At 49.6% G+C, this 57,320-nt stretch carries 63 protein-coding genes (1 of these 63 running past the window's edge); 7 read left to right on the top strand and 56 right to left on the bottom strand.

Annotated elements, in window-relative coordinates:
- Positions 1 to 1,005, bottom strand: the 5' portion of a protein-coding gene (locus tag B2U90_RS05235) for an alanine/glycine:cation symporter family protein (RefSeq protein ID WP_150824642.1). Its footprint begins 513 nt before the window's first position; only the first 1,005 of its 1,518 coding nucleotides appear in the window; its start codon is at positions 1,003 to 1,005; the stop codon falls past the left edge of the window.
- A gap of 182 nt (positions 1,006 to 1,187) precedes the next feature.
- Between B2U90_RS05235 and B2U90_RS05230 the strand changes: the two genes are divergently transcribed.
- Positions 1,188 to 2,381 (top strand): trans-sulfuration enzyme family protein, encoded by a 1,194-nt coding sequence (locus tag B2U90_RS05230; RefSeq protein WP_059075418.1) that lies wholly within the window; start codon positions 1,188 to 1,190, stop codon positions 2,379 to 2,381.
- 216 nt (positions 2,382 to 2,597) lie between these two features.
- The gene (locus B2U90_RS05225) at positions 2,598 to 4,058 is read left to right on the top strand and encodes an alanine/glycine:cation symporter family protein (protein ID WP_292017283.1); all 1,461 of its coding nucleotides are present in this window, start codon (positions 2,598 to 2,600) and stop codon (positions 4,056 to 4,058) included.
- Positions 4,059 to 4,149: 91 nt separating this feature from the next.
- Here B2U90_RS05225 and B2U90_RS05220 read toward each other — a convergent pair whose 3' ends face one another.
- Entirely contained in the window at positions 4,150 to 5,400 is a 1,251-nt protein-coding gene (locus tag B2U90_RS05220; RefSeq protein WP_292017282.1) for a dicarboxylate/amino acid:cation symporter, read from the bottom strand.
- A 283-nt stretch (positions 5,401 to 5,683) separates the two neighbouring features.
- Between B2U90_RS05220 and B2U90_RS05215 the strand changes: the two genes are divergently transcribed.
- Both B2U90_RS05215 and B2U90_RS05210 read left to right on the top strand, forming a co-directional pair.
- The gene (locus B2U90_RS05215; protein WP_059075421.1) at positions 5,684 to 6,106 is read left to right on the top strand and encodes a hypothetical protein; all 423 of its coding nucleotides are present in this window, start codon (positions 5,684 to 5,686) and stop codon (positions 6,104 to 6,106) included.
- A gap of 123 nt (positions 6,107 to 6,229) precedes the next feature.
- Positions 6,230 to 6,778 (top strand): NADH peroxidase, encoded by a 549-nt coding sequence (locus B2U90_RS05210; protein WP_059075422.1) that lies wholly within the window; start codon positions 6,230 to 6,232, stop codon positions 6,776 to 6,778.
- A 126-nt stretch (positions 6,779 to 6,904) separates the two neighbouring features.
- Here B2U90_RS05210 and nadD read toward each other — a convergent pair whose 3' ends face one another.
- From nadD to B2U90_RS05165, 9 genes are all read right to left on the bottom strand, one after another.
- The gene (nadD, locus tag B2U90_RS05205; RefSeq protein WP_292017281.1) at positions 6,905 to 7,519 is read right to left on the bottom strand and encodes a nicotinate (nicotinamide) nucleotide adenylyltransferase; all 615 of its coding nucleotides are present in this window, start codon (positions 7,517 to 7,519) and stop codon (positions 6,905 to 6,907) included.
- A gap of 18 nt (positions 7,520 to 7,537) precedes the next feature.
- Positions 7,538 to 8,350: an alpha/beta hydrolase gene (locus B2U90_RS05200; RefSeq protein ID WP_292017280.1), complete on the bottom strand. Its 813-nt coding sequence runs from the start codon at positions 8,348 to 8,350 to the stop codon at positions 7,538 to 7,540.
- A gap of 52 nt (positions 8,351 to 8,402) precedes the next feature.
- Positions 8,403 to 9,587 carry an amino acid permease gene (locus B2U90_RS05195; protein ID WP_292017279.1) on the bottom strand — a complete coding sequence of 395 codons (1,185 nt, stop codon included), beginning with the start codon at positions 9,585 to 9,587 and terminating at the stop codon, positions 8,403 to 8,405.
- 47 nt (positions 9,588 to 9,634) lie between these two features.
- The gene (locus B2U90_RS05190) at positions 9,635 to 10,873 is read right to left on the bottom strand and encodes a lactate racemase domain-containing protein (protein ID WP_292017278.1); all 1,239 of its coding nucleotides are present in this window, start codon (positions 10,871 to 10,873) and stop codon (positions 9,635 to 9,637) included.
- 82 nt (positions 10,874 to 10,955) lie between these two features.
- Positions 10,956 to 11,552 (bottom strand): hypothetical protein, encoded by a 597-nt coding sequence (locus B2U90_RS05185; RefSeq protein WP_292017277.1) that lies wholly within the window; start codon positions 11,550 to 11,552, stop codon positions 10,956 to 10,958.
- Entirely contained in the window at positions 11,552 to 12,055 is a 504-nt protein-coding gene (locus tag B2U90_RS05180; RefSeq protein ID WP_059075428.1) for a molybdopterin-binding protein, read from the bottom strand. Before B2U90_RS05180 ends, B2U90_RS05185 begins: the two co-directional genes overlap by 1 nt.
- Entirely contained in the window at positions 12,048 to 12,410 is a 363-nt protein-coding gene (locus B2U90_RS05175) for a hypothetical protein (RefSeq protein ID WP_059075429.1), read from the bottom strand. Before B2U90_RS05175 ends, B2U90_RS05180 begins: the two co-directional genes overlap by 8 nt.
- Before the next feature lie 19 nt (positions 12,411 to 12,429).
- A complete protein-coding gene (locus B2U90_RS05170) occupies positions 12,430 to 13,434 on the bottom strand; it encodes a hypothetical protein (protein ID WP_059075430.1) in 1,005 nt (334 codons plus the stop codon).
- Positions 13,435 to 13,449: 15 nt separating this feature from the next.
- Entirely contained in the window at positions 13,450 to 13,833 is a 384-nt protein-coding gene (locus tag B2U90_RS05165) for a hypothetical protein (protein WP_059075431.1), read from the bottom strand.
- 244 nt (positions 13,834 to 14,077) lie between these two features.
- Between B2U90_RS05165 and B2U90_RS05160 the strand changes: the two genes are divergently transcribed.
- Positions 14,078 to 14,743, top strand: a complete 666-nt coding sequence (locus B2U90_RS05160) for a GntR family transcriptional regulator (RefSeq protein ID WP_292017276.1) — start codon at positions 14,078 to 14,080, stop codon at positions 14,741 to 14,743.
- 60 nt (positions 14,744 to 14,803) lie between these two features.
- Here the strand turns inward: B2U90_RS05160 and B2U90_RS05155 are convergent, their stop codons facing one another.
- The 15 genes from B2U90_RS05155 to B2U90_RS05085 form a co-directional block, all read right to left on the bottom strand.
- Entirely contained in the window at positions 14,804 to 16,009 is a 1,206-nt protein-coding gene (locus B2U90_RS05155) for a carboxynorspermidine decarboxylase (protein ID WP_292017275.1), read from the bottom strand.
- Positions 16,009 to 17,268, bottom strand: a complete 1,260-nt coding sequence (locus B2U90_RS05150) for a saccharopine dehydrogenase family protein (protein WP_075581339.1) — start codon at positions 17,266 to 17,268, stop codon at positions 16,009 to 16,011. The genes B2U90_RS05155 and B2U90_RS05150 overlap by 1 nt, the downstream gene beginning before the upstream one ends.
- 71 nt (positions 17,269 to 17,339) lie before the next feature.
- The gene (gene speB, locus B2U90_RS05145) at positions 17,340 to 18,203 is read right to left on the bottom strand and encodes an agmatinase (RefSeq protein WP_059075434.1); all 864 of its coding nucleotides are present in this window, start codon (positions 18,201 to 18,203) and stop codon (positions 17,340 to 17,342) included.
- Positions 18,203 to 19,057 carry a polyamine aminopropyltransferase gene (gene speE / locus B2U90_RS05140; protein ID WP_292017274.1) on the bottom strand — a complete coding sequence of 285 codons (855 nt, stop codon included), beginning with the start codon at positions 19,055 to 19,057 and terminating at the stop codon, positions 18,203 to 18,205. Before speE ends, speB begins: the two co-directional genes overlap by 1 nt.
- 14 nt (positions 19,058 to 19,071) lie before the next feature.
- Positions 19,072 to 20,529, bottom strand: coding sequence for an aminotransferase class I/II-fold pyridoxal phosphate-dependent enzyme (locus tag B2U90_RS05135; protein ID WP_152333738.1), 1,458 nt, complete (start codon positions 20,527 to 20,529; stop codon positions 19,072 to 19,074).
- Between the two features lie 410 nt (positions 20,530 to 20,939).
- Positions 20,940 to 21,704, bottom strand: a complete 765-nt coding sequence (locus tag B2U90_RS05130) for an AAA family ATPase (protein ID WP_059075437.1) — start codon at positions 21,702 to 21,704, stop codon at positions 20,940 to 20,942.
- Between the two features lie 13 nt (positions 21,705 to 21,717).
- Positions 21,718 to 22,944 (bottom strand): nitrogenase component 1, encoded by a 1,227-nt coding sequence (locus tag B2U90_RS05125; RefSeq protein ID WP_292017273.1) that lies wholly within the window; start codon positions 22,942 to 22,944, stop codon positions 21,718 to 21,720.
- On the bottom strand, positions 22,941 to 24,296 hold the full coding sequence (locus tag B2U90_RS05120; RefSeq protein WP_292017272.1) for a nitrogenase component 1: 1,356 nt from the start codon (positions 24,294 to 24,296) through the stop codon (positions 22,941 to 22,943). Before B2U90_RS05120 ends, B2U90_RS05125 begins: the two co-directional genes overlap by 4 nt.
- Positions 24,297 to 24,311: 15 nt before the next feature.
- Positions 24,312 to 25,316, bottom strand: coding sequence for a hydrogenase expression/formation protein HypE (hypE, locus tag B2U90_RS05115; protein WP_113855602.1), 1,005 nt, complete (start codon positions 25,314 to 25,316; stop codon positions 24,312 to 24,314).
- Entirely contained in the window at positions 25,313 to 26,368 is a 1,056-nt protein-coding gene (gene hypD / locus B2U90_RS05110; protein WP_113855601.1) for a hydrogenase formation protein HypD, read from the bottom strand. The genes hypE and hypD overlap by 4 nt, the downstream gene beginning before the upstream one ends.
- Positions 26,368 to 26,577 carry a HypC/HybG/HupF family hydrogenase formation chaperone gene (locus B2U90_RS05105; RefSeq protein WP_059075442.1) on the bottom strand — a complete coding sequence of 70 codons (210 nt, stop codon included), beginning with the start codon at positions 26,575 to 26,577 and terminating at the stop codon, positions 26,368 to 26,370. The genes hypD and B2U90_RS05105 overlap by 1 nt, the downstream gene beginning before the upstream one ends.
- Before the next feature lie 82 nt (positions 26,578 to 26,659).
- The gene (gene hypF / locus B2U90_RS05100) at positions 26,660 to 28,978 is read right to left on the bottom strand and encodes a carbamoyltransferase HypF (protein ID WP_292017271.1); all 2,319 of its coding nucleotides are present in this window, start codon (positions 28,976 to 28,978) and stop codon (positions 26,660 to 26,662) included.
- Positions 28,978 to 30,009 carry a nitrogenase component 1 gene (locus B2U90_RS05095; RefSeq protein ID WP_292017270.1) on the bottom strand — a complete coding sequence of 344 codons (1,032 nt, stop codon included), beginning with the start codon at positions 30,007 to 30,009 and terminating at the stop codon, positions 28,978 to 28,980. Before B2U90_RS05095 ends, hypF begins: the two co-directional genes overlap by 1 nt.
- Positions 30,006 to 31,328 carry a nitrogenase component 1 gene (locus tag B2U90_RS05090; RefSeq protein WP_292017269.1) on the bottom strand — a complete coding sequence of 441 codons (1,323 nt, stop codon included), beginning with the start codon at positions 31,326 to 31,328 and terminating at the stop codon, positions 30,006 to 30,008. Before B2U90_RS05090 ends, B2U90_RS05095 begins: the two co-directional genes overlap by 4 nt.
- Positions 31,329 to 31,334: 6 nt before the next feature.
- Positions 31,335 to 31,586 carry a TM1266 family iron-only hydrogenase system putative regulator gene (locus B2U90_RS05085; protein ID WP_059075446.1) on the bottom strand — a complete coding sequence of 84 codons (252 nt, stop codon included), beginning with the start codon at positions 31,584 to 31,586 and terminating at the stop codon, positions 31,335 to 31,337.
- A gap of 314 nt (positions 31,587 to 31,900) precedes the next feature.
- On the opposite strand from B2U90_RS05085, the gene ygiD reads away from it, so the two are divergent.
- Positions 31,901 to 32,683, top strand: coding sequence for a 4,5-DOPA dioxygenase extradiol (gene ygiD / locus B2U90_RS05080; RefSeq protein WP_059075447.1), 783 nt, complete (start codon positions 31,901 to 31,903; stop codon positions 32,681 to 32,683).
- A gap of 169 nt (positions 32,684 to 32,852) precedes the next feature.
- Here ygiD and B2U90_RS05075 read toward each other — a convergent pair whose 3' ends face one another.
- The 12 genes from B2U90_RS05075 to B2U90_RS12560 form a co-directional block, all read right to left on the bottom strand.
- Positions 32,853 to 33,470, bottom strand: coding sequence for a class I SAM-dependent methyltransferase (locus B2U90_RS05075; protein WP_292017268.1), 618 nt, complete (start codon positions 33,468 to 33,470; stop codon positions 32,853 to 32,855).
- On the bottom strand, positions 33,460 to 33,939 hold the full coding sequence (locus tag B2U90_RS05070; protein ID WP_292017267.1) for a low molecular weight protein-tyrosine-phosphatase: 480 nt from the start codon (positions 33,937 to 33,939) through the stop codon (positions 33,460 to 33,462). The genes B2U90_RS05075 and B2U90_RS05070 overlap by 11 nt, the downstream gene beginning before the upstream one ends.
- 301 nt (positions 33,940 to 34,240) lie before the next feature.
- Positions 34,241 to 35,533, bottom strand: coding sequence for a site-specific integrase (locus B2U90_RS05065; RefSeq protein ID WP_292017266.1), 1,293 nt, complete (start codon positions 35,531 to 35,533; stop codon positions 34,241 to 34,243).
- A 77-nt stretch (positions 35,534 to 35,610) separates the two neighbouring features.
- A complete protein-coding gene (locus B2U90_RS05060; protein ID WP_292017265.1) occupies positions 35,611 to 35,829 on the bottom strand; it encodes an excisionase in 219 nt (72 codons plus the stop codon).
- A 54-nt stretch (positions 35,830 to 35,883) separates the two neighbouring features.
- Positions 35,884 to 37,872, bottom strand: coding sequence for a DNA polymerase (locus B2U90_RS05055; protein WP_292017264.1), 1,989 nt, complete (start codon positions 37,870 to 37,872; stop codon positions 35,884 to 35,886).
- A 60-nt stretch (positions 37,873 to 37,932) separates the two neighbouring features.
- Positions 37,933 to 38,121, bottom strand: a complete 189-nt coding sequence (locus B2U90_RS05050) for a hypothetical protein (protein ID WP_292017263.1) — start codon at positions 38,119 to 38,121, stop codon at positions 37,933 to 37,935.
- Between the two features lie 15 nt (positions 38,122 to 38,136).
- Positions 38,137 to 38,703 carry a DUF2815 family protein gene (locus B2U90_RS05045; RefSeq protein WP_292017262.1) on the bottom strand — a complete coding sequence of 189 codons (567 nt, stop codon included), beginning with the start codon at positions 38,701 to 38,703 and terminating at the stop codon, positions 38,137 to 38,139.
- Between the two features lie 13 nt (positions 38,704 to 38,716).
- Positions 38,717 to 39,844, bottom strand: a complete 1,128-nt coding sequence (locus B2U90_RS05040; RefSeq protein WP_292017261.1) for a DUF2800 domain-containing protein — start codon at positions 39,842 to 39,844, stop codon at positions 38,717 to 38,719.
- On the bottom strand, positions 39,834 to 40,130 hold the full coding sequence (locus B2U90_RS05035) for an rRNA biogenesis protein rrp5 (protein ID WP_292017260.1): 297 nt from the start codon (positions 40,128 to 40,130) through the stop codon (positions 39,834 to 39,836). Before B2U90_RS05035 ends, B2U90_RS05040 begins: the two co-directional genes overlap by 11 nt.
- Positions 40,127 to 40,312, bottom strand: coding sequence for a hypothetical protein (locus B2U90_RS05030; protein ID WP_292017259.1), 186 nt, complete (start codon positions 40,310 to 40,312; stop codon positions 40,127 to 40,129). Before B2U90_RS05030 ends, B2U90_RS05035 begins: the two co-directional genes overlap by 4 nt.
- Positions 40,313 to 40,320: 8 nt before the next feature.
- Positions 40,321 to 40,593: a hypothetical protein gene (locus B2U90_RS05025; RefSeq protein ID WP_292017258.1), complete on the bottom strand. Its 273-nt coding sequence runs from the start codon at positions 40,591 to 40,593 to the stop codon at positions 40,321 to 40,323.
- Between the two features lie 126 nt (positions 40,594 to 40,719).
- Positions 40,720 to 40,851: a DUF559 domain-containing protein gene (locus B2U90_RS12560; RefSeq protein WP_169013074.1), complete on the bottom strand. Its 132-nt coding sequence runs from the start codon at positions 40,849 to 40,851 to the stop codon at positions 40,720 to 40,722.
- A gap of 601 nt (positions 40,852 to 41,452) precedes the next feature.
- Here B2U90_RS12560 and B2U90_RS05020 point away from each other — a divergent pair.
- Complete coding sequence (locus B2U90_RS05020; RefSeq protein WP_292017257.1) at positions 41,453 to 41,983, top strand: hypothetical protein; 531 nt, start codon at positions 41,453 to 41,455, stop codon at positions 41,981 to 41,983.
- A gap of 297 nt (positions 41,984 to 42,280) precedes the next feature.
- Here B2U90_RS05020 and B2U90_RS05015 read toward each other — a convergent pair whose 3' ends face one another.
- From B2U90_RS05015 to B2U90_RS04930, 18 genes are all read right to left on the bottom strand, one after another.
- Positions 42,281 to 43,030, bottom strand: coding sequence for a hypothetical protein (locus B2U90_RS05015; protein WP_279002126.1), 750 nt, complete (start codon positions 43,028 to 43,030; stop codon positions 42,281 to 42,283).
- Between the two features lie 24 nt (positions 43,031 to 43,054).
- On the bottom strand, positions 43,055 to 45,709 hold the full coding sequence (locus B2U90_RS05010) for an S-layer homology domain-containing protein (RefSeq protein WP_292017256.1): 2,655 nt from the start codon (positions 45,707 to 45,709) through the stop codon (positions 43,055 to 43,057).
- 428 nt (positions 45,710 to 46,137) lie between these two features.
- Positions 46,138 to 46,404 (bottom strand): hypothetical protein, encoded by a 267-nt coding sequence (locus tag B2U90_RS05005; RefSeq protein WP_292017255.1) that lies wholly within the window; start codon positions 46,402 to 46,404, stop codon positions 46,138 to 46,140.
- A gap of 2 nt (positions 46,405 to 46,406) precedes the next feature.
- Positions 46,407 to 46,964 (bottom strand): N-acetylmuramoyl-L-alanine amidase family protein, encoded by a 558-nt coding sequence (locus tag B2U90_RS05000; protein WP_292017254.1) that lies wholly within the window; start codon positions 46,962 to 46,964, stop codon positions 46,407 to 46,409.
- Entirely contained in the window at positions 46,961 to 47,140 is a 180-nt protein-coding gene (locus tag B2U90_RS04995; RefSeq protein ID WP_292017253.1) for a hypothetical protein, read from the bottom strand. Before B2U90_RS04995 ends, B2U90_RS05000 begins: the two co-directional genes overlap by 4 nt.
- Before the next feature lie 2 nt (positions 47,141 to 47,142).
- Entirely contained in the window at positions 47,143 to 48,003 is an 861-nt protein-coding gene (locus B2U90_RS04990; protein WP_292017252.1) for a hypothetical protein, read from the bottom strand.
- Positions 48,004 to 48,016: 13 nt separating this feature from the next.
- The gene (locus tag B2U90_RS04985; protein WP_292017251.1) at positions 48,017 to 48,523 is read right to left on the bottom strand and encodes a hypothetical protein; all 507 of its coding nucleotides are present in this window, start codon (positions 48,521 to 48,523) and stop codon (positions 48,017 to 48,019) included.
- Positions 48,524 to 48,536: 13 nt separating this feature from the next.
- Positions 48,537 to 48,749: a hypothetical protein gene (locus B2U90_RS04980; RefSeq protein WP_075581369.1), complete on the bottom strand. Its 213-nt coding sequence runs from the start codon at positions 48,747 to 48,749 to the stop codon at positions 48,537 to 48,539.
- Entirely contained in the window at positions 48,739 to 49,104 is a 366-nt protein-coding gene (locus B2U90_RS04975; RefSeq protein ID WP_292017250.1) for a hypothetical protein, read from the bottom strand. Before B2U90_RS04975 ends, B2U90_RS04980 begins: the two co-directional genes overlap by 11 nt.
- Entirely contained in the window at positions 49,101 to 49,373 is a 273-nt protein-coding gene (locus B2U90_RS04970) for a hypothetical protein (RefSeq protein ID WP_225723669.1), read from the bottom strand. The genes B2U90_RS04975 and B2U90_RS04970 overlap by 4 nt, the downstream gene beginning before the upstream one ends.
- Positions 49,374 to 49,385: 12 nt before the next feature.
- Positions 49,386 to 50,444 (bottom strand): phage baseplate protein, encoded by a 1,059-nt coding sequence (locus B2U90_RS04965; RefSeq protein WP_292017249.1) that lies wholly within the window; start codon positions 50,442 to 50,444, stop codon positions 49,386 to 49,388.
- Positions 50,437 to 51,003: a putative phage tail protein gene (locus B2U90_RS04960; protein WP_292017248.1), complete on the bottom strand. Its 567-nt coding sequence runs from the start codon at positions 51,001 to 51,003 to the stop codon at positions 50,437 to 50,439. Before B2U90_RS04960 ends, B2U90_RS04965 begins: the two co-directional genes overlap by 8 nt.
- Positions 50,990 to 52,057 carry a baseplate J/gp47 family protein gene (locus tag B2U90_RS04955; RefSeq protein WP_292017247.1) on the bottom strand — a complete coding sequence of 356 codons (1,068 nt, stop codon included), beginning with the start codon at positions 52,055 to 52,057 and terminating at the stop codon, positions 50,990 to 50,992. The genes B2U90_RS04960 and B2U90_RS04955 overlap by 14 nt, the downstream gene beginning before the upstream one ends.
- Entirely contained in the window at positions 52,054 to 52,503 is a 450-nt protein-coding gene (locus tag B2U90_RS04950; protein WP_292017246.1) for a DUF2634 domain-containing protein, read from the bottom strand. Before B2U90_RS04950 ends, B2U90_RS04955 begins: the two co-directional genes overlap by 4 nt.
- Positions 52,496 to 52,915 carry a DUF2577 domain-containing protein gene (locus B2U90_RS04945; RefSeq protein WP_292017245.1) on the bottom strand — a complete coding sequence of 140 codons (420 nt, stop codon included), beginning with the start codon at positions 52,913 to 52,915 and terminating at the stop codon, positions 52,496 to 52,498. The genes B2U90_RS04950 and B2U90_RS04945 overlap by 8 nt, the downstream gene beginning before the upstream one ends.
- Before the next feature lie 4 nt (positions 52,916 to 52,919).
- Positions 52,920 to 54,440 carry an XkdQ/YqbQ family protein gene (locus B2U90_RS04940; protein WP_292017244.1) on the bottom strand — a complete coding sequence of 507 codons (1,521 nt, stop codon included), beginning with the start codon at positions 54,438 to 54,440 and terminating at the stop codon, positions 52,920 to 52,922.
- Positions 54,415 to 55,149: a hypothetical protein gene (locus B2U90_RS04935; protein WP_021840505.1), complete on the bottom strand. Its 735-nt coding sequence runs from the start codon at positions 55,147 to 55,149 to the stop codon at positions 54,415 to 54,417. Before B2U90_RS04935 ends, B2U90_RS04940 begins: the two co-directional genes overlap by 26 nt.
- Complete coding sequence (locus B2U90_RS04930; RefSeq protein ID WP_292017243.1) at positions 55,149 to 57,269, bottom strand: phage tail tape measure protein; 2,121 nt, start codon at positions 57,267 to 57,269, stop codon at positions 55,149 to 55,151. Before B2U90_RS04930 ends, B2U90_RS04935 begins: the two co-directional genes overlap by 1 nt.
- Positions 57,270 to 57,320 lie beyond the last annotated feature (51 nt).

Genomic DNA, 57,320 nt, shown 5'->3' with positions numbered 1-57,320 from the left:
GTCCCAAACGCCTGTAGCAATAACACACAAAGCAGTGAGGGAGCAAACAATCATCGTGTTTACAAACACGTCGAATGATGCCCATAAAGCCTGACGTACTGGATGCGGAGTATCAGCAGATCCATAAATAAAAGGAGAAGAACCCTGCCCAGCTTCATTGGCATTAATGGAACGAGCAACGCCATCACCAATAACTTTGGCAATAGTGGCACCGGCAAAACCGCCAACAGCTGCAGTGCCTGTAAAAGCATCATGGAAAATCAGATAAAACATATGTGGAATATTCTGATAATTAAAAACGATCAAGAACAAACATCCTACGAGGTATAACAAACATTTAAAAGGAGTTGCGTATTTTTCAAATTTTGCTACACCGGGAATTCCGTGGTAAATGACATAATACAATAAAGCCGTATATAACACTGTAACCAGCATCTGGTCAATACCAAAACTTGTTTTTAAAATTTCTGAAATGGTGTATACCTGGGAACCACCTAAAAACTGAGCAACAAAACCTATCCCAAAGAGAACAGCCAGAACCGTGCCAAATTTACGATGATGCAATTCATGAGCAATCCCTTTTTCCAGCATATAAGTGCCACCACCGTAATATTCACCTTTTTCATTACGGCTGCGGTAATAACACCCTAAGGTCGTTTCAACCATTTTGACCATCATGCCAAAGAAAGCCCATAACCACATCCAGAATACGGCACCCGGTCCACCAGTAGCAACAGCTGTTGCTACACCACCGATGGTTCCCATGCCGACGTTACCGCCAACAGAAACACAAATCGCTTCAAATGGAGAAACATGGCCTTCCGACTTTTGATGGGCATCCTTGCTGAACATACTCATAAACGTGTTCTTTATAATATGTCCAAAATGAAAAATCGTAAAAAATTTAGACCCTATCGTAAAATAAGCCCCTACAAAAATAACGAATGCAATGAATGGAATGCTCCAGAAAAAATCGTTTATAGCATTCAGCGTATGTGCTAACATATGCACTACCTCCAGTTCAGATAAAGTTGTCCCAACTTACAAATGCATTTGTCTTGTGGCTCTAATCTTAAACTATATAGCTACAATAGAGTCAACGTGAAAAAACAGACATTTTGACATTGACTCTATTGTGGCTATAGACAATATACTGGAGACACGTCAAATACAGGAGGTCTTACAACATGTTTAAACAAACAGACAAAAAATTCAGTTTCGGTACAGATGTTCTTTCAAAAGGCATCTACATTAATGAACCGGCTACCAACCCGGAAGCCACTCCTATTTATATGACTACAGCCTTTAATGTAGAAGACCTGGATGATTTACAAAAACGTTATGATGAACATGGTTTTTGCTACAATCGTAATCGCAATCCAAACCGCAGCGCATTAATCGAATTAATGACTTACGCAGAAAATGGTGAAGATTCTATTGCTTGCAGTTCCGGCATGGGCGCCATTGCCACCACAATTATTTCCAACGTTAAAGCGGGCGATCATATCGTGTCTGACATGACGCTCTACGGAGAAACGATTGATATTTTCACAAAAGTTTTGAGTCATTATGGTGTAGAAACGACATTCGCCGACTTTACGGACATTGACAGTGTAAAGAAAGCTATCCGTCCGAACACCGCTCTTTTATACACGGAAACCGTATCCAATCCGATGATTACCGTACCAGATCTTAAAGCAATCGCAGATATAGCGCATGATAATAATGCGATTTTTGTAGTAGATAATACATTCATGACTTGTGTCCAGTGCCGTCCACTCGATCTGGGCGCTGATATTGTCGTCAATAGCCTTACTAAATTTGCTAATGGTCACAGCGATGCCGTATGCGGTTCTGCAACCGGTAAAGCTTCTCTCATAAAGAAGGCCTATGATTTACAAGTGTTAATTGGCACGCAGGCAGATCCATTTTCAAGCTGGCTCGTATCGCGGGGATTCCGTACAATCCAGCTTCGTGTCCGCCAGCAGGCTAAAAATGCTACTGCCCTGGCAAAAGCATTGGATGCCAGCCCTTATGTATTAAAAGTAAATCATCCCAGCCTCCCCAATCATCCACAGCATGAATTAGCTGCCAAACAGTTTAATGGTTTTGGTGGTATGCTGAGCATCGAACTTCCTGAAGATCGCGATAAAATGAATAAATTTATGCGTGCTCTGAGTTTTGCTCATTATGCTATGACCTTAGGCGGTTACCGGACAACTTTATCGTATCCAGTCATGTCTTCCCATTATGATGTACCGCGGGAAGAACGACTTAAGATGGGTATTACCGATGGACTTCTCCGAATTTCCTGCGGCATAGAAGAAACAGATGATTTAGTCAATGATTTCCTGAATGCGTTAGAAATTGCATATAAATAAAAGGTACTCTCTGTAACAGCAGCGGGGTTATAACAATTATTTAAAATAAAATGTTATAACCCTGCTTCTTTGCAGCTATATGTATGCAAAAATATCATACTTATTTTTCATTTTTATTGTTTATGATTTTTTATTATCGTTTATCTGATTATATTATTTATGCAGGCATAAACGCGTATTATTGCCAAAAGCATGAATAACCCAGGAGGTTACGATATGCTATACAATATTATCACCGGAATAAATGCCTTTCTCTGGGGATGGCCCTTTATTATTTTTATTATTTTTATTGGTATTTATTTCATGTATGCAAGCCGATGTTTTCCTATTTTCCACTTCTGTCATATTATCAGACACACAATTTGTTCCCTCTGGAGTTCCGAATCAAAAGAAACGTTTTCCAAGAGAAAAGGGACTGTTTCCCCCATCGAGGCCGGCTGTATTGCTATTGGCGGTGCCGTAGGCTGTACCGCTATCGGAGGCGTTGCCACTGCCGTTGCTACTGGTGGTCCCGGGGCAATTTTCTGGATGTGGGTATGGGCAGTACTTGGTATGATCATCAAGTGTGCTGAAACCTCCCTGGGCTGTTACTATCGTTATAAAAATGAAAAAGGGGAATACTTTGGGGGCAGCGTATACTTTATCGCAGATGGCATTGGAAAGGACATGCATTTTCCAACCATAGCAAAATATCTGGCACTACTCTTTTCATTCGGCTTCGTCGCTCAATTTCTTGGTGGATCCCAGGTATTTACTATTGCCGAAATATTGAACCGTTCATTCGGCTTCGATATGATTATCATAACTCTTATCTATTCTGCCGCTTTGTTTTATATCATTTTTAATGGAGTACCGCGGATTGCATCTTTTGCCGTCCGGGTTGTCCCATTTATGTGCGTTCTTTTTATACTCTTCGGCCTTGGCGTCATCGTTGCCAATATAGAACAAGTCCCCCATGCTTTTTATCAAATCTTCACTTGTGCCTTTTCTGATACGGCACCTGTTGGTGGTTTTGCCGGAGCTACGGTTATCCAGACAATTAACGATGGATTAGCCAGATCCATTAATTCCAACGAAGCCGGGCAAGGATCCAGTCCTCTCATATATGGGTCTGCTGATACGGTTCATCCAGTCCGGCAAGGGCTTTGGGGCAGTTTCGACGTATTCATCAATACCATTGTCATCAGTACGATAACAGCACTCTCTGTATTAGTAACGGGAGTCTGGGATTCCGGCCAGTTCGGTGCTACCCTGACAATCATGGCTTATAACAGCGTATACGGCTATCCTGGCGTCGTGCTAATTGGTCTGGTCGCCGTATTATTTGGTTTGACAACGACCACAGGCTGGTTCACTTACTATGTTTCTATTATTCAATTCGTCTTCAAAGATCATCCTCATTTCCGCGATCGCATGACGACGCTTTTAAAGTATTTATATCCTCTGCCTAACATTATTATTGTATCTTCTATCGTTTTAACGGGAAATGGCCCTGATTTATTCTGGACTCTGGTAAACATCACACTCGTATTCCCTGTAGGATTTAACTTGTTAGCTTTATTTTTCCTAAGGAACAAATTCAAAGATTTGCTAAAAGATTATAAAGCCCGTTATATGAATATAGGAACGGTAAATCCATCATTTAAGATATTCCGCAATACGCCGCCAGATAAATAGGACAAACATTTATTATTCCTATTAAAAAGGACTCCCATTCCAGCTATAGTTTACTGAAATGGAGTCCTTTATTTATGAGCATTTTCAAATGTTACAATTTTTCTTCTCTAAATTCTTTATATAATCTATTAAACTTATCTTTATTCAGTTCTTTTTCCCAGCAGGATACGACAACCGTTGCCATGCAGTTGCCACATACGTTACAGATGGTCCGGATCATATCGAGGATGCGGTCAATTCCCAGGAGAATGGCTACTCCTTCTGTGGGCAGGTTGAAGGCGGCAGCTGTCGCGGCGACGACGATAATGCCGGCACCGGGGACACCGGCAATGCCTTTGGTGGAAAGCATGAGCGTCACCATGACCAGAAGTTGTTGCTCGATAGGCATGGCGATGCCATAAAGCTGGGCGATAAACAAGATTCCTGCCGAGCTGTACAGTGTCGAGCCATCAAGGTTAAAAGAGTATCCCGTCGGCATGACGAAAGTCACCGTCGCTTCGGGTACGCCAAGACGGTGGAGACGTTTCATCGCGCCGGGCAAAGCCGCTTCACTGCTGGCAGTAGAAAAGGCAAGGAAAAGAATATCTTTCAGGGCCAGAATCAGGTGGAAAAAATTAATTTTTGTAAATACACTGGCAATCGTGGCTACAATGGCAATAAACAACGCCGTGGCCCCAGCGACAGAAAGAATCAGTTTTCCCAGTGGAATCAGCATGGCTATACCATAACTGCCTACCGTATACGCAATCATGGCAAAGACCCCCAGAGGGGCAAAATGCATGACATAGTTAGTCACTTTGAACATAGCTTCTGCCACACTCTGACAGAAATTGACGATGAGCGTCCCCTTTTCTCCAATATGGGCAACGGCAACGCCAAAGAAACAGGCAAAGAAAATAATCTGGAGCATATCCTGCCGTGCAGCAGCATCGACAATATTAGTGGGGATAATGTGAAGTACATACTGCACCATGTCAATGCTATTCTGTCCTGCCGCCGCAACTGCATCCGAACCAGCCGTGGCTGCCGACAAAGGCACGCCCACGCCGGGTTCCGTCACATTCATGACAAATAAACCAATAGCCAGGGCAATGGTCGTCGCAAATTCAAACCAAATAATAGCCTTTCCGCCCAGACGTCCCAATTTCTTAAAATCGCCAGTCCCGGCAATCCCCATAACGAGGGTGCTGAAAATAAGCGGTACGACAATCATCTTGATCATCCGCAGGAACGCATCGCCAAACGGCTTTAAATGACCTGCCAGATCAGGAACCACATATCCCATGAGCGCACCCAGTGCCAATCCCAAAAAAATCTGTGTACTCAGCCCTATTTTCTTCACGCTATATCTCCTTATAAAATACGGTTACAATTACAAGCTCTTTCATTTTATAGTATTTCTTTCTAGTCTACAATATAAATTTTGATATCAAAAGAAGAAATATATTATGAAAGTGACGAATGCCATTATTATGTTATATAAAATATCAAAAATAATGTATTCCTGACTTTTTACCCTAAATTTTACGGAGAAACACAGAACGCTTATTGCAAATCCTAGTGATTCGTGTTATAATATTTGTAAATAACAAATAAAAAATATTAATTAAAAAGAGGTGTCAATTATGGATACGTTTGACAACATTGCCCAGTACCCAATTTATTTTGCTCCCGGCTGTCAGCTCCTGCAGTTACAGCCTACAATGGTTTCTGATGTGTATGATTACCTGCGCCGTCTCTTTGGCAACAAGATTCGTCTCTATACCCGCTGCTGCGGTCTTGACGATGCAAATCAGCACGATGAAGAAGCCGTTTTTATCACCTTGTGCGATACGTGTTTCAAAATCTATGGCAGTACGTATGCCAATCTCCACATGCGCGACTTCTGGGATGTATATGATGAATATAAATCCATTTATCCCTTAGGTGATAAAGAAGACGAATTGAGAAAAGCTCTTAAATCAACACTTTGTGATTATACCCTTCCCCAGAAAGCTTTGAAAAACTGGATGGAAGAATGGAAAACTTGGAGCACAAAAGAAGATTAACCCTTGCATTTATCTCAGTAACCTGTTATAATGTGTTCGTAATAAATAATAGTTATTTGTTACGAGATATTTAAGATATTCCCATTATATAATTATGTTTGATATGATCAGGAGGTAACAATTATGAAAAAGTTTGTATGTGGCGTTTGCGGTTATGTTTTTGAAGGTAACGATGCTCCGGAAAAATGTCCTCAGTGCGGTGCTCCGAAAGAAAAATTCACTCTCGTTCCGGAAGGACCGAAAACCTATGCTGACGAACATCAGGTAGGCGTTGCCAAAGGCCTCGATGAAAAAGTTGTTGAAGGTCTCCGCCTCAACTTCACCGGTGAATGTTCTGAAGTCGGCATGTACCTCGCTATGAGCCGTGTTGCTGACCGCCAGGGTTACCCGGAAGTTGCCGAAGCTTACAAACGCATCGCTTTTGAAGAAGCCGAACACGCTGCTAAATTTGCTGAACTCCTCGGCGAAGTCGTAACAGCTGATACAAAAGAAAACCTCGAAATGCGTGCCCTCGCTGAACAGGGTGCCTGCGCTGGCAAAAAAGAAATCGCAACGCTGGCTAAACAGCTCGGCTATGATGCTATCCATGATACCGTTCATGAAATGGCAAAAGACGAAGCTCGTCATGGCCGTGTATTCGATGGTCTCCTCGCCCGTTATTTCGCAAAATAAGCTGCATAGAAATATATCAAAAGCCTGCTGCGATGCAGCAGGTTTTTTCATTCCCGTCTATCCTCTACTATCAAAAAACGAGAGCCCTCACCTATCGTGACAGCTCTCGTTTCTTTGTATTTAACGTTACCCATCATTTCCATAGAGATGATGTTCCCGGATGTACGCATAGACAGCCGGTGCCAGTTCATCCTTCTGTTTTTCCTGATGTTGGCGGATGTCGTGAGAGGAAATAGCATCGGCCTGATGATCCATCAGCTTTACCGTGAGGCCTTCTTCTTCCACCCGGCATTTTACCATTTCTATCTGTTCCCGGTCATCCCCTTTGCGCATCCCGACGAGAAGGCTCGCCATCCGTCCACATTCCTGCCAACGATACCAGTAACTGAAGGAAAGGAATGTATCAGATCCCATGAGCAGGTAAAGCGGATCGTCAGGAAACTTCTCTTTCATTGCACAAAGCGTATCATAGGTGCGGCATGTACTCCCCTGCTGAATTTCATAACCATCGACAGCTACAGGGAATGGCAGGTCTTCCACCGCTTTCTGACACATTTCAATGCGCTGCGCCGCATCCGTATCCAGTTCTTTATAAAAAGGCTGGGTCGGCATAAGAATCACCAGACGGGGATGCACCGCATTCCAGGCACTGCAGCAGAGCCGGATATGTCCCTGATGAATGGGATTGAATGTCCCGCCAAACAGGACAATTCCTTTTTTATTGTCATCATTCCGGCTCATGCTGCTCACCCCTTCCTCTTATTTTACGACAAACTGCGGTTTATAGTCATCCAGACGCTGTTTAATGGGCAGCCACTGAAGAACGCGCTTGATGTTGCGGTCCCAGAAATCCCACGTATGGTCACCGTCTTCCGTCCACAGTTCAATATCTGTCAGGTCTTTGACTTTATTGTAGAAGGCAATATTATAATCATGGAGGAAATCCTGATTGCCTACGGCGCAAACCATTCTCGGCAGTTTTTTACCAGCTTTGACGGCATTCTGGAATTCTACGACCAGATCATTTTCACCGCCCCGGGGATCTTTATTATCAAAAGTCATGAGTCGTTCTGCATCAGAATAGAGTTCCTTTGATTCATACATGACTCCGATATCTACGACACCGGACAGGCTGGCTGCAGCCGCATACTGATCCGGGCAGAGGGCAGCGGCATGGAGAGCGCCATAGCCACCCATGGAGAGGCCGGCAATGAACGTATCTTCCCGTTTCTGCGATACCTGAAACATATTGCCGATGACTTTTGGCAGTTCCTGCGTAATATAATCAAAATACCGGTAACCATGCGGCTGGTTGATATAATGGCCGCGGCCTGTCGTAGGCATGACGACGACCAGACCCATATCCATGACATACTGTTCCACGTTGGTAAAGCGGATCCATCCCGTCTGGTCACGCATGATGCCATGGAGGAGATACAGTACGGGGAACGGCGGTTTGATGACATCTCGCAGCGGTTCCGGCGTCCGGGTACAATTTTGTGGATAAATAACTTCGATTCCCGTATCAATACGTAGAACATCTGAGTAAAATTCAATGTGAAGTGACGGCATAATGACTTCCTCCCTTAACTGATATGATAGTATAAATTATAGCCATACGAAGTTATTTCTGTTCCGGATAGGTGCCATCCTGTTTGTCTTTGTAGATTCTCCAGGGAACGGCCAGGAAAAGAATGTAAATCAGGAACGGTGCCGAAATAAGCGTAAAGGCGACATAGCCTTTAGCAACGATGGTCAGGATACCCAGGCGGCTGAATGCAACACTGATGAGAGTAACAACGACGCCGATGACAGCACGGCGATAAAAAGCTGTCTTATTGGCCATGATATTGTGACGTGCTGCCAGGAGCTGATACCGTTCACTGATACCAAACAACAGGCCAACACCGGTACTAAGCATGGCCGATACGGCAATGGCTACATAGAGATACCGTGTCCAGTCAGCAGAATGAACGATATCGTGAAGGAGATACAGCATGGGGATGCTTTCTTTTGTGATATGAGGCATACCAGCGGCAAACAAGATAGTGCAAAGCATCGTACCGCCACCGCAGAGAACAGCCGTACCGAGAGCAGCCAGGAAGGTATCTTTCTTGCTCTTGATAGTTACCAGGCAGGACGGAACTGCCGCATTGGCACCACAAGTAAAGAGGATAATCGACGAGAAAACGATGACCCAGGCATAACCCGTCGTAAGGCCATAATCAGCAGCAGTCGAACCCGATTCGATGAATTGGTCTGCAGCCGGCCAACAGATGCCGATACTGATGAAGAAAATGAAAATAATGATGGCAATAATCAAAATAGTCAGGGTGTTGCCCAGTTTCATGACCAGATTAGCGCCTTTCAACGTAAAGCCAATCATGAAAACGCCAAAGAGAAAGGTCCCGGCCATATTAGGAATACCAAAAGTCTGTTCCAGAATAATAGCGGCACCAGAAATCATGCCGGCGGCTACGAGGAAAATCTGAACCATGGAGAAAATATCTTTAAATATTCCCAGTACCTGCCGTACAGCCGGATTTTTATAAATCATATCGGATTGTTCGCGATAATCTTTTGGTTTGTATATCCGGTTGAATTCAAAGGTCAGCCAGCACCAGACAAAAGTAAGGATTCCGACGAGGAGTGGTCCCCAGATGACGCCTGCCGAACCGGCTTTCAGATAATAGGCAACGGTCTGCGTCCCTGCGGCAAACCCCGGCCCTACATAACTACTGAACATGAGTGCCGCAATGGATAACGCCCCTACGACATTAACTTTCGAAATCTGTTTCCCATCATTCATGATATGACACCTCCAGTGAATAGATGAATCAGGTCACTCTACATTCGTTACACATCGAGTATGCCGTCCGGTGTGTATGCAACAGGCACATCTTGTTCCAAAACTTCCAGTTCCGGATTTTCTTTCACTACCTGAGCCGAGACCAACAACTCCTGTACGTGAAGCGTGTTTTCTATGATTGCAATGCGTCCATCCGGTCCGGGATTGGCCAGCGCATAAGCCTGGCTGATTGCTTCTTCTTCCGTGTCGAAATATACAGGAATCTTCCCCCGTTCAAGATACGTCGTAGGAATGAGGTTGGAATACATAGACTCCCGGTCAATCTGGCTGACCAGACCTTTCGTCGTAATATCGGCCAGGCCGATGCCTAACGCATTTCCATAGGAATGTTCATTCATGCGCAGAGCAACGAGCATATGAATATCCGGACTCGTCGGTTCTTCTACGCCACGAACGCGGATGCGGCCGATGACTTTAGTATCCATCCCGGTCCCGCTGTAAATCTTGCCTATTTTCTTTACGACAACCAGATCATACTGACTTCCCGGCAGATGTGGCACGAGGCTGCGGGCCAGAAGCTGGAGTTTTGCATCGGTTTCGATATACGTTTCTACAGGCACACCCTGGAGGAGGTATGTCTGATCATTGGAATTTTCGACGATAGCCAGACCGCAGAGAATGGGGGCTTTCTCCAGCGATACCTTGCAGGACTGGGCAATAGACTGGGCCAGTCCATGGGCATGCATGGCCGAGCAGCCGTCTTTTTTGCCCAGGCCGATGGCAATCATTTTTACGATGCCGCTTTCATTGGGTGCCGAAAAATCAGTATGCGGTTTAACCCGGTTGCAGACAATGATGCCATCCGATTCATAGGCATTCTTGTCAAAATATACGGGCGCACCATTTTCCGTTTCTCCCAGATATACCGTTTCCATGGATGAACGGATAGGGCAATCCATCGTTTCTTCCGTAATGCCATATCCTTTCAATACATCGATCTGCCCCTGGGCCGTTGCACCACCATGACTCCCCATGGCTGGAACAATGAAGGGATGACCTCCCTTCGTCTTGACATAGTCAGCGATGCTGCGGATGATAGTCGCAATATTGGCAATACCCCGGCTGCCTGCCGTAATGGCAATCTGTTTATCGCGCAGTTTATCATCCGGCGTCAGTTTATCCAGTTCCTGCCGCACTGCGGCTGGAATATCACTGATACAATCTGTCGGAAAATGCTGCCGCACCCGTATGAGATGAGGCAGTTCCTGCTTTTTCAAATCTAACATGTCACGTTTCATCTCTCTTTCTTCACGATCATCACGAACAATTGATCTTATATACGTTCTTTTTAAATCATACCGTTGTTATTTAAATCTTTATGTTGTTATTTGATAAACAAATCTGTTCTTCTTTTTGTCCATCGCCACCAGCAAGGATTCCCTCTCCTCCACTGCCATCGGTAACATATAAATAAGTAACAACTTTTTGCTGTTTTAAATACGCCCGTATTTCATCGCAGGTATACTGTTTACCCGGATATTCCAGAAATTCCCGTACTTTCCAGGCTGCCTGCCGACTTCCCTGCAACAGAAGTCCCGGACCTCCGGGATACGACAGACACCAGACCTGAGGAAGGATTTCCGCCATATGTTCGTCAATGACATGGACTTCTCTTCCCAGCGATCCGATAATGCCGCCTGTCCGCGGCCCATTCTGCCAGGCCGCTATATTAGCAGCCGCCGCCACGACGGAAACGGGGCAGAGCCAGGTTACATAGTCTGCCAGGTACTGATCGAGTGCTACCGGGTCCGTAATACACCGCACGTCTTTCCCTCTATACGCTGTCAGCTTCCGCCTGAAATGCTCATCAAGGCCCTCCAGGTCCCCTGCCCTGCACCAGATGCCAACAGCTGCCGGCATCTGATACAGACAGGTCCGATACAGACGTACCCTGTAATCATTCATCAGGGGTACTGCTTTCTCACAGCCTCCGCCATGGCTGCGTTGATCCTTTCCAAATCGTCTGACGCGGCGTTTTTCACAAATGCTTCAATCGCTGCGCTGGCTTCGACAAACGGACCTGGCAGGTTTAAAACCAGCGCATCCCCCAATCGGCCACAGACGAGGCAGCTCCACAAATGTCCGTTCTTGCCAAAGAGCTGCCGGCTGGCACTGGGCGATAACATCGCTTCCAACGCCGTATGAGTAAAATCTTTTCCCAGTGTAGAACTGTAGCGGTGTCCGCCACCGCTTCCCCCGATGAGAACGACCAGATCCGATGCGGCAGCTGCCTTGCGGATAGCCTGTTCTATTTTATCTTCTTCATCCGTTACCGGTGCGATGCGGGTAATCTGCATTTCCGGATTGTAGCGCACCAGCTGTTGTACGACGGCCGCGCTGTCCGTATCAAAGACGATACCCGCTTTGATTTCGTCACCCGTAGGAATAATCGTCGCCGTATCAATCATGATGGAGCCACCTTTCCCGGGCACAGTAGTCATGATCCCGCTGAGGAATGTGATTGATATCGACAGGCACAATTTTTTCTGCCCCTGCCAGTTTGGCAAGTTCTGTCGCTGTGACCCCTTCTGTCGTTGAGATAGCCTGGATCAGGCCATGTTCATCTTTCTCTATTTGTTCCGGATCGATGCCGTATATATCCATATCGATAGATGAACCGGTAACGCCGATGACCCGGACGACAGAATGGAATTTATCCATCAGGATTTTTTCCAGCGCCCGCGTATCCAGTCCCTTGACATCGAGGCCCTGCACTTTGACGACTGTTTTATCCGTATAGACAATAATATTTTCATCAGCCATGGCAAATCCCCTGTTTCTATCAGATTTCTTTTTCTACCAGCAGATCATCTGCATGATACTTCTTGGCCTGTTCCACACCCGGCAGGATTTCATCGGCGTGAGCGATGACTTCCTCTGCCGTCATATGGGAGGTCTGTTTCATCCATTCGCGCGTACAGCCGATGCTGTCCAGTTCAGCCTGAGCAGCCGGTGTGATGCGGTCGAAATCAATAGGAGTCCCCATAGCACGGGCAATGGACAGAACAACAGGCGAACAGCCGATATCCCGGGCCGGTACACAGCCGCACTGGAGAGCACGGATGGTCAGGCGGGCAATGACTTTCTTATCGCAGACGATGCAGGGAATGTACTGTTTCAGCGTCTTGGCATAGGCACCGGAGCCATGAGCCGTATCGCCGGCTTCAAACTGAGGATGAGGGAATACACGGCCATACATTTCTGCAACGGTCATGCCGATACCGACCGAAATGACCTGGCCGGTCATGCCTACGAGGACATCGCCGTGATGCATGCATTCGAGCTGGCCCAGAATCGGGAACAGGACTTCATCCATAGTGATGATATTCATCATTTCTGTTGCCGAATTATTATTGGACGCCCGGCCGGTAATGACGACGTTATGGACAGGAATCTTCTTATCTTTCGGATTCGGCCCGCGGAACATCTTCTTTTCAGGGAACAATTTCTTCCACTGTTTCAGATGGGGTTCCTTTTCTACCAGTTCATCGGAGAGAATGATTTCCTGCATGGGCAGGATGCCGAATTCATTATTAACTTTACCATTATCGGAGGCCCCCATGCGGACGATGGCCCCTTCGACGACAATGCCGTCACTAGTAGTCGTCACAGCATCCATATCAAATACATTGATAGCTGCCGGCCCCTGAATGGTAGCTGCTACTTTGCGGATAGCATCATCCTGGGAAAGACCACTTTTTTCAATTTCCTTGACATCGAGAAATACGACCGATACAGGTATAATCTTATCATCTATATCCCCGCCGGGAAGAACTCTATATTTCATGATGTATGCGCCTCCTTAGTGCAGACCCAGTTTTGGTCTTCTGTCTTCAATATCCGTACAACCGTCAAATTCCGTTTCTTCCGTCGGATGGATAATATTGATGACTTCCATAATAATCTTGGTCGTCTTGCCGTTTTCATCTTTGCCCTTAATGAGAACCGTATGCATCGTTTCGGGGACACGGGGCAGGACCAGAACTTCGACATGCTTGACATCATCCCGTCCGGCGATTTCATGAACAGCTTCTTCAATGCGGCCCGTACGCAGCGACTGCATCTTGGCGCTGTGCAGACTTTCCAGACCATGGACTTCCATCGTCTTTGTGTCGTCCACATCGTGGACAGCAACATACATTTTTTTAATAAATTCCGGGAGTTTTGTGTGCATGAACCTGAACATAATACTCTCTCCTCTCTAAAATAATATTCTAGAATTTATAATTTACGCACATCCGGTATACCGATATACCGGTATACTATTATTATAATCGCTCATATATGTTTGTCAATAATAGTTATATTGCTAAAATATCATTGCTGGTTATTTTATTATACAAAATAGTTTTAACCGTCCTATTGGAATTACTTTGCCAGTAAGTATATAATAAATATAGTATCTGTAAAAAACAAAAGGATGTGATGTCATGCAATCACGCAAATCATTACAAGATAAAGCTTATGAATATTTAAAAGGCCAGATTATGGACGGAGCCTTTGAAAAGGGAAAAATCTATTCTCTGGCAGCCATCACAGCCTCATTGAATATGTCGCGCACGCCGGTCCGCGATGCGCTTCTCAGCCTCAGTCAGGAAAACCTCGTCGATGTCCTTCCCAGCCGGGGATTCCAGCTCCACGAAGTGACCCGCCGGGAAATCATCGAACTCTACCAGCTGCGCTGTGCCATCGAGGGGTATTGTGCCGCTTTCCTGGCCTCCTGCTATGCTGCAGATCCATCCCGTAGTGAAATAGCCATGCTCGATAAAAATTTGAAACTCCAGGAAAAGGCCGTATACGACCATCAGTCAGCCGATAAATATTGTATCCTTGATATAGAATTCCATAATATCATCATTTCTTCGACAAAGAACAAACATTTTTACCATATCATCAAAAACAACCGCGTCCGCAGCAGTGATTTCTCTCTCGTTTCCCTGCGTAAAGAAGGCGTCATAGAGCGGACCCTGAAAGAACACAAGGCCATCTACGAAGCCTTGTGCACCGGCGATCCCGTCCTGAGTCAGGAAAAGATGATACTCCATCTGGATACGCCATTGCAAAACAACCTGTCCAGCAAATTGCTAACAGACTGAACGCACAAAAAAACTTGCCGCACAACGGTAAAAATCGTTGTGCGGCAAGTTTTTTTGTTTCTATTTTCCCAAACGATAGCGGAAATCATCATAACCGAAATGGCATAACTCTTCTATCGTGCCCGTTTCATGGCGAACGTAGAGGTCCGGAAGAGGCATACCATTGAATGTATTAGTTTTACAAGTTGTATAAATAGCCATGTCACCGAAAAGGAGCAAATCACCTGCTTCAAGAGGCTTATCGAAGCTGTAATCTCCTATGACATCACCAGACAGGCAGGTCGGCCCGCCCAGACGATACGTATAAGGACGCGCGCCGGCTTCTCCGCTTCCAAACAGTGGCGGCCGGTATGGCATTTCCAGTACGTCCGGCATATGGCAGGCCGCGCTGGTATCGACAATGGCAATCTTCGTATTGCCATTGGTCAGCACATCCAGCACACGCGTTGCCAGATAGCCTGCATGAAGGGCACAGGCTTCTCCCGGTTCGAGATAGACCTGAACATTCCACTTTTTTTGCGCCGTGCGGATACAGTCTTCGAGAAGATTTATCTGGTATCCGGGACGGGTAATGTGATGACCGCCACCCATGTTGAGCCACTTCATCTGGGGCAGGATATCACCGAATGTCGTCTCTACTGCTTTCAGGGTCGTAGCCAGATCATCCGCATCCTGTTCACACAATGTATGGAAATGGAGTCCGTCGAGGAGCGCTTTCCCCTCGTCGGTCATCATGGCATTCCACTGCTCCCGTGTCGTTCCCAGCCGGCTGCCGGGAGCACAGGGGTCATAAATATCATGTCCGTCCTGGGTAGACCATTCAGGATTAATCCTGAGGCCTATGCTCCGGCCTGCTACTTTTGCCTGACGCCCGAAGCGCATGAGCTGGCTTGGCGAATTGAATACGATGTGGTCTGCATAGTGCAGTAGTTCCACAAACTGGTCATCCCGGTAGGCCGCCGAAAACACATGCACTTCTTTGCCGGGCATCTTCTCTGCTCCAAGGCGTGCCTCATACAATCCGCTCGCCTCCGTACCGGCCAGATAGGGTTCCAAAACCGGATACAGGTCGTAGTTGGAAAAGGCTTTCTGCGCCAGGAGAACCCGGCATCCCGTCCGTTCTGCCAGTCCGGCCAGTATTTCGCCATTATGCCGCAGAGCCCGTTCCTCCAGGATATAGCACGGCGTCGGCAGCCGGCCAAACCAGTCCTCGGGAGTACCTCCCTCCAGATAGCAGAATGGCGGCGTATACATCGTATCGCCCATCACGGTACCAGTACCGGATTTTCATCAATGCTGCGGGGCAGGCCATATTTGTCCAGTGCATCGAGGAACGGATCCGGATCCAGTTCATCTACCGTATAGACACCCGGTTTCTGCCATTTTCCCGTAAGCATCATGAGTGCACCGCACATAGCCGGTACGCCCGTCGTGTAGCTGACGCCCTGACTGCCCACTTCATGGTAGCATTCCTGATGATCGCAGACATTGTAAATATACCAGGTCTTATCTTTGCCATCTTTCGTTCCCGTAAAGATGCAACCGATATTGGTCTTGCCTTTCGTCCGCGGTCCCAGGCTGGCAGGATCGGGAAGCAGGGCTTTCAGGAATTTAATCGGCACAATCTGATGGCCTTCAAATTCAACCGGCGTCGTAGATAACATTCCCACATCTTCCAGACATCTCATATGATCGAGATAACTCTGTCCAAAGGTCATAAAGAAACGGATCCGCTTCGCTTCAGGGATGGTCTGGGCCAGACTTTCGATTTCTTCATGGTGCAGGAGGTACATATCCTTTTCCCCGACCTGATCGAAATGGTATTCCCGTTTGATACTCATGGCTGGTATTTCAATCCAGTGTCCGTCTTCCCAGTAACTGCCGGGAGCCGATACTTCGCGGAGGTTTACTTCCGGGTTGAAATTAGTCGCGAAGGCATAGCCGTGGTCACCGCCGTTGCAGTCGAGAATATCAATCGTATCGATATGATCGAATTCATGTTTTTTGGCATAGGCACAATATGCCTGGGTTACGCCCGGGTCAAAGCCGCAGCCTAAGAGGGCCATGAGACCGGCATCTTCGAATTTTTTGCGATATGCCCATTGCCAGCTGTAATCAAAATATGCCGAGAAACCCGCTTCTTTGCAGCGTTTTTCATAGATGGCACGCCACTGGGGATCATCGGTATTTTCCGGTTCGTAGTTAGCCGTATCCATGTAATTGACGCCGCAGGCCAGGCAGGCATCCATGATAGTCAGGTCCTGATACGGCAGCGCCACATTCATGACCAGATCCGGCTTTTCCTTCTGGATGAGGGCAATAAGCTGGTTTACGTCATCAGCATCTACCTGGGCTGTCGTAATTTTCGTATCCGTGTGGCCTTTCAATTTGGCAGCCAGGTCATCACATTTGGATTTCGTACGGCTGGCAAGACACAATTCCGTAAATACATCACTCACCTGACAGCATTTCTGAATTGCTACGGAGGCAACGCCGCCACAACCAATGACAAGAACTTTACTCATAGTAGTCTCCTTTCAGTTCGAACAAGATAACAGATATATAGAAATCTATAGTGAACTACATATATTTTCAACTATGACAGCGGATACAGTGCCAGCATCAGCTCCCGCACGACTTTGCAGGCCAGTGCCGTAGACGCGCCACTGGCATCCAGCATCGGCGCCAGTTCGGTCACATCGGCACCGATGACACGGGTCTGGGAAACGAGCTGTATGGCTCTGAGCAGGGCGGGAAACCAGACGCCGCCCGCTTCTGGCGTCCCCGTTCCGGGAAACGCCGCCGGATCCAGGCAATCGAGGTCAATCGTAACATAGACGGGAAGATTCTGTTTCCTCAGTTCGTCAACGACCTGTTCCAGTCCTCCAAATCCGAAGGGATGCATGTCCGTATGCTCCCAGGCAAAGCGGAACTCTTCCCGTTCCCCGCTGCGGATGCAGAATTGATGGATCCGGCCATCTCCCAGGATGTCATGGCATCGCCGGAGCACGCAGGCATGACTGAGCTTTGCTCCCAGATAGTCGTCCCGCAGATCGGCATGGGCATCAAAATGGATGATGTGCAGATCCGGCCACTGCCGGGCAGCCGCCCGTACGGCACCGAGTGTCACCAGATGTTCCCCGCCGAGGAGCAGAGGCAGCTTACCATCAGCAAGAATCACCGACGCCCGTTCTTCTATATCGGCCAGGGCCTGTTCCGAACTGCCAAAACACAATTCCATATCGCCACTGTCAAAAATCCGACAGTCTTCCAGATCTTTATCCTGATACGGACTGTACGTTTCCAGTCCAAAACTTTCATGACGTATGGCCGGCGGGCCAAAGCGGGCGCCGGGGCGGAAACTCGTCGTCGAATCGAAGGGAGCACCGTAAAGGACGATGCGGGATTCTTCATAAGAAGCATCACAGGCCAGGAATGTTTCTACATTAGGTTTCAGCATCAGGGTTCTACCTCCTGGAGCATGTCTTCCAGAAATGCCGGCAGCCAGAATGAACCGACATGGAGCCGCGTCGTATAGTACCGCGTATGGAGATGGAGCTTTTCCCACGCCACCGCGTCGAGGTCATTGACGGGATGATATTTTTTGCTGGCAAATCCGAACAGCCAGTATCCGGCCGCATAGGTCGGGATATGAGCCTGATAGACCTTACTGATAGGGAAGGTACTGACGATGCGCTGGTGGCTGCGCTGCATGGCCAGAGCGTCTTCTTTATAAAATGGGCTCCCCTGCTGATTGACCATGATGCCGTCATCGCGCAGGGCATGATAACAGCTGCCATAAAATTCCTTCGTAAACAACCCCTCAGATGGTCCGAACGGATCGGTCGAATCGACGATGATCAGGTCATATTCCGCTTCGCAGCTGCGGATAAACTTCAGGGCATTTTCAAAATGGATATGAACGCGGCTGTCATCGAGGCGGCAGGCATTGCCCGGCAGATAATTGCGGCAGGCTTCGACAACGGCCGGATCCATTTCTACCAGATCGACAGACCGTACCCGGTCATAGCGCGTCAATTCCCGCACGACTCCGCCGTCCCCGGCACCGATGACCAGGATATCCTGGCACTGCTGATGTACTGCCATGGGCACATGAGTAATCATTTCATCATAGATAAATTCATCCCGTTCGGTAAGCATGACGTTGCCATCAAGGGTCAGGACGCGGCCAAATTCCGGTGTTTCAAAAATATCGATGCGCTGATATTCGCTCTGCCGGGAATACAGATGGCGGTTGACGCGGATACTGTGCTTGACATCGGGCGTATGAAATTCACTGAACCAAAATTCCATGATATCCCTTCCTTTCACGCCAGGACATTGATGTGCTGCAAATCGGGATCTTCTGATCCGGTCATACTGCAGCCTTTTTCTTTGGCATAACATATGTGTTCCAGGATTTCTGCCGTAATCCGTTCGCCCGGCGCCAGAATGGGAATGCCCGGAGGATAACACATGACGAATTCACTGCATACGCGCCCTTCACTCTGTGCCAGAGGCAGACTGACCTTATCAGCATAAAACGCGTCCTGGGGGCTCATGACAACTTCCGGCTCCACATATTCCTGAGTCAGCATTCCTGCCGGATCTTTCTGATGATGGCGGCGGATTTCTGCCAGGGCACTGACCAGCCGTTCCAGTTCCTGTATGCGGTCTCCCATCGACAGATAGGCCAGAATATTGCCAATATCACCGAACTCAATCTGAATATCGTATTCATCGCGCAGGAGGTCATAGACTTCAATACCTGCCAGCCCGATGTCACGGGTATGGACGCTAAGTTTCGTACTGTCAAAATCAAAGACAGAATCGCCATTCATCAATTCCCGCCCAAAGGCATAATATCCGCCGATGGCATTGATTTCCTGACGGGCATAATCGGCCATATCGACGACTTTATGGAAAATTTCACGGCCGTGAAGTGCCAGGTGGCGACGGCTGATATCCAGACTGGACATGAGAAGATAGCTTCCCGATGTCGTCTGAGTCAGGTTGATGATCTGCCGTACATAGCCTGCATGCACATCCGGCCCGGTCAGAAGGAAGCTGGACTGGGTCAGGCTGCCACCGCTCTTGTGCATCGATACGGCCGCCATATCGGCACCAGCCGCCATAGCCGATACGGGAAGGCCATGGCCAAAATAGAAATGCGTACCATGGGCTTCATCGGCCAGACATCGCATCCCCGCATCATGAGCCATGCGGACAATGGCCCGCAGGTCACTGCATATTCCGTAATAGGTCGGGTTATTGACCAATACGGCTACGGCGTCAGGATTTTCCTCGATGGCCCGCGCTACCTGCTGGCGCTGCATACCCAGAGAAATGCCCAGCCGTGCATCGACTTCCGGATTGACATATACAGGTATGGCTCCACAGAGCACCAGAGCATTGATGACACTTTTATGGACATTGCGCGGCAGGATGATTTTATCTCCCCGCTTACAGACGGTCAGTACCATGCTCTGCACGGCACTGGTCGTTCCGCCGACCATCAGAAAGGCATGGGCGGCCCCAAAGGCCTCTGCTGCCAGTTCTTCCGCCTCGCGGATGACAGAAACAGGATGACACAGATTATCCAGCGGTTTCATACTGTTGACATCGACGCCGACGCACTGTTTCCCGAGGAAAGCCGTCAGTTCCGGATTTCCCCGGCCTCTCTTATGTCCCGGTACATCAAAAGGGACAACACGCATCTCACGGAATCGCTGCAGAGCTTCATATATTGGTGCCCGTTGCTGTGATATGGCCGCTTGTTTTGACATTACCATATTCTCCCCCCATTGCCTGCATAAAAAAAGCGCAAGCTGCGCTGCTGCACAACTTGCGTCCTGACAATTCCAATATACTAAGACGATGGAAACATCCTGTCCGTCATCCGTCTTAGTGGAAAATATGATCAGAGTCTATATAGCAATTCTACTTTTACTACTCCTATTGATCGGTTCACAAGTGTGCCTGCGCACATTTCGGTTATGAAGTAACCAACTCTTGAAAACTGAGCATACAGCTCAATCAATAAGGCAGCAATCATGCCGCCAATCGGCAGTGGACCCGGCTGTCCGTATGGCCTGAACTTTAAAAAAAGTGGTCCCGTACAATTGCTTTGAAAAGACCTGTTCTGTCATCTTTCCAAAATCATACCAATCGTATCATAAAGAAAAACACCTGTCAACTATCTGGCGTCACTTGCCGGCGTATCCATCAGTTTCCGGGCCAGTTCCTGGTACAGGAGGCTCACGGGCAGATCCGGATTACCTTCGACGACGGTCATGCCCTGGTTTTCATAATACTGGATTTCTTTACTGCGCGGTATATCGGCTATAATGGGCAGATTATGGCTGTTGGCAAAAGCCTGTACGATATCATACTCGTTCTCTACGTTGCGCCTGTTGAGGATGATTCCCCGGACCTGGGCATATCCCCGGTCTTTGAAATTTTCTACTGCTTTGATGATATTGCCGGCAGCATACAGAGCCATTTTTTCTCCCGACGTGACAATGAAGATTTCGTCGGCGTACCCATCCCGTATAGGAGCCGAAAAGCCACCGCACACGACATCGCCCAGTACGTCATACAACACGACATCCGGCTGGATCCGGTCGAAGACTTCCAGTTCATCTATGAGATCAAAGGTAGCAATGATACCTCTTCCTGCACAGCCCAGCCCCGGCGTAGGTCCGCCCGTTTCGATGCAGAAGACACCGCCATACCCGGTTTTACCGATATGCTCGAAATCCGGTTCTTCCGTATAGGTCCGGTAATAATCCATGACCGGCATGACAGGCTCGCCATGAAGGAGATTCCACGTCGAATCGGCCTTGGGATCGCAGCCGATTTGGATGACCTTCTTCCCCAGTCTGGCCAGAGAAGCCGAAATATTGGCAGCTGTCGTCGATTTGCCGATGCCGCCTTTTCCATAAATCGCAAATTTTCTCATCGTATTTCCTTTCCTATTTCAAACGATTCCGCAACCAGTCCGCTATGTCCGGCCCGGCAATCACAGGCATTTCATCGTGATAGTGGCGCCCAGAATACGCTTCGTGGGGCAGAGAAATAAATGCATCCTGTTTTTCCGGAAGCAGCCGGGCATAAATGGGATCTGCCAGGATATGCCGCGCCTTGCGGCATTCTTCACGGATGACCGGTTCGACACTGACCGTTTCTATATGGCGCAGGAGCAGCTGAGGCGCATCGGCCAGCGGGCATAAGAGCCGCACCGTAGAAAGACCCAGCTCATGGCGCAGCAGATTTCCCATGGAAAGGAGATATACGGGTTCGCCAATGACCAGGGCATCACAGGGCTGGTCATCATACACCGTTTCCGTCTTCCAGGCATTGAGATCGGCCAGAGCGTACTGCGGCTTTTCCCGGGGCTCTCTTCCCGTAAGGCCTGTCAGATACGATGTATCCCCTTCACGCAATGCCTGCAGCCAGTCTGCTGTTCCCTGTTTTCCCATAGGGATGCCGGCTACATAAGGAATCCCGTACTGTTCCTGCATATATTGGGCCAGATACAACCCCGTGGAAGAGACGACGGCATTGACATCGGCGTTGGCCGCTTCAGACAGATTATCCAGCGTATCTCCCATAGACCACGAACTCTGTATGATGAATCCCGCTTCTGTCAAAATGGTTTTGATAGCAGTTGCATTGCCGACGACAGAAAAATCCAGAGGTGTCAGCCCCAGGATATTGACTCTCCGTGCCGGCCGCTGTGGCTGTCTGACCGGACATTTCAGGAAATGCTGCGCCAGGCGGACGTAAGCATTCCCCGCACCGGGAAGATAACTGTGGATACCGTCCGTCCGGAATCCCATCGTAAAAATACCCGTCCGTTCTTGTACCATTTTTTCAATGGCCCGGAAATCCGTCCCGATTGCATTAGGCATGGGACTGCCTCCGATAGCGATAAAAGCCGGATGGACGGCATCGGTTACTTCGGCAATATCATGGATGAGCCGCTGGTCGTTGCCCTGAATAGTGTCGATTTCATTGAGTCCTGATATGTACACCATGGATGGTGTATCGTACCATCGCGGCTCATCATGGGTATCATACGTCGAATTACAGCCTGATGCATCGTGCATGACAACCAGCCCGCCCAGTTCAAACAGGGCCGAAGCGATACCAAACATATCTACGGCATAGGTAGATAAGACTCGTTGTGCTTGTTTCATCCATGACACCCCCAGGCTTTGACTTGAATAATCTCTCTCATGTCCGGATTTTCTTTACCAGCGGCATCACCGATCCAGTCCAGCAGCTTCATAAGACCCACATACCCATACAGGCCGCTGTTTTCAATGATATTGACAAAATACTTCGTATCGGTAAAGTAAGCTGCCATCTGGCCGATAGCCAGGACTTTTCCATATTTCCGGCTGTCATCCCGCGGCAGGAGACGCCGCTTGAAATGCATGGTCGAACGCAGGGACAGGTTTGGATAATGTTCTTTCAAGAAAAAGAAACTGTCTTTTTCATCTGGTGAAATGGCATCGAGATACACGGCATACACGTTATATCCATGAGTCAGCAGGAACCGTGCCAGTCCCAGAGGCCGCGGTGTCGCTGTAAAATCGATGGCAATCGGCGTCTGCCCGAGTATATTATGCAATTTCATCGCCTTCTCTTCTATCTGCTGTTCAAAGGCATCGCAATCAGGCATGGTAAGGTGCAGTACATCCGCTGCCGTCTGCAGGTTCTTCCGCAATGTCCCATAGTCGTAGGCATACGGCAGATACAGGGCATCCTGTCCCAGACGGCGCTTCATGTCGCGGGCTGCCGGTGCAGCATTTTCCAGGAAATAAATATTGGCTGCCGATTCCCCCATCTGTTTATATTCATCATACGTACGGCAGTCCGCAAAATCGTGAATGGCATACCCGCCAGCACAGAGCATGGCTGTCAATTCATTATCTCCATCGACAGGGTAATAATTGACGATGTAATTCACGGCCCGGCGTGGCGGCATTTTCGTCACGGCCCGCATCAGCTGCCGCCGTCCCAGAATATCCAGCGTATACCGTCGCTGCAAAGTGGGCGTCATATAGCCGTCGATGAAATCGATGTCAGGAAACCGCTGGCGCAGCTTGTCGTAGACGATGCGGACATCGATATGGAGGAAATGCTGCATGCAGCTCGTAAAACCTTCGACGCAGCGGGGCCGTTCCGGCAATTCTTCTATAATCCGGGATATACCGTCAATCATCATGTCTTCCAGATTGCCTTTGATGAGATTTTCATTGGTCAGGGTCACCATGGAAAAACGCCCGGCGCCATCGGGGATTTCATCAGCCGATAAGACGACGCCGTGAAGACAGCAGGCACAGCAGACGTATATTTCATGGCACTGGGGAATGAGCATAGGCGAGTGGGCGATGGTCCAGTGGCCCCGGGCCGGTGAAGCATACTGCAGGCCAATATAAAACGGTTTGGGAAAATCCGCCCTGCCTATGGAAATTTCGGCACCATCTGGCGTAACCGTATATCGGGGCACCTGAGGCGGATGGATTTCATTTTCGTAAATCATGCTCTCCCTCCTCGGTCAGCATATGCGGGGCAGCAATTCTCCCCCCGGCGGCGGGAGCATCGTTTCCGCACCGATTTCCGTGCGCAATATGACCCGGCCCGGCTGTTCTGCCGTGACCTGTCCGATGACAGCGGCATCTTGAGAATAAGGCTGCCTGTGCAGCACATCCAGAATCGCCGGCGCTTCACATTCTGGCGCGACGATAACCAGACGGCCTTCACAGGCCAGATAGAGCGGTTCCAGTCCCAGCATGCCACAGACGCCGCGGACGGAGGGATGCACCGGTACAGACTGGCTGTCCAGATGAATGCCGACATGGCTCTGGCTGGCGATTTCATACAGGACCGTTCCCACGCCACCCCGGGTGGCATCGCGGATAACGTGGATATCCTTCGTCTGACCGAGCATGGCTTCTACCGTTCCCCATAAGGGAGCACAGTCACTGGTCACATCAGCGTCAATGCCAAACTGATTCCGTGCCAGCAAAATCGTACAACCGTGGCGGCCTACATCGCCACTGACGATGACTACATCGCCAGGGCGTGCCAGCGTACCGGACGTATGGACGCCAGCCAGGCACTGTCCGATTCCCGTAGTCGTAATAAACAAGTGGTCTACCTGCCCTTTTCCTGCTACTTTCGTATCGCCAGCTACGATGCGCACCCCCGCCTCGGCAGCCGTACGGGCCATAGATGCGGCATACTTTTCGACCTTAGCCAGAGGGAATCCTTCTTCGATGACAAAAGCACAGGACAGATACAATGGCCGTGCTCCCATACAAGATAAGTCGTTGACCGTGCCACAGATGCTGAGCTTACCAATATCGCCACCGGGAAAATCCGGCGGGGAAACGATAAATCCATCGGTCGTAAAGGCCAGGTCGGCACCGCCGATGGAAAGGACGGCCGCATCATCACCGGTAAACTGAGGGTTGGAAAAATGGGCTTTAAATACGCGGTCGATCAGTTCGGCCGTCTGTCTGCCACCGGCCCCATGAGCCAGCGTAATCACATCATTCATCGTATCTTTCCTCCATACGTATAATACGCAGAGCAGGCACCTTCATGAGATACCATGCAGGCTCCGACCGGCTGTTCCGGTGTGCATACCGTACCGAACAGCGGGCACTGGGGTGGCGTGCATTTTCCCTGCAGGATATCACCACAACGGCAGGCCGGATTGGCCTTTCCCTTCATGGGCGGCACGCTGTATTTACGGCGGGCATCCCAGGCTGCGTAATCAGGGCGGAGCCGCAGTCCCGATTGGGGAATACAGCCCAGACCGCGCCATTCATCATCACATGGCTCCATGACGTCTGCCATGAGCTCTTTACCTGTCCGGCTTCCTTCTCTGGTGACAACGCGGGGATAGCAGTTTTTAAAAAATGGCCTGCCCTGCCGTATTTTCTTCAGGATAACGGCAAAGGCTGTCATCAGTTCTTTTGCCGTAAAACCGGCGACGACACCAGAAACGCCCTGCTGTACCATAGCTTCACAATCACCAGTCCCCATGACGGCACAGACATGGCCGGGATACAGGAATGCATCGGCGCTATCCTTCATCGCTTCGTAAGCACGGGGCATTGTTTTATTGGCCGTGAGGAGAGAAAAATTCATCACCCCTTCTGCTCTGGCTGTCCGGACGGCCAGGCAGGAGGGCGGCGTCGTCGTCTCAAATCCTACGGACAAAAATACGACTTCTTCATCACGGTGCTGCCGGGCATAGTCGTAGGCGTCGAGGGGTGAATAGACAATTTCTACATGGGCTCCCATGCTCCGCGCCCCGGCCAGGCTCTGTGTGCTCCCCGGTACACGGACGAGATCGCCGAACGTACAAATGGTCACCTTCCGTTCCAGAGCCAGCCAGATGGCTTCGTCTATGTAGCGGACAGGCGTCACGCAGACCGGGCAGCCCGGTCCGGAAATGACTTCCACCGCTTCCGGCAAAATCTGTCTGATTCCCAGCCGGAAAATTTCATGAGTATGAGTCCCGCAGACTTCCATAATCCGTACAGGCGGGCCATCATACGAACGTATTATCTGAAGTGCCGTTTGTGTATATTCATTTCCCATCAGTCCAGGTCCTCCAGAATATCATCCATTTCTTCTTCATCATCCCCGGTAATCCGGGCAATAGCCATTCCGGCATGGACCATGACATAATCACCGGGATCCAGTTCGTCCAGCAGTGCTGCCGATACTTCCCTTCTGGCTCCGGATGCATCGACCAAAGCCATTCCCTGATGCACTTTTACAACCCGTGCAGGTAATCCGACACACATGGCGATTCCTCCTTACATGCAGTAAATAGATATTTATAATAATATTGTATATACAGTATATTAATATATACTAAATTTTTAATTAAATTGGTCTCTGAATCGTTCTATCCCATTGCCGTTCCTGGTTCATCATGGCATATACAGCCTGTCCCAGGGCAATACCACCATCATTGACAGGAACGAGATGATGGCGTAGAACGCCCAGCCCGGCCTGTCCCAATGCCTGTTCACACAAGGACAGGAGCAGCGTATTCTGAAACACGCCGCCACTCAGAGCCACGGTCTTCACACCCGTTTCCTGCGAAATCTGCAAACAGGCACCGACAATTTGTCCGGCCAGCCGGCAATGGAAAATATAAGCCAGGAAATTCGGATTCCTGCCAGCCATTTTTTCTTCCGCCAGATATTGCACCAGCTCCATCGTCGGCAGTATCCACCGGCCGTTTTCCTTCTGAGGCGGTATCAGGGTCTCCGGTCTGGTATGATGATCTTTCATCCATCGCCGGGCTGCAAACTGAATCTTCATCGCCGCTTCGCCTTCAAACGACGACTGCCGCGCCAGACCCAGAATAGCACTGACGCCATCAAACAAGCGGCCCGCACTGGTAGACAAAATACTATTTATACCCTGTTGCGCCATAAAAGACTGCATCTGCCATTCTTTCCGGCTGCAGAGGCGCAGTCTGTCCACTACAGCCACAGCCTCATCCGTCTTTGGATACAAATGGCTGATAAGGCTGACGGCAATGCGCCATCCTTCCCGGGCTGCCACATCACCACCGCGCTGCCAGAAAGGTGCGATAGACGCACTGCGGTGGAATCCATGACAGTCACAGAGGAGTATTTCTCCTCCCCATACGGTGCCATCGGTTCCATACCCGGTCCCGTCAAAAGCTACACCTATGACAGGCTGTTCCCAATCGTTTTCTGCCATACAGGACAGGATATGAGCAAAATGATGCTGGACGGGAATGACAGGCAGCCCCATTTCCTGAGCAACAGCTGTCGTATTATACCGGGGATGAAGATCACAGGCCACGCAGGCCGGTTCTATTTCAAGGAGCGTTTTCATCCGGGAAACACCATCCCGCAGGGCCTGTACGGTCCGGACATCGGCCATGTCCCCGATATATGGAGACAAGTAATACAGCCGGTCCCTGGCCAGGCAAAAGCTATTTTTCAGTTCTCCGCCCAGTGCCAGAACCGTCCCCGTTTCCCTGCCATAGAAAAGCGGCAACGGCGCATAGCCGCGGGAACGGCGTATCATGTACGGACTGCCATCATACCAGTTTATTACGGAATCATCGGCCCGCAGCCGGATCCGCCGGTTATGGCTGAGAATGGCATCACACAAGTCAGGAAGTTCCTGCCGTGCTTCTGCTTCATCGTGGCATATGGGAGCACCCGATACATTGGCGCTGGTCATGACCAGCGCATCCGGTACGTCCAGACCATCATCATACGTAAAGAGCAGCAGATGAAGAGGCGTGTACGGGAGCATGACGCCCAAAAAAGGGTTTTCCGGTGCCAGCGAAGGTGCCAGCGTAGTATCAGACCGTTTTTCCAACAGAATGATGGGCTTTTCATGCCCGTCCAGCACCCGGTCTGCCCCGGCAGGTATGACACAGTGACGGTCCACGGTAGCCATATCCTTCATCATGACGGCAAAGGGTTTTGCCGGCCGGTGTTTCAGACAGCGCAGGCGCTGTACAGTTTTTTCCTGAAATGCATCACAACAAAGATGATATCCTCCGATGCCTTTGACAGCTATGATACGGCCCGATACAAGAGCCTGCCGGGCAGCCGTGACTGCATCCCGCCCCCGTTCTGTACTACCCAGTATATAGACTTCCGGTCCGCAATCGGGGCAGCATACCGGCTGAGCGTCATAGCGCCGTGTTTCCCGATGGGTATATTCATATTCACATTGGGAGCACATGGGAAATTCTGCCATACTCGTCCGTTCCCGGTCATAGGGCATGGCATCGAGGATGGTCATGCGGGGCCCGCAGGCCGTGCAGTTGATGAACGGATGGAGATAGCGGCGGTTCTGCGGATCAAACAACTCTTTTTTGCAATCGTCACAGATGGCGATATCAGGAGACACAAAGACGTCTCCTTCCTCTGCTTCACTTTCGACAATAGAAAAATCAGGAAAGGGCGGTACATCCGTCTGCTCCGTTATGATTTTGAGAATTGCTGACCGTGCCGGCGCTTTTTCAGGTAACTTCTGTTGAAACTGTTTCCGGGCCTCCTCTGGCCCCTGGACCAATATTTCTACATAAGACCCCTTATTGCAGACCGTGCCACGAACGTGACAGGAATGGGCCAGCCGGCTGACGAACGGCCGGAACCCGACTCCCTGCACGATACCGAGTACACAAATCCGAACTGTTTCCATCAATACCTCCCCGATACGGCGAAATGAGGCACATCCACATACAGGCCATGGAAATGAGACAGGGCCCGCTTGAAATAGATATCACCCAGGATAACATCGAAGTTATCATTATCGGCCAGCTGGCACCAGTCGTCTTCTTCCTTCAGCTGGACATGTCCCGGCCGGATACAAGACGATTCCGTCCGGAACCATCCTGCTGTCTGTACCAAAGCCGCACCAGCATTCCGTACCGCTTCTGCCATGGCATTGGCCGTAACCTGCTGATGGACGACCAGTACCCGCTTCCCTGTTACGGCAGCCCGGATATCTTCCGGCAGGGGCCGTCCCAGATAGCGTACTTCATAAGGGGTCCCAAACCGTTCATACAGGTAGCGTGCTCCTTCCAGTGCTGCCGGTGATACGACAAAATTCTTCTCATTCCTGCCAGCTTGTTCATACGCTTCCCGGCAGTCAAAAAGTATTACCTGCTTCCAGCCTTCCCCATGCAGTGTCTCCATGAGGGCCTGTTGTTCATCCGGGGAAGCCATTTCCAGGGGAACTGCCCCGAGGACACCGGCCCGGCCTCGTTCCACCACTGTCTCCGGCTGGGCCAGGACAGGAAGCAGCGCGTTGTAAGCTGCCTGCATCCCGTCGTCATAATAGCCAATTCCTGTCGTCGGGACGGCCAGTGCCGGTATGTTGAGTGTACGGGATATCATACGGCACAGCGCCTTGAAATCCGTACCGATGACAGCTGGAACGGGAGTACCCACCAGTGCCACAAAGGCAGCATTCACCGTTTCTGCCGCTGCGCACACTTTGCGTACGAGCAGATTATCGCGGCCGAGGATGGCATCCATGTCGCGCAGTCCTGCACTAAAAACGGCACTCTTTTTACCGCTGAACCAGCGCGGTTCATCAAAGCCGCAGATATTCCCGGCACAGCCACCGGCATCACAGATAACGACGATGCCACCCAGACCGTAGAGTACGGCGGCCGCTCCTGACTGGTCCGGAGCAAAGGGAGACAAATATTTCCACAATCCTTTCATCGCCCGTTTTTCCCCCTTTCGTCCAGAGCCAATCCAATATGCCGCAACAGAGAAAGGACGCCAGCATATCCGAAAGGCTGGATATCGTCATCCCAATTCACGTGGGCAGCCGTTTCATGATACCAGGCCGCATCCTTGCCAATGGTCAGATCGACCGGATGGGATGCTCCTTCATAGTAGAGCATGGTAGGAGACAAGTTGGAGTATACCTTTGTTTCCGGGCTCCATTGTGCCAGATGACGCAGATAGACAAAATCATCCGGACTGAGACTAGCATATATTTCTTTGATCGTAAACCCGTACCGTGTCAGAGCCAGTGCCATTTCGTAAGCATTGCCATTCTGCATGCCACCTATAGCCACAGTCGTACCACTATAGCGGGCGCGGACTGCTTCAACAGCCTGGCGGGCCTGTTCCAGCCACGATTCATCCTGAATAGGGGCACCGAGAACGCGGGACAAGGCCATGTACTGGCGGTGAATCTGTGATACCTGATACAATCGTGTCAGGGTAATAGACGGGATACCCAGTCTTTTTTCCATATCCTGCGCCGCCAGCCACGACTCCGGATGGAAGACGAGGTTAAAATTAGCCTGGGACATAGCCAGATATTCTTCAAAATTACGGCAGCGGGCTAGTTCCTGTATCTGTTTGATTCCTGTCTGACGCAGGATAGGATACAGCTCGCAATCATCCTGCAGGGGAGAAAAAAATCCCAGCAGATTGACCGTACGGCGATGACGCGGCTGCTTTTCCAGCAGGGAATAGAGGGAACGGCGTACATCGACCATCGGCGGTTTGCGCCCTTCCCGCGTCAGAGCGTACATGTAACACGGCACGACAGGAACGCCGCAGACCGAAGCCGCTTTCCGGCTGACCCGTTCCATATCTGTTCCCAGGAGGGCATCGACGCAGGTCATGCAGAGCATGACCACCGATGGCTTCTCCCGTCGGGACGCCACGATTTCCGCGACAGCCTGCGGAATCTTCTGCAAGTGCCTGCCCGTGACGATATCCGTTTCATCGAGGATATAGAAGTAAAACCGGTCCTGATAGCCTCCCTGCTCGCCCAAAATGGTCGTATTGCGGCCACAACAGCCGGGACCGATGAGGAGCATGATAGATCCCGGTATAGAAAGGCCCGCCCGTTTTACGCCGAACCCCTGTGCTCCCGGGGAATTAAAAGCCAGTGCTGCTGGCGAATTGTAAATCAGATGCTTCGAGGATAGAAGTTCTTCCGGGATATGGTCTTTTCCTTTCTGCACCAGGTCACCTACGGTAATAGCATAAGGCTGTGTATCTTTATATTCCATCATCATTCCACCCTACTGCGGCAACGGCGGATAAATCGTCTTAGTACTCACATCGGGAAGCATGCCCAGCTTTCCCGACAGGGCGCTGATGACATCCTGGGGGGCATCGACGATGATGCTGATGACATTGACATGCTTATCTTTATAAGGAACTCCCATGCGGCCGACAATGTATTGGCCATATGCATGGAGGATTTCATTCAGCTTCCCCGACTCATTGCGGTCTGCAACGATAATACCAATCAGTGCGATTCTCGTTTCCATATGTATCACCTCATAAAAAAAATCCCATGCCAAAAGCACAGGACGACAGACACGTTGTGTGTAAGATGTGCTTTCCGCCTCATCTGTGCAGGACACCTTTACAGAAAAGTACGACAGCTTTTGCATGACGTTCTCCCGCAGGAAATCCGTTGGGATGACGTGTTTAATTCATTATAACAAATATCACCGTTCGTGGCTATTGTTTTTTACATATGTCATGGAATTTGATAATACTCTTGTATATTTTCAGAATGCCACGTATACTATTATAAAAATATATCCTACAGATTCACCATGAAAGAGAGGTCTTTTCTATGATACAGCAACCATTTCCCGTCATCTTCTCCGGCCATGGCAGCCCCATGCTGGCCCTTCAACACAATGATATTACCCGCAATCTGAGCCGGATTGGTGGCCAGCTTTGCTCCCGCCACGGCACGCCCCGGGCCATTCTGGCTATTTCTGCCCATTGGTATGTTCCCGGCACATTTATCCAGAGCGCACCCCAGCCGCGCCAGGTTTACGACATGTATGGATTTCCAGAAGAGCTGTATCAGGTCACCTATCCCGTACCAGGCGATGCCAGTCTGACCCGGTCTGTACAAAACCTACTGGGACCCGCTGTATCCATCAATGACCAGTGGGGCATCGACCACGGTACCTGGACGATATTAATCCATATGTTCCCTGACGCTGATATTCCCGTCGTCCAGCTCTCCGTAAACCGCGACCTCACGCCGCAGGAACTATACGACCTCGGTCAGAAACTGGCGCCACTGCGCAATCAGGGATACCTGATTTTCGCCAGTGGCAACGTCGTCCACAACCTGGGACGCGTCGAATGGAACAATCCCGGCGGTACGCCTCAAGCACTGCGTTTCAATGACTACATCATCAATGCCGTACAAAATCGCAACGATGACGCAGTCATCCACTATGCTAATCATCCCGATGCTGCTTATGCCGTTCCCACACCGGATCACTTCCTGCCCCTTGTGATGACACTGGGCGCAGCACAGGGTGAAACGGCTGCCATATTTAACAATACGTGTAATCTCGGATCCATGGCCATGACTGGCTTTATTTTTGGGTTTTAATGGGATAAATCAGAAATAGTCTCCTGTCTGTCTACGGAAAAGGACAGTCAGAAGACTATTTTTGCTTCTCTTTATTCTGCTGTAATCTGCTAATAAAAAAGCAGAAAATTTTCTCATACTCCGCCTGTTCAGGCAGCTATATGAGGGAGTTTTCTATTTGCTTGCATTATCAGGCACGGTAATCCGGTTGCAGGCGCAGGACCAGAATCTGCTCCCGGTCATCGTCTTCTAGAAACAGGTCACGGCAGTCTATCCGCTCTTCGACGATAAGTCCGTCATGGTGTGTCAGGAACGCTTCTGTTTGTTCATAGGGATAATAGAAAAAGAGGCGCATTGTCCGCGGCAGACGATAATAGGAAGCAAACATCTGCTTCAAAACCAGTTTCAGCGTATGCAGACTAAAGGGATTGAAGAAAAAGAAACAATCCGCTTCTGTCGGGACCTCGTATACTGCTGCATCTTTCAAGACGAATGTCACGCGGCACCCTGACACGGCAGTACGACTATTGGTCATAGCCTTTTCCCACAAACGACGGTCATACTCTACTCCAATGGCGTGACAACGCGTCTGATAGGCCAGAAAGAAACTGACCCGCCCTTTACCGCTTCCGTAGTCGATGAGTGTATTCTTTTTTCCCATATAACCACTATTGGCCAGACGCTCAAGGACACAATAATCCGTCGGTTCATAGGGGTGATGCTCCCCATCAGACTGACTGTCATCTCGTCCGGCCGTCTTGATACCCAGTATATGCTCCCATTCCTGCTCGTCCATCTCAATCGCCATCTTTCCTGCTTTTCAAAACGTCCAGCAGACCACGGCAGCCTTCCTGGACATCGTTCCAAGTCCGCTGGAAATCCCGCGTATACCATGGGTCGGCTACGGGACGGGGATTGGTTGTGTAATCCATGAGAAGCGAACACTTATGAAGAGGATCACCGTGAAAAATGCGCTTCATATCCCACAGGTTCTCGTTATCCATGCCGATGAAATAATCATAAACATCGTAATCACCAGCCGTCAGCAACGCCGCCCGCTTATCGCCAGGGTCCATGTCATGCTCCCTGAGCAGTCGTTTCACTGGCGGATAAACTGGATTGCCACAGCCATTCCATATCTCCTCATCCGTCGTAGCAGCTGAAGCTACATCAAACTGATCTGCCAGACCTGCCCGTTCCGCAATTTGCCGGAACACAAACTCCGCCATGGGCGACCGGCAGATATTGCCGTGACAGATGAAAAGTATCTTAATCACTTTATTTTCACTCCTTCTTATGCCGGGTTACGCCGCTAAATGCCGTATTATAGCGGTTCTCCCGTTCCAGGCGATTTACCTCATATATTCCATAAAGTAGTATAAGTCGGCATAACTCAGCCACCATTCGTAGTAAAATCGGTAGTAAACAGGGACTACCGTACTACCGTAAAAATCTTCTGCGTAAAATGCATGGTTCCATTGTAACAGAAAATGTGCCGGGTTTCATCTAAAAAACTATATAAAAAGAAAGGGCCCACAGGTCTTGAAACCGTGAGTCCTTTTTCGCATATTCCTTTACCTACGCTTCATTCTTGAAAGGGATAATCTTGGGCCGAATGGCACCTACTTGTTCTAACTCTTTGCGTACATTTTCCATTTCTTTCTGCTGCCGCTGCTGGACAAGTTCCACTTCTTTCTGGGCATTATCGAATTTGATATGCGTATACACATTGAGTGTGATGGAAATATCGCTGTGTCCCATCAAATATTGCAGTGTCTTGGCGCTTATCCCTGAAAGAGCCATGTTGGTACAGTACGTATGCCTACAAACATGAGGAGTGATTGTCGGCAGTTGGTAGCGATAAATCCGGTTATATTTATTAACGGCCCGGCCAAAATAATGTTCCCAATGCATCGCTACCAAGGGATTACTGTTTTTATCATAATAGAGGAAGTTACCATGACCATCAATCATCGTTTCAACTCTAGGCGGTTTTCGACGCCGCAGGATTTCAGCAAAACACTGATATACTTCTTCTGTCATTGGCAGCATCCTAGCCCCAGCCTTTGTTTTAGTAGAGATAATATAGCGTCTCCCTGTTGTATCCCGCTGAAGCTGTTTATCTACATTGATAGTACGGTTCTCCATATTGACGTCCCCAACAGTCAATCCGCAAAATTCTGAAATTCGCATTCCCGTGTGGAAAAGTATAAATATCGCTTCATAGTATTTTTTATAATGTCGGTCGTTTTTTAAAAATTCCAAGAAGAGCCTCATATCCTTTCGGGAAACCGCTTCTCGTTTCACACTGTCATTGATGAGGATTTCTTTCATTTCAAAATTAAAAGGGTTCCTCCATAAAATTTCATCATCGACTGCCATTTGGAAAGCTGGCCGTACAACACCCCGGACGCTGTGAATGGAGCTATATCCCTTCCCTTCTGATTGCATCTTGACTAGCCACAACTTAGCATCAGACATCTTGACCTTACCGATAGGTTTTTGCGAAAAAGGGTCTTTCGCCAGTAAGTTGACAACAAAATTATAATTCGTTCTCGTGTTAGGTTTAACCCCTGTCTTAACAGCTAAATAACGCTGTACTAATTCCATAACGGTCATGGTATCATCATCACGATTAGGACAAATAGCAGAACGGATTTCCAAATCCTTCTCTAATTCCCTCAGTGATTTGCAAGGCTTCTTCCCTGCCGGTAGTGGATCTGTGGGTTCCAGTTTCCAACTGTAAAAGAACTTTGGTCTTCCATTTAACTGATATTTGAACTGATATCTTCCATCTGCCCGAACCGTTTCGCCGGGCCGTAATTTTCGTTTTTTCTTATCCCTGCGGATACTCGACTGCGTACGTGGCATAATTCCAGTCTCCTTTCTCTTATTTCCTTGTCTATACATCACTCTAGCCAGCAAATAAGTCAACTCATATCCTTCAACTAAATACTCGAAGTCTGGCAAAGAAACTTTTCAAATTCTTTCCGGACGATAAGCAAATGGCTTCCGTTATAGACTATAAAAGAAGCATCTGGGCGTTCTGCAGCAAGGGCTTTGATTTTCTTTTCACCAATATGAAAGTACACGCTGGCTTCCTTAGGAGTCAGCATGAACCGTTGAAATAGAGGAATTGCATTTTCAAATTCATTCTGATTGTTCATAAAAACACCTCCTGCTTTGTAGCCACCGCAGAAGGTGTTTTCTGACGTTTCATTTTAATCTTTTTGATAAAAATCACATTCGTATCCGTCTGCCCGGAGCAACAATCCTTCAGCCCAGGACGGTGTACGTCCCATCTGCTCGCAGATGGCATTGACGCTGACATCCCGGCTGCATTCGATGATCAGTTCATCATGGACATGGCCGACGATAGCACAGCATCGTAAGGTCTGCATGGCATAGCAGAGGATGTCCCGGCTGATGCCCTGGACGATGTTTTCCACGAACTTCGGGCCGTAGCTTTCCAGCCGTTCCCACTTCTTCGTTGCGCCGACGCCCTCATAGGTGACGGATTCCCCGCCGAAACGGTTCTCGCCTATCCGGGGCTTCACATAGGAAAGCCGCCGTCCGCTTGGGAGCTGGATGAACATCATGCCGCTCTGACAGAGGAAGCGGATGCAGCCGGCCCGCATGGGGATATGTTCCTTGATGGCCGTCTTCACGGCGGCATCCACCTGCCACCAGAAATCGACGATGTGCGGATTGGCTGACCGCCAGGACTGCACCAGAGGATACAACTCATTTTCCGTAAGCCCCATCTCCAGGGCACCCATGGCTTTCAGTGCCCCGATGGAGCCGCCATAGCCAAGGGCCAGTTCTGCGATTTTCCCTTTCTGCCGGAGATGCCCGTTGACGCCATGCTTTTCCACGGGAACACCGAACATGGAGCTGGCCGAAGCACAATAGATATCGCCATTTCGGGCAAAGACGTCCGAGCGCCATGTTTCTCCGGCCAGCCACGAAAGCACCCTGGCTTCAATGGCTGAAAAGTCCGCTACGGCAAACTTCAGCCCCTGCCGGGGCACAAAGGCCGTACGGATCAGCTGGGAAAGGACATCGGGGATGGAATCATACAGGAGCTCCAGGGCTTCATAATTTCCCTGGCGTACCAGCTTCCGGACTTCCGAGAGGTCCGGCAGATGATTCTGGGGCAGATTCTGCAGCTGGATGTGCCGGCCGGCAAACCGCCCGGTCCGGTTGGCCCCATAGAACTGGAACATTCCCCTGGCCCGTCCATCCTCACAGGCCGTCATCTCCATGGACTGGTATTTACGGACTGATGATTTGGCCAGCTTCTGCCGGAGCAGCAACACACTGCGAAGCGGTTCTTCTGCCGTTTTCAGCAGCTTTTGTACTTGCTTCTTGCCCAGGGAATCGGTCTTCATCCCATGCTGTTCCAGCCAGCCGATCATCTGGATGACGGAGTTCGGGTTCTCCAGGCCCGTCTTTTCCTTCAGCATAGCCATCAGGCTGTCCCGGCTGCGGGCATCGATAACGATGGCATTTTCAGCCAGCGTCCGGTCGATGGCAATGCCCCGGTCATTGATTTCCTGGTCAAGATGATATTCATCCCATATCGATTCCGGGACGGGATACTTCTTCAGCCGCTCCTGGATGGCCATTTCCACTTCTACGTCTCGTTTGTTGTAAGACTTGAACAGAGCCCATTTATCCGGGGCATGATGAGGAAGATTTCTCGTCCTGCCACTATTTGTTTTGGTTTCCTTGCATGGTACACAAAAGTAACGAATCAGTTCCTTGCCTTCCTTCATCTTCTGATTATCCAGATTCAGCACAGTGCCCACGCCTTCCAGTGAAAGGGGCAGACCCATGTAGGCCGACCAGATCATGGAGCATTTCCATCCCACCGGATTGAGGAACCTTGCACAGTCCTGGGAAAGCGGATGATGGTCATGGAACGGGTCCAGACTTATCCCCAAATCACTCAGATATCGCGACAGGCAGATTCGTTCGAAACTGGCATTGAAGGCCCACTTGGTGACGTCTTCATTGGTTAAGGCATCCAGAATATCTTCAGGGATATTTTCTCCCCGGGCCAGGTCAACGACCTGCACCTCGCCGCCATCTATGGCATATCCGAAGATGAGAATTTCAAAGGCCGGCGATTCAGCATATTTGTACACGCCGCATTTGGCCAGGTTGACATCGCTGAACGTTTCAATATCTATACTCATGCTTTTCATACGCTTCACCTCAAGAAAAGCGGCGAGACACAAGGCCCCGCCACCACCATTTACCAATACTTATTTCCGAAAAGATTCCATCTGTTTGCGGTGATATTCCGCTTCCCGTTCTTCCCGGTGCCGTGCTATTTCTTCATCACGATGATCCTTCTTGAGGGCTGTATAAATTAAAGCCACAAAAAAACCGCTTGCAGCCAGTGCCACCAGGCAATACATCATCTCTAAAATCATTTGCATCGTAGTTTCCATTGAAATTCTCCTTCCTTATGCCAGGAAATCGTCATCGTCAGCTGTCGCGAAGTCATCTTCTGCACGGGGTTTACCGCCCAGAGGTTCACCGTCACGGATTTTCTGCAAGTTGTTCAGGCCACAAGCAATACCCTTATTGCCGTTGCTGTTGAAGGCATAGAAGCTGATGGACGCACGGCCATAGACGCCAGAATAGACTTCGGACCGTTCCAGGATATGCTGGCAGTCGGCATCGACGATGCCCGGCTTGGTCGTCGAGTTGGCATTGACGAAGAAGCTGTCTTTATAGGCGTCATCGCCCGGGCGTTCCAGGTCGCCGTCACGGAGCGGCGTCTTGATGGCTTCGAGAGCCGGTACAGCGCGGCCATTGCCCTTGAGCTTGCTTTCGCCTTCTTCGTAGGCAGCCTTGATGGCGGCGCGGATCTTTTCTACGGTCTTCGTATCCGACTTGGGGATGATCAGGCTGACGCTGTACTTCGGCGTACCGCCATTGATGGACTTCGGTTCCCAGACGTTGGCATAAGACCATCTGGTATTGACCCCGGTAATCACTTTGCACGGATTGACATAATTCTTGGACATAGCAAGTTCCTCCTTATTTTTCATCATTGAAATCATCTGTCGCGGTGTGCATGGCCGGACGCTTATCCGATTCCGGCACCAGGACCGGCTTGCCCTGCGGCTTTTCCACTAAATCTGACAGCAGTTCTTTGAACCGTTTCTTGCCGAGCTGTTTCGTCATCACCGTGATGCCGAGCAGCTTCTTTTCATATGGGTCGAAGCCTGCTTCTTCCACTTTGGCGGCGACTGCTTCTTCGCTTACGTAGCGGCGGTTCGACCGGCCTTCGACCAGTTTCCATCCGTCCCACTGCTTGCCGGACAGGGCCTGCTGCAAAGCGTATTCCTTGACATCCCCGGCCCAGTTCACCAGTTCGTCGGCCTTAGAAAGGACAGCTTCGATTTCTTCATCCTGCAGCGTGGACGGGACGGCGAAATCATACCGGGCCAATTCCAGGTTGTATTCGGTCCGCTTGCGGCAGGTCGCCTTAATCTTGCAGAAGCGGCAATGGTCGCCGGCCTTGTACTCCCCTTCGCCTTTGGCCGCCAGTTCCGCTGCAGGCTTCAGCACCGTTTCGGCCCACTGGAGCAGTTCTACCTTGCTCATGGTGCAGGTGCTGACGTTGTCCCGGCGGGGCTGGAAGATAGTCATGGACACCTGGCGGATATCATAGATGCCATCAAACAGGTTCAGCGCACCGAGGGCATAGCACATCATCTGCGGATTCTTCTCGGCATCTACCAGAACTCCCAAGCCATGCTTGTAATCGATGACTGTCAGAGTATCGTCAGCTACGATGAGGCAGTCGCCTGTTCCAAATCCGCCTGGCACCCACTTGGAAAAGTCCAGCCGCTGTTCGATCATGATCAGCGGATCCTTGCAGGATACTTTGGCCGCTGCCAGACATTCCATGACGAATTGCGCGTATTCATCGGTGCATTCCGCCATCTCCTCATCAAAGTACGTGAGGGATTTCGTCGGGTCTTCCAGCTTCTGGCCCAGGGCTGTCTTCACCTTGAATTCGCAGAGCGTATGGGCATCCGTTCCCTGTCGGGCGAATTCACTGGAGGTATCCGGCAGCTTGGCACATTCTTTCGCAGACGGCGGGCAGGCCAGCCAGCGATAACTGGAGGAAGCGGAAAGGACCGCGTGTTTAGTCGGCATGGCCCATCGCCTCCAGTTCTTCCATCAGGGCCGGATATTTGGCCGCATCCACACCAGAAAGCTTATCAGCACCGAACTTCTGGATGAGCTGTCGTACTTCGTCCGTGTGTCCCTGGCGGGCCTTATCGGCAGCCACTCTGCGGACATCTTCCAAAGTCAGTTTCTTTTGGTCTTCGGCGGCAGATGCTTCTTCCTTTTTCTCTATCAGGGCATCGGCCATACGGAGAAGTGCCTTCCCGCAGTCGGCCAATCCTGCCGCCAGTTTCTGCATTTCGTCGTTTGTCATGGTAAAGCTCCTTTCCCGATTGATTCATGGATTGTCAGTTCTTTTACCGAATCACCCGGCACAATAATCGTGATTTTTTCTTTCCGTCCCAACAGGAACCGTAGAAGGCGTTCTCTGATAGAGACACAGCTAATCACCGCAATGCTTTTGTCATCAGCCTGAGATGCAACACCAATACTCATTCTTTGCGTCATCCTGGTTCACACTCCTTCCCGAGGTTTGTTTTGTTTATTTCCTCTACTTTATAGCCTTGAGAAAGATACTTATCTGACGGCTTACAAAAAAAATCGGTACAGGATTTTTTATTAATCCTATACCGATTGATGCCGTCTTTTTCGCCACCAGGCTGTGCCGCCGGCAGAACGATTTCACCGTGTTGATGGAAATCTGGAGCTGTGCCGCTATCCTGCCATACCCCACCCCGGCGCAGGGCAATGATCTGCTGTTTCTGTTCGTCCGTCATGATGGACACCTCCTGAAATTTTGGTCTTCAGGAGTAATAGGCCAGAACAGCTATCGTTAAGTACTATGAAGGCAAAAAAATACGGATGCCCATGATGAGCATCCGCTGATTGCAAATGATATTCAGTTATTTTCCGCGGTATTCGCAAACCAAGTCCACGCATCTCTGCAAATCTTTCTTGATGTCACTCTCCCAGAACCGCAGGACGAGCCAGCCCATATCGGTCAGTTCGTCATTGACTTCCTTATCTCGCTCGATATTCCGTTTTAGCTTTTTACAGTATCCCTCATTGGCTCATAAATTTCTTCTGTTTTTTTGCATAATATTGATAATATTTAACGTTATCTATGGTATGTAGTAGTAATTGGGCATATGCTTAATCATTCTACTAATCTCCAAGGAGTTCGCATCGCACTAATATAACTAATAAACAAAAAAATCTTCAAAACACTATCCTGATGCACGCCACCACTCAAACATCGTTTGCTAATAAAACTCATTAATGCGGTCATATAAAATAATAAATTATGACCTATTTCATTTCGCATGAGAATTACATAGTTAAACGCCGGTTCAATTATTGTTGAATTCTCAGCCATCGGTAATACTTATATTATAAGACCTAGATAACTTCGCTTTAATCAGTTGATTGATAGCATTTGAGGCACTCGACGAAAATCCAGGTCATGGAATATTACCCTAATATTCACATGTGAGCTGTGCTATAATTTAACTATAAATTTTGTCATATTTTGATTAATATTATTTACTAGCAGAAAAATAGATAACCAGGATCCATATAATTTTAATGTTTATATTTATCGGGATTTCTATCTTTTGATAATTAGGAGAAATTAAGATGATTATGTTTATAAGTGATTTTTTATTTATGTTATATATTTTCACTTTTTTCATGATAGCAATTGTCCTTTATAAATATATCAGGACAAAGAAAACAAAAATAAAAAATATAGCAATTATACTAATAGGAGTTGTATATTTAATATTCTATTCTTATGACTCCATACTAGTAGAAACAATTCAATGCAATCGTATAGCAGTATCAGATGCAGAAGGATTATCAGAAAAAGAAATTGTCAATAAAATATTAATTCACGAATTTGACCATTATAAATCCGAAAGATTGTTCAATAAAAATAAAATTTTTGATTATACAATTAATAGAATTGACGGACCAATAAAAATCAAGGACAATGATGGAATGGATAAGAATTATTATGATATATCATATTCAGTGAAAACCATAGATCCAGCATGGATTGCCGGTAATGGAAAAAATGAAGGCTTATGGGTAAATAACAAATCTGGATTTTTCGTTTTAATAAAAAATAATAATCAATATATTTTAAAGCATGTTGGGGGCTTATAATTATATACATGCACAAATTATTAGAAGACAGGATTAAAACAACAGAATCCCGATGAATAAAAAGGTTATAAACACATTCTGCGGTTTTAAATTCAAGATTTGCTTTCTTGATTTTCTATTAATTTATCATTATCTTATTTTTATTTCACTTTCGTATAATATGTCAAGGCCGGAATATTTTCGTCCGCACCTCCTTTAGGTCAATTATAGCCCGGCCTTAACATAATACAATAAATTACTGCTTTTTTTCGCCCCAGAAATGCAATAATACTTCCATCTTTAGCAGCTTTATTTATGTTATTGATATGCTTCTGTCGGCAGCTCTACACTTTCCATATAATCCAGGCTTATATACGAACCTTTTTCATCTGATTCCCAAGTGCCATAAACAAAGCAACGCTGGCCTAGCGGACAATATGCACCATTCATCTTGACATTGACGGCATTGCCTTTCGTATCCCAAAAAAGCATGACTTGTCTATCAACCACAGTCTGAATTGCCCGACCTTTAAAAGCGACCTTCGTCCCTCTATCCAAGTTTGTAAACTCACTTATATCATTCATTTTATACTCTTCTAGCTGAGCATTTGAAAGTTTCTTAACATTATTTTTATAGACTATTGGATCATCACTCACGGGATTCTCATGGTCAAATGCCTTATCTCTGATTTGTTCAAGTTCAAGCCCACCTTTTTGGGGATTTTTTGTTTTCTGTAGTGCTTCAAAATATTCCACAAAAGGATCTGGATCTTTGTAATCCATATGTCGCATTTTTAAAAATGGTCCTTTTTCATCCTGCATCATTTTACCAGTAACGCTAAACGATGTCCGGTTCAGCATCCTACCACTATACTTGCCTAAATCAACGCGAGTAATATTTCCGTTTTCATCTCGCATTTTATATATATTCCCAATTTCAAACTCACAGATCTCCCCGATAAATGTCGTTTCCTGGTCTTTTTCTTGCGCAGAAAGATTAGCAGCAAAGACGTTTCCTGTAATAGCAAGGCCCAGTAAGGCAACTGCCAACAATTTATTCGCACTCATAATTTCCCTCCTTTTGCTCATCCTTTAACATCCCTTGCCCGGAATCGTACGCACACGTTGAATATCCGGCGACCCATCTTTATGTTTAGTCAATGTATCGACACGAATACGGTCTAGTTCAGGCGCAAATTCTTTTAATGCTCTTTCCTTTAATTTTACACCGCGTAACATAGCTCTATAGAGAACTCCTGCCATTTCATATCTGGTCATTGCACGATGTCCGTCAAAATAACCATCCGGATATCCTTCGATAACGCCATTGCCTGCCAAAGTAGAAACATAATCATAAGCCCAATGGTTTTCTGGGACATCAGGGAAAAGTTGAATTTTGGACAAATCCAAGACATTGCCACTAACAGCATCTGCTACAAAAGAACGCAGATCATTCAATTCTTTTCGCAATTCAATTATTTCCTTTGCTGCTGCCACTCTGTTCACTGACACATGATTTTTTTGTCCAAATTTCCATGAAATGCTGGCCCCTATCATATCGTGCCCATCTCCAACTACTCCGCCAATAGAGAACATTGTATCTTCATTCGGACGATAAAAAGCACCTACTGCGACAGCGTTCTCGTTTCCATAATGCCCATAGCCAGTTGCAAAATCCCATTTTTCATCTGGATCAAAATCTAAGGGGTGTAACATAGCTAACGCAGCTGCTCCAGCACCTACTTTGTTAATTCTATTATCTAAACTATCCATTCGATTATTAATGTTTTGAATAGCCGTCGAATTCAGCCCAACCTGCTGCTTAACTGCGTATAATTCCGAACCGTTTACTGCATCCGTACTTCCCGGTCCTATACGTCCAGCAGCAACATTCGTGATAGTGCGTTCTTTTCCAACATCACCCACACTTACCGTGCCAACAGGAGAAGTACCGGAAATATTGCTATAGGTAGTACCTGTGCCAGGGATTTCTATAACAGATGTCCCGACTACTTCATTGGTTCGAGCGCCATTACCTAAGGCAACAGAATCCCTGATAGTTGCATGAGCATCATTACCAACAGCAATACCATTCTCTGCTGTCACCGTTGCCTGATTCCCTGCGGCAAAGCCACCTTTGCCTGATACCTGATTGCTGTTCCCTATTGCATAACTTCTTTCCGCCACTACAGTATTACCATCGCCAAAAGCTCCACCCAGATTTCCACCGATCTTATTGCTGTGGCCTACGGCAAATCCTGTCACATTCCCTGCATTGACCGCATCACGTTGAATCGTTGTAGCTCCGGGCTGACGTTCCTGTCCAATACTATTACCGCTGCCATATGCCAGCGAATCCATACCAGAAGCCACATTCTGCATACCAAAAGCAGAGCTGTTCTGTCCCATAGTAATATTTCCATATCCTACACTCGTACTATAATCGCCCGTTGCCTGGTTAGCTCCGATTGTTTGATAGTTTCGTTCGCGCTCTGTATTATCATTATCTGTTTCATCCACAGTATAAGTAGAATACCCAGCCCCCATTGCCGTGCTATAGCGACCCGTTGCCCTATTAGAATCACCAACGGCTACTGCATGCCAGCCGGAAGCATACGTACTGGCACCTACGGCTGTCGTATATTCCTGCGTAGCCGTAGCCCGGTTTCCTATGGCTACCGCAGACTGACCAGCAACGGAATTAGAATCTGTTTCTGTTTTAAGTCCTGCAATGGCTTTATTGCCGATGGCTACTGAATTATAAGCATTGGCATGGCTATTATTGCCATAAGCCGTAGAATTACGCCGGTCTGCTACTGCCTGCCGGCCTACCGCCGTTGCGTCTTTGCCATTTGCCTGACTGTTATACCCAATGGCAATCGCTTGTTCGGCTACCAATCGCTGCGGGTCATCTGCTGCTTGTGGATTATAAGAAACCGTGGCATTTTCCCCAATCGCAATCGACCGAGTTGTATTGGCTCCGGCATTTACACCGGATGCGATGGACGCATACCCGTAGGCATGTGAACCTTGTCCCGTGGCTATACTGCCATTCCCCATCGCTTTGGCACCATCACCAACAGCAATTGCCGAAATGCCATCATTGTAATCATTACTATCGGTTGTATCTCCAGCCTGGCTGTCTGCCCCGATAGCAATGCCACGATATCCCTGTGACTGACTGTCATCTCCGATAGCCACACTGCTGGAAGATTTGGTAGTGGCATGATTGCCGATGGCAACGTTATTCGTTATATTCCCCGCTAGATTCAAAGCAACAGGAGTGCTATCGGGAATAACATTTAATTGTGCATCCAGTAGATATCCCTGAAGATTTCCCTGAGGATCATACCATGCTTTATAGTATTTATCCCCCTGTTTTACATATTGAAAATAGTCATACGTCGTCCCGGTTGGAGATTCCCTGACAACAGTCATATTTCCTATAATGTTTTTATCGTTCAGAGAACCTGCCTTCGAAAAATTCCCTAACGCTACATTTCCGTCGTTTTGTGCATTATCCTCTAGATATTCAGGACTATTCTGCCACTCTACGGTTCCATCTTGATGAACATGCACGGTACTGTAATGAGTCGTTATTGTCCCTCCATCCGCTTGATATCCAATGGGAGTTAAAGGTTGCGCATAGGCAAAGGCGTTCTGCATTCCGCCAATCCCCATTGCAGCAGATCCTATACAAGCTATTCTAATTGCCACAATCAGTTTCTTTGACATATCTTTTTTCATCGCTAAGCCTCTTTTCTTAATAACATTTTGTCCAGTTTCTCTTTACTTACTCTTAATATTAGCATAAACGTCCCCTCCCCACAAGACATTTATGCTAATAAAAAGTAATATTTTAGAGTTATTTATCAAAATATATTTAAAATATTGTATTTTAAGAACATAACATTTCATATAATAAAGTAAATAGCATTATAGCACTATATTCAAGAAGAATTTGTAATTATATTAGCAGGACCATTGGAAAGCTACACAGAACCATATTGCTAGAATATGTAGATTGCAAATATAAAACACTTCTTATTTACGTGGGCATATTGAATATTATTATCATTACTCTGTATGCTGTTACATCGTATTTAATTGTAAGATATCTAATCACAAAAAGTACCAATACAGAAAATTTAATAAATGTACTATACCGGCTTTTCTCATACAATCTTTTGCTTTGTATCAGCCACAATAGCTTTGACTGCTTGCTGCAGCAATGTAATATACAGCCTGTTCCGAATCTTCACCCACCAACTAGTGGTAGTCTGGATTTCCGCTTCCAGTGGGTCTGTGAGGTTTTTCATCTGCGCTTCCACCAGCTTCTGGACGTCATCCAGGTCGATGGACTTGATGGCTGCTTCGGCTTCGCTCCTGGCAAAGCCTACGACGGCATCGGCAACGGCTTTCCTGATTTCTTCACGGTTCATGGTCATTTGCCTCCTAGAATCAGCTGTTCGTAATCGGTGATGCCCCGTGCCACTGCTCTGGCCAGGGCATCCTGGGCATTGGCCAGGATTTCTTCATCATCTGGATTGGTGATGAAGGCCAGTTCGACCAGGACAGCGGGCATGTCGGTGTTCGTGAGGACATACAGGCCGTTGACGCCGGGCGTGGCAATCTTCACGCCCCGGTCTGTCGTATCCAGGGCGTCGACGATCTGTCTCTGGATGCAGCTCGCCAGCATGCTGCCACGGTAACTGCCGGCGCAGGCCCAGGTTTCTGTGCCGTTGGCTTCTTCTGCTTCGGCAGCATTACAGTGGATGGACACGAAGATATCCGCATCACTGTTGTTCGCCTTTTCGCAGATTTCCGCCAGGCTGTTGGACTGGAGCAGTTCTGTTCCGACTTCTGCCGCATTCAGATAGCTTTCAGCAGACTTCGCGACTGCCAGAGCCACGTCACATTCGCGCAGCCCCGTTTCTTCATTCACGGCACCGGGGTCGGGATGGCCGCCCGGCGCATGGCCGGGATTCAGGAATACTTTCATGGTTTTTCTTCTCCTTTCTGATGAACGGCGGACTTCACGGTGCCGCCGATGTAACCGAGAAGCCCTGACGCAATGGACATAGCCAGTTCGTTCAAGGCATAAAAAATCGCCAGGATCAGTGCTGTGACCAGACCGATGATGACGATGCAATCAGGAATATTGATTTTTTCAAACAAATTTACCCCACCACCTTAATCGTCAGTGTCACTTCGGTCTTTGACTCGGCACTTTCTTTTAGATAGGCATATAAGGCATCCGATATTTTCCCTATCATGGTGACTCCTAAATCTGCATCTTTTTCATAAGACAGCTCTGCGCTATCCGTTATCCCTGTCCCCGTCGTAAGTTCAACCTGGCAGCCCGCATAGCGTTGTTCTCCCTCTACCAGGAACAGAATGCCTTTATCACTGTCATTGCCAGCAAGCAAGGCCCCTCCTATTTTAGGACTCTCCGGTGATTGTTTCGTCGTGGCGAGCAGATATCCCATCAGCCACTGGGTCCCCTGTCCCGTCAGCGTAAGGCTTACATCTGTAAAAGGAACCGTGGGAATCGGGATTGCGTCTGTTGCACTTACCACCATCCCATTGCTGATGGATACCGATGCAAAGGCATTTTGGCGATTGGAACCGGTGCTTTCCTGCTCCGCCCCATTGATGGTGATTTTGCCGGCATAATAATCGGCATCCGCTTTCAGGCTGATGTCCAGGGCATCCTGGTATTCTGTAGCATAGATGGTATTTCCCTCCAAATCCGTCTGTGAGGACAAATCCGGGTGATTGCAGGAGATCGTAAGGTTCTGATGCTCCTTTTGAATCAGCGTAATCTTTTTGCGGGTATCTGCCCCCTGTGATAACTCAGCTGTTCCCACCACCAATTCTCCCTCTGAGGTATAAAACCGCTTGCCTAGTGCCACATCACTTGCTTCTGCCGTCGTATCAGATACTTCACAAAAACGCGCTCTGCCGCCGTTCTTCAGGGGAAGCAATACAGCCGGCACCTCGCTGTAGCTGGCACCGGCAATCTTCACATCAACATTCATTGCTTCATCCCCTTTACTCGACCGTCAGCACCTTGGTCAGGCTGTCCTGGGATACGGTCACGGTTGTCAGGCTCCCGGTCACTTTGGTGCCATTGACGTAGGCCGTCTTGCCGCTGATGATGGTGCCGGCTGCCGCTGTGGCATCGCCCGTATCAACGACACTGGATTTGCCGGACACGCCGAGGATGGTCACGCCAGCCTTGATATTCCCGCTGACCAGCTTGGCCTGTTCCTCGCTGCTGATGCGGACTGCCCCTTTGCCGTTATGGAACCCGGCCGGGATGGTATACGTGCCATCGGCCTTGCTGATACTGCCGCTGACGGCTCCGTTATTGGACATGGAACCCGCGACAAAGCCGTTCCCGATAAAAGCGGATTTCCCCGTCAGGATATCGCCCGATGCCGCCGTAGCCCCAGTCGTATCATAAAAGACAGCGGTACCTTCCCCCTCTGCTAGAGGAATCGAGACCTGCGGCACCTCTGCATAGATAACGGAATTGATTTTTACATTCTTCGCCATATGAATTGCTCCTTTACTCGACTTTTAATTCATACCCATTAAAACTGATTCTGCCATAATTCGACGGAATGGCAGCTACCGTCACCCGGGAAAGGGCCGCATGACCGCTGTCAGCGGTGACGACCTGTTCCTCGTCGGATGGGACGATGCATTTTTCCTGAAAGTCCCCGGAAGGGGCCTGGGGCATGGAAAGAATGCCGACAAGGTTGTTCCCCTTATGTGCCATTGTCCGTCACGCCCCTTTCCAGGAAAAAAGGCCGGGGCGGGATAAGGGTATCGGTGTATCCGTTCTCCCGCACCAGCTCCACATCATAGATATAACGGCCGCAGGGAAGGTTCCGGGTATCGTCCGGCCAGAAAACCAGGAAGCACGCCGCCCCTTCCTGCCGGATGCCCTGTTCCAGTGTCTTGGTCAGGACAGGCTTTTCATCGGCAAGGTTTTGTTTCAGCGTGAACGTCAGCTCATCGTGCTTTCCAGGGATGAAAGGTTCCCCCGTCATCCGGTCGCAGATGACCAAGCGGATTTCTGCCGAATCACCCCTCACAAGGCGGATCCGGTTCTGCACTACAGAGAAGCTCATTTCCATCCCCCCTGTTCCGGCTGCCGCTGTTCCATGGCATCCAGTCTGCGGTGGGCATGTTCTGCTAGGGCTTCCACCCGGGACAGCCGTTCCGCCATCTTCTGCCGTTTGGCTTCCGTATCCGACAGCTGGCGGCGCAGTTCTGCGATACAGTCCCGGAGGCTCCGCACCGATTCATTCAGCGGCTTGATGACGCTGAAATTGAATATGACGCCGCAGAGCATCAGAACCGATACCAGGGATGCGGCCATCTGTAACCATTCAGCCATATTCCTCACCTCCTAGCCTGTCCGCTGGAACATGTACACGACGATAGATGGCTGCATGTTGTTGTGCGGCTGGCCACCACCAGCATTCTCCGTCGTAAAACTATGGGCATGACTGCCGTTCGTCGAAGTCCTGCCGGACCAGGACCGAGCTGCTTCAAAGGACATGACGGATGGGTAGTTGTCATGATAGTTGCCGCCTTCATCATTCCAGTTCCCGCGGCCGCTGATGAAGAACGCCCCATTGCCGTTGTACCCGCTCTGCACATCACGGCCCCAGAAAGCGCCGGTGATATTCATATTGCCCCGGTCATGGTTATGGTTCCCGGCATCGCCGGTTTTCCCCGTATGGCCATGGATAGGGATTTCCGCCAGGGTATTGGTGTGCTTCTCTTCGCCCAGCTTGTCCCCGGCCTTATACATGGTCCCGCTGTCTGCTGCTCCGGCCCCGATCAAGCAACGTCCCATGGCAAAAGCCACCCAGGTCGTACCCGGCCAGTACGTGGCGGGATTCTTCCCGTCTGCAGAAATGTAGATGGCATTGACGGGAAATGGGCATGCCTGGATTTTGGCCACGGCTTCCTCGTCCATATCGGCGTAGGTGACCTTGCCCCAGCCGCCATTGCTGTGCAGGACGGTATTCAGCTTCCCGGCTGAAGGTGACGGGACCATGCCGCTCTGGCCTGCTGTCTTTTCGCCGCAGCCCGTAAAGTCTGGTAAGGTAATATCCCGGGTGCCGTCAAAGACAACCCGGTGAATCTTCCGCCCCGTCTGCAGCTTCGACGCACTGGCCGCATTGCCACTGATGCCGCTGGCATGGGCCTTGGCATCGTTCAGATGGGCATTGATGTCAGCTGCCGTAGCGGAAATCCGCTCATAGAGCCGGGCATCATTGCTGACCAGCTGGGACACAGTCTTGTTCTGCTGGTTGAATACAACCGGGTCTTCCGAAAGATACTGTGGGAAAAGCACATCATAATCCAGCGTATTCTCCACAGCTTCTGTGGGCCGGACTTCCTGTCCGGCACGGTCCGGGAAGTCGGCAGACCATTTCTCTTTGCTGTAATCATCCATTTGTCATCACTCCTTTCTTGGATACGATGGTCGCCGTCGAGAAGGTAGCTTCCCCGTTCCAGTAAATCTTGCCATTCCAGGAATAACCCAGGTAGATGACGTATCCCAGATGGGCCGGCTTGTAGATGTTGAGCTGCGTGATGAGCTTCTGCAAGGTCGTGGTATCTTTGCCGTTCATGATGCAGTACACCTTGAAGTAGTATTCCTCATTGACTTCCTCGATATGGCCGACACTGTAGAGATTGATGATGGAGTTCATGAAATCTTTTGTAGACACATCCACGTGCTGCAGCTTGAAGAGAATCCGCTGCCTGCGGAATTCGTCACTATCTCCGTCACTGGGCTTGATGCCCAGGAACGATTCATAAAGCGGCAGCGCCCAGGTGGCGGTGTTCACGAAGAAGTTGTCCGCCAGGTCCTGCAGAGCCAGGCGCAGACGGTCATGCTCCTCATTGCAGGTTTCTGCCGCGCAGTGGAACATCGGGTCTTTGGATAAGAAATTCGGCAAATACTTCAGGATATCCATCCGGCTCTGCCGCATCCAGTCATTGGCTGACAAGGTTCAGCACCACCTTCCCTGCCACGGGGATCTGCTCGTTCGTCAGTTCCACGTTGGCCGCTTTTCCATTAAGCTTCAAATCCTTATAATCTGTAATGCCGCTGATGGAAAGGAGGAGTTTCCCCATCTGGGCCAGGCTGACATAAGAAAGCGTGAAGCCCGTCTGCTTGAGATAGGCTGTCATGGCTGCCTTTACGGCATCGGGGCTGGCTGTGCCATAGACATCTGCCGTCAAATCAATGGATAATGGCGCCGGCGAAACGACGGTCACGGTCGCACCGATAGGCCGCTGGCTTTCGGTGTAGTCATAGACCTCCTGGATCAGTTCAGCCGATGCCGATTCATTCTCTGCCGTGACGATGATGACCTTCACCGTGCCATTGCCCTGCCAGAGCGGGATGACTTTGCAGTTCCCGACGCCATCGACAGACATGGCCCAGTCACGATAATGATTGGCATTGCCCGAGGTGATAGGCTGGCGCACCCGGAACAGGAGCCGGGCAAGGAGTGCGTCATCCGTTTCTTCATCCGCCCCATCGGTGCATTTCTTATGGTTAACGACTGCCGAGATATTCGGGATGGAATAGGGGATTTCTGTAATCGTTCCTTCGGCCACATTGCCACTCGCCCCGGCATCGGCAGCTTCCACGGGAATCGTAACCTCAGCGGCATCGGCAGGAATGGTGGCCGACTCCAGGGTATAAAATCGCTGGCCGTCTTTTGTCTGGAAGAGACTGCTGCGAATGATGTAGGCTCCTGCCATCCCCGTCACCGTAACTTCTCCTTTGGCCTTGACGGCTTTCTTGCGATCGACGCCAAATTCCGCTGCCCGCAGCGTCAGGTAGTCGCCCCAGGACGTTTCGGCAAAGGCCGCGTCGCGCAACATGGCCATCTCGGCATAGCTGCTCTCAAATTCCACAGCATTGGCGTCGATCAGGTCGCGGGCAAAGGTGCCTTCCATGGTACTTTGCTCTTTTTCCGTAATGGTGTGCAGGGTCTGGGCCATGCGGCTCTCAATCACATCTTTGGTCTGTGCATCAAATAAATTGCTCATGCCTCGCTCCTTCCTGCCGTCACGGTCAATGATTCGTCACTGTAAATGGAAGTGACGTCAACCGTAATGGCCAAATCATCCCGTTCCCGCTTCTCCACCTCGACATGGTTAATGCGGGCAATGTACGGATTCACCATCAATCCCTCGCGGATATTCCGGCAGATCTGGTCTGCCGTATACCGGCTGTTTGACGTTCTCCCCTGATACGGCTCGATGGTAATGCCATAGCTGTCATCATAGGCCAAGTAGCGATACCGCTCGGTGAGGATTGCCTTATAAATCCAGACCTTGAGGGCTTCATTTTCTGTCACCATCAGGTTCTGGCCTTTTTCATCGTAGCGGAAGCACTGCTTATCAAAGTCATAGCCGTATTCTACAAAAAGAGGCAGCGACTCATTCCGGTTCGCTGCCTGGATGCTGTTCATTGCTACAAAAGGATCAGCCATGGCCATCAATCCTCACAATCTCGTCCAAAATGATGTACTGCTGGATCCGGCCATTGATGAGCATGGGCATGATGGCCACGTACATGCCGGGCTTTAGTGTATCCGTATAGATGACGGAATCGGTGTAGTCATTATCGATGGCATGATTATGGGACTGGTAAGCCGCATCACCGCTGCCGCCGGCACGATTCTGTGTCGCCGATACCAGATGCCCTTTAGCTGTGCGGCCATAACCTGCCAGGAGATAATGGGAAATCCACAGCTCCTCTTTGGTCAAAATGATGCCATTGTAGCGGACCTTGATATCTGGCGGCGAAGCAAGGATCTGCCCGATTTGAATGTCCGGGCTGTTGCTGCTACGGCTGACCTGCTCCATCAGATTCAGCAGACCGATATATGGATTTTTCTGCACACGCTTACCCCCTTGAAGTCTTGATAATCGTTGCCGGATAATAGTCGCTCCCCATATCGATGCTGCCTTCGTAGTGATGAAAACAGCCATAGACATTGGAGCTGTTGCCCCAGCAGCCGCCGCTTCCGTCATAGACGACGACATGCCAGTTCGGGTCCGGCTTGCTGTAGCGGTTGTACATGATGATGTCGCCCTTTTCGAGCTGCGACGGGTCATAAGGGATAGCCAGACCTTGCGCTTCGGCATCGGCCCGCAGCTGATCGCAGCCTTTCACGCCATTGTTATATTCCTGCGCTGCAAAAGGGGAATAGCCCGCCGCAGCGATGGTCGCCCGGTCGACACAGCCTTCTGAGCCATAGGGAGAAACGGTACCCTCGAAATTGGCCATGCACGCATCGACCACACTGCTGCCAGCCACAGCGCCACCTGTAGAAACAGAAGATGTCGATTCCGTTTCCGCTGGCGGCACATAATCCGGGTTGGCATTGTACGATGTACTGTCCAGTTCCTGTTTCTGCTCATCCAGCAGTTTGTTGAATACCAGATGCAGCTCCATCAGGTGCTTGTTGCCTTCGATTTTATGGCTGTCTGACTTGATGAAGAACTGGCCCTTGAGCTGTTCTTCCTGGACTGAGACAGAAAACCCGGCGATACACTGGATATGACCGATGGCCCGGATGGACATGTCATGGGCGACGGTCTTCAGCATGGCCCTTGCCTGCGAGGCATCGTCCTGCTTGGGGTCGGCCTTGCAAATGGCCTGGATGAGACCGAATCGGTCGATATCCGTCTGATTGGGCAGTTCGCCTTTCGTCTGTCCGGCACTGTCGACGACGATGACCTTAGAAACCATGTCTTCGACCGACTCCGACACGGAAGCGCCGGTCAGATTTGTCACATCGCTGATCAGGAAATCTTCCACCACCTGGTCGTTCATGCAGACCACGTTGAGCTTCCCTTCGGTCATGTAGATATGGTATCCCTTGCCATCCTGTGCGGATTGATAGGATAATGCCTGCTTGATAGCCTCCGTAGCCGAGATATCATCGGCAATGAAATTGCAGGTGACGGACAGGTCGGGAATAGTCCCGGCCGGAATAGAAAAGTCATTGATGGTCTGGCGGATGGCGTCGGCCACTGTGACGTTCGTGTACTTCTTGGTTATGCGGGACTTGGCCAGATAGACGATATTGTCAAAGGTTGTAAAATGCATCACGGAAGAGCCGCTCTCCCGGCTGCGGCCAAAAATACGTCCCTGGAACAGGTGGACAGTCTGCTGCGTCTTATCGTCAATGTGGATAAACAGCACCTCGTCCCCCAGTTCCAGTTCCGGATTCTGCCAAGATTTATCCCGCGTCGTATAGGCCAGGTCGAATTCCAGCCTGCGTCCGGCCTGCTCGACGTCCCCGGACCAAGTTGCACAAATCAGCCAGCCCGTAAGGTCTGCGTTCTCGGGCTTTTTCTGGCCTTCCGTCTGAGCATCCTCGGTATTGGTTTTCTTATTGATTCTTTGCAACTGGAACATTTTCATCATTCCTTTTGAGGTTCATCGTCGTCAGGCGGATGATATCCCCGGGCGAAAGACCGCCGTTACGGACGATGCTGCGATAGATCTGGAACTTCGAGAACTGCTCATTGTTGAGCGTCACCGATTTCCCCACGGCCCGGCCGATGACGTTCCCGATACTGTCACCGGGATAATAGGTGATGTTCTTCTTCATCTTCGACCAGAACGACTCCGGCCGCTTCTTCAGCCCTGTCGCAGCATCGGTCTTTCCCGTCTCCGGTGCTGTGACGTAGCGGTACTCTGTCAGGCCCAGCTCGTAATAGACATCGCCGCTGCCGTCCTTTTCACCAAACTTGAAGGACGAAATCAGGCAGGGCATGGAAAGCGGCGTATCTGACACCGTCAGCTGACAGACGCTGTCACCGGTACGCATCGTTTCCAGTTGGGCGATGTATGTATAAGGCGCAAGGCCCATCATGGCAAAGGGATAATCCTGTGCCGGGAAAAAGCCGGAAAGGGTCAGTGTCCTGAGTCCCGTCTTTCCCATCATGAGGTAGTCGCCGAAGTTATTGATGTTCACCGTGCCATGATTCGTATTGACAGATACCATCAGCTCCGAAGGCAGGACGGGAAAGACCACCGCTGCCGATTCAGAAGAGAGTGAAATCGTGAGGGAAGACGCAGCCTGGCCGATGGCGTTCAACAGGGATGCTAAGAAAGAACTCATCAGAGGGTCGCTCCTTTCATGCGGTTCATGCCGTACAGCCGGATTTTTTCGACGAGCCTTTCAGCGACGGCGTCGATGTCCTGCTCACTGCGGACGTTCATGGTATCGATGCGGATGGTGATACCGCCGCTGCCGGCGTTCATGGCCTGGCGGATGCTTTCATCATGAGGTATGACCGTACTGCCATTGGGCAGGTGTACCAGCTCGCCCCGGCGGTCTTCATTGATGACGGCAAAGCCGCCACGAAAGTTCTCGACACCGCTTTCAAAGTGGCTGATGCTTGGGATATCAAAGCCCACATGGGTCGGCGCCCCTCCCGTCAGGGACGAAATGTCGATAGACAGGCCGTTGATGCTGGAAATCAGGCCGTTCACCTGGTCGATGACCCAGTTCACACCGCTATGGAAGGTGTCCTTGATGCTCTCCCAGATACTGGAGGCCGTCTCGCTGATACCGTTCATGGCTCCGTCCCAGGCAGAACTGATCCAGTTCATCCCCGCATCGACGGCGTCCGATACAGCCTGTATAGCCTGTTCGATATAATGCGACACGGTATCCCAGTTCCTCCACAGAAGGTACAAGGCAGCAATAATCGCGGCAATGATGATAATGATGGGATTGGCCATGGCTGCGGCGCCTACGGCACGGATGATGGTGATCATCATGCGTCCGGCAGTCAGAAAGGTACTGCCCATGCCCCTGGCCACGATGGCAATGCCCCGGCAGACCGGAATGAGTCCTTTGAACTGGGTCGAGAGATACTTCGAGACACTGCCGGCTTTGCTAATGCCCTTGGCAATAGAGTTGAAAGTACCAAAAGCCCTGCCGCCGAACGTCAGGATACGGCCCAGGGTCGAACCGAAGAGCTGGAAGGTCACGATGCCAAAAGCCACCTGGCCGATCAGCGTTTTCTGTTCCGGTGTCAGTGTCCGGAACCAGGCAGCCAGTTCCTTGACGCGCATCGACATGGCCTTGAAGTACGGCGTAAACGACACCGCTAAATCCATGCCGGCATTCTTCAGCTGGTTCATGGCAATCTGCATCTGCTCCGACGGGGTCAGCATCTTCTCATAAGCTTCCCGGGTCATACCGGCAGACTGGGCCATCTGGTCCATGACCTTATCGAAGTCCCCGGCTCCCTTGCCCGTCAGGACCAGGATGCTGTTCAGGCCCTCGACAGAGCCAAAGAGCTGGGCCATCTGTTCGGCATCGCCGCCTGTCGCCCGCTTCACTTCGTCCAGGAACTTCACCCAGCCCACGCTCTGCAGATGAGCCGCATTGAACTCAAGGCCAAGGGACTGAGCCAGTTTCGCCGCTTCGGCAGACGGCTTCAGGATGTTGCTGTAAGCCGCCTTGAGTCCGGTAATGGCCTCGCTGGTCCGGATACCGTTCTTGGTCAGGACGGCGATGGAACCGAACAGTTCCTGGGTACTGACATTGAGCTGTGCCGCAATGGGGATGACATTGCCCATGGACTGGGCCATCTCGCCAAAGGATGTCTTGCCGAAGTTCTGTGCCAGGAGCATCTGGTCCGTCACCGCCGTGGCTTCTTCTGCCGATTTTCCATAGGCATTGAGAACCGTGGTCACACCGTTAACGGCAGTCGTCGTGTCGGTGAAGCCGGCTTTCGCAGCAATTGTCATGTCTTTGACAAAGCCCACGGCATGGGCCGCATCGACACCAGCGGAAATGGCCTGGTAGACCGATTCCGAAAGATCAGCGACACCTGCGCCCGTTTCATCGCTGACAGCACGAATCTCATCACTGACCTTCTGCATGGAAACGACCGTCGTGTCGACCAAAGTCGAAATCTTGGCGATACCGTTGGCAAAGTCGCTGTGCAGCTTGAAGCCTGCCGTTACGGCTGCCAGGATGGGGGCTGACAGCAGGGCCATCTTGTCTGATAAGCCGGAAATCTTGCTTCCCGTCTGCTCGATGCTCTTCGCCGTCCGTTTCTGGATGCGCTCATGCTCCGTCAGCTTGTCCGACAGTCCGCTGACCGATTGTTTCGCCGCCGCCATCTGGGTCTTCATGGTCCCCAGGCTGGCATTGACGCTACGCACGGTCGGCGTGAACAAATCCCGCAGCCGGATGGCGGCATCGATGACATTATTGGCCATGCTGTTTCACCTCTCAATGTTGTTACAGATATTAAAAATATAGTAAGATAA

The sequence above is a fragment of the Megasphaera sp. UBA4233 genome, from assembly GCF_002395615.1.
GTDB classification, from domain to species: domain Bacteria; phylum Bacillota; class Negativicutes; order Veillonellales; family Megasphaeraceae; genus Megasphaera; species Megasphaera hexanoica.
Note: the sequence above shows the minus strand (reverse complement) of the source record. Positions and strands in the feature narration are given on the sequence as shown.

Coding starts and splice junctions, on each gene's coding strand:
- B2U90_RS04990 (WP_292017252.1), bottom strand. CDS start 48,003: ATGAATGTTGATGTGAAGATTGCCGGTGCCAGCTACAGCGAGGTGCCG.
- speB (WP_059075434.1), bottom strand. CDS start 18,203: ATGCTGAAACCTAATGTAGAAACATTCCTGGCCTGTGATGCTTCTTAT.
- B2U90_RS05215 (WP_059075421.1), top strand. CDS start 5,684: ATGGATACGTTTGACAACATTGCCCAGTACCCAATTTATTTTGCTCCC.
- B2U90_RS05150 (WP_075581339.1), bottom strand. CDS start 17,268: ATGAGTAAAGTTCTTGTCATTGGTTGTGGCGGCGTTGCCTCCGTAGCA.
- B2U90_RS05155 (WP_292017275.1), bottom strand. CDS start 16,009: ATGGGCGATACGATGTATACGCCGCCATTCTGCTATCTGGAGGGAGGT.
- B2U90_RS05175 (WP_059075429.1), bottom strand. CDS start 12,410: ATGGCTGATGAAAATATTATTGTCTATACGGATAAAACAGTCGTCAAA.
- B2U90_RS05050 (WP_292017263.1), bottom strand. CDS start 38,121: ATGGAAACTACGATGCAAATGATTTTAGAGATGATGTATTGCCTGGTG.
- B2U90_RS05135 (WP_152333738.1), bottom strand. CDS start 20,529: ATGTCAAAACAAGCGGCCATATCACAGCAACGGGCACCAATATATGAA.
- B2U90_RS05210 (WP_059075422.1), top strand. CDS start 6,230: ATGAAAAAGTTTGTATGTGGCGTTTGCGGTTATGTTTTTGAAGGTAAC.
- B2U90_RS05125 (WP_292017273.1), bottom strand. CDS start 22,944: ATGAAACAAGCACAACGAGTCTTATCTACCTATGCCGTAGATATGTTT.
- B2U90_RS05015 (WP_279002126.1), bottom strand. CDS start 43,030: ATGAGTGCGAATAAATTGTTGGCAGTTGCCTTACTGGGCCTTGCTATT.
- B2U90_RS05160 (WP_292017276.1), top strand. CDS start 14,078: ATGCAATCACGCAAATCATTACAAGATAAAGCTTATGAATATTTAAAA.
- B2U90_RS05025 (WP_292017258.1), bottom strand. CDS start 40,593: ATGACGGACGAACAGAAACAGCAGATCATTGCCCTGCGCCGGGGTGGG.
- B2U90_RS05060 (WP_292017265.1), bottom strand. CDS start 35,829: ATGAACAATCAGAATGAATTTGAAAATGCAATTCCTCTATTTCAACGG.
- B2U90_RS04965 (WP_292017249.1), bottom strand. CDS start 50,444: ATGGATGATTACAGCAAAGAGAAATGGTCTGCCGACTTCCCGGACCGT.
- B2U90_RS05005 (WP_292017255.1), bottom strand. CDS start 46,404: ATGAACCGTGAAGAAATCAGGAAAGCCGTTGCCGATGCCGTCGTAGGC.
- ygiD (WP_059075447.1), top strand. CDS start 31,901: ATGATACAGCAACCATTTCCCGTCATCTTCTCCGGCCATGGCAGCCCC.
- B2U90_RS05195 (WP_292017279.1), bottom strand. CDS start 9,587: ATGAATGATGGGAAACAGATTTCGAAAGTTAATGTCGTAGGGGCGTTA.
- B2U90_RS05035 (WP_292017260.1), bottom strand. CDS start 40,130: ATGACAAACGACGAAATGCAGAAACTGGCGGCAGGATTGGCCGACTGC.
- B2U90_RS05095 (WP_292017270.1), bottom strand. CDS start 30,009: ATGAAAGGATTGTGGAAATATTTGTCTCCCTTTGCTCCGGACCAGTCA.
- B2U90_RS05000 (WP_292017254.1), bottom strand. CDS start 46,964: ATGAAAGTATTCCTGAATCCCGGCCATGCGCCGGGCGGCCATCCCGAC.
- speE (WP_292017274.1), bottom strand. CDS start 19,057: ATGGAATTTTGGTTCAGTGAATTTCATACGCCCGATGTCAAGCACAGT.
- B2U90_RS04935 (WP_021840505.1), bottom strand. CDS start 55,149: ATGAGTTCTTTCTTAGCATCCCTGTTGAACGCCATCGGCCAGGCTGCG.
- B2U90_RS05165 (WP_059075431.1), bottom strand. CDS start 13,833: ATGTTCAGGTTCATGCACACAAAACTCCCGGAATTTATTAAAAAAATG.
- B2U90_RS05085 (WP_059075446.1), bottom strand. CDS start 31,586: ATGGAAACGAGAATCGCACTGATTGGTATTATCGTTGCAGACCGCAAT.
- B2U90_RS05075 (WP_292017268.1), bottom strand. CDS start 33,470: ATGGCGATTGAGATGGACGAGCAGGAATGGGAGCATATACTGGGTATC.
- B2U90_RS05090 (WP_292017269.1), bottom strand. CDS start 31,328: ATGATGATGGAATATAAAGATACACAGCCTTATGCTATTACCGTAGGT.
- B2U90_RS05180 (WP_059075428.1), bottom strand. CDS start 12,055: ATGATTGATACGGCGACGATTATTCCTACGGGTGACGAAATCAAAGCG.
- B2U90_RS05105 (WP_059075442.1), bottom strand. CDS start 26,577: ATGTGTGTCGGATTACCTGCACGGGTTGTAAAAGTGCATCAGGGAATG.
- B2U90_RS04985 (WP_292017251.1), bottom strand. CDS start 48,523: ATGGCGAAGAATGTAAAAATCAATTCCGTTATCTATGCAGAGGTGCCG.
- B2U90_RS05185 (WP_292017277.1), bottom strand. CDS start 11,552: ATGAATGATTACAGGGTACGTCTGTATCGGACCTGTCTGTATCAGATG.
- B2U90_RS05170 (WP_059075430.1), bottom strand. CDS start 13,434: ATGAAATATAGAGTTCTTCCCGGCGGGGATATAGATGATAAGATTATA.
- B2U90_RS05020 (WP_292017257.1), top strand. CDS start 41,453: ATGATTATGTTTATAAGTGATTTTTTATTTATGTTATATATTTTCACT.
- B2U90_RS05040 (WP_292017261.1), bottom strand. CDS start 39,844: ATGCCGACTAAACACGCGGTCCTTTCCGCTTCCTCCAGTTATCGCTGG.
- B2U90_RS05055 (WP_292017264.1), bottom strand. CDS start 37,872: ATGAAAAGCATGAGTATAGATATTGAAACGTTCAGCGATGTCAACCTG.
- B2U90_RS05200 (WP_292017280.1), bottom strand. CDS start 8,350: ATGCCGTCACTTCACATTGAATTTTACTCAGATGTTCTACGTATTGAT.
- B2U90_RS04950 (WP_292017246.1), bottom strand. CDS start 52,503: ATGGCTGATCCTTTTGTAGCAATGAACAGCATCCAGGCAGCGAACCGG.
- B2U90_RS04955 (WP_292017247.1), bottom strand. CDS start 52,057: ATGAGCAATTTATTTGATGCACAGACCAAAGATGTGATTGAGAGCCGC.
- B2U90_RS05230 (WP_059075418.1), top strand. CDS start 1,188: ATGTTTAAACAAACAGACAAAAAATTCAGTTTCGGTACAGATGTTCTT.
- B2U90_RS04980 (WP_075581369.1), bottom strand. CDS start 48,749: ATGGCACATAAGGGGAACAACCTTGTCGGCATTCTTTCCATGCCCCAG.
- B2U90_RS05225 (WP_292017283.1), top strand. CDS start 2,598: ATGCTATACAATATTATCACCGGAATAAATGCCTTTCTCTGGGGATGG.
- B2U90_RS05010 (WP_292017256.1), bottom strand. CDS start 45,709: ATGAAAAAAGATATGTCAAAGAAACTGATTGTGGCAATTAGAATAGCT.
- hypF (WP_292017271.1), bottom strand. CDS start 28,978: ATGGAAACAGTTCGGATTTGTGTACTCGGTATCGTGCAGGGAGTCGGG.
- B2U90_RS05190 (WP_292017278.1), bottom strand. CDS start 10,873: ATGTTAGATTTGAAAAAGCAGGAACTGCCTCATCTCATACGGGTGCGG.
- B2U90_RS05120 (WP_292017272.1), bottom strand. CDS start 24,296: ATGATTTACGAAAATGAAATCCATCCGCCTCAGGTGCCCCGATATACG.
- B2U90_RS04975 (WP_292017250.1), bottom strand. CDS start 49,104: ATGAGCTTCTCTGTAGTGCAGAACCGGATCCGCCTTGTGAGGGGTGAT.
- B2U90_RS05030 (WP_292017259.1), bottom strand. CDS start 40,312: ATGAGTATTGGTGTTGCATCTCAGGCTGATGACAAAAGCATTGCGGTG.
- B2U90_RS04940 (WP_292017244.1), bottom strand. CDS start 54,440: ATGTTCCAGTTGCAAAGAATCAATAAGAAAACCAATACCGAGGATGCT.
- hypD (WP_113855601.1), bottom strand. CDS start 26,368: ATGGGAAATGAATATACACAAACGGCACTTCAGATAATACGTTCGTAT.
- B2U90_RS05065 (WP_292017266.1), bottom strand. CDS start 35,533: ATGCCACGTACGCAGTCGAGTATCCGCAGGGATAAGAAAAAACGAAAA.
- B2U90_RS04930 (WP_292017243.1), bottom strand. CDS start 57,269: ATGGCCAATAATGTCATCGATGCCGCCATCCGGCTGCGGGATTTGTTC.
- B2U90_RS04970 (WP_225723669.1), bottom strand. CDS start 49,373: ATGGCTGAATGGTTACAGATGGCCGCATCCCTGGTATCGGTTCTGATG.
- hypE (WP_113855602.1), bottom strand. CDS start 25,316: ATGAATGATGTGATTACGCTGGCTCATGGGGCCGGTGGCAGACAGACG.
- B2U90_RS05130 (WP_059075437.1), bottom strand. CDS start 21,704: ATGAGAAAATTTGCGATTTATGGAAAAGGCGGCATCGGCAAATCGACG.
- B2U90_RS05045 (WP_292017262.1), bottom strand. CDS start 38,703: ATGTCCAAGAATTATGTCAATCCGTGCAAAGTGATTACCGGGGTCAAT.
- nadD (WP_292017281.1), bottom strand. CDS start 7,519: ATGAGCCGGAATGATGACAATAAAAAAGGAATTGTCCTGTTTGGCGGG.